This window comes from Actinocrinis sp. (genome assembly GCF_035653575.1).
GTDB lineage: Bacteria > Actinomycetota > Actinomycetes > Streptomycetales > Catenulisporaceae > Actinocrinis.
Genome location: NZ_DASRBQ010000079.1, coordinates 1 through 42,954, shown reverse-complemented (window position 1 = coordinate 42,954; position 42,954 = coordinate 1). Strand labels below are relative to the sequence as shown.

The window sequence follows — 42,954 nt, the reverse complement described above, 5'->3', positions numbered from 1 at the left end:
GCCGCCTTTCTGCGGCTGAACTGAGACAGATCTCGGCTGTTTACGGGGAGACAGTGCCGAACCTGGCGATCTGCTCGGTCTGAGCGGAAACGGCTCGAGCGGGCCGGAAGCAGAGGCCTGAGCCAGTCTCCTCAGGCCTCTGTTCCGCGCAGGATGAGGGGGAGCCGGTTCGGCGCGCCGGGTGCGAGCCGGACCGGGATCCCCCAGTCCTGCTGGTGGACGTGGCAGGCGGGGAAGAAGTCCGCATCGTCTTCGGCGCCCTCCAGCGGTTCGTCGCAGGAGGCTGCCTTGACGGAGACGTGCAAGACGCCTGATTCCAGCTTGTCGTTGAGGACGAGCGTGCGGCGCAGTGACGTGTCCCGGCCCGCTCCGGAGCGGAGGAATTCCGGTGGGGAGGCGGAGACGACGAGTTGGGTGGACGGGCCGTAGCGCTCGTCGAGCTTCTGGCCCGCCGGTGGTTCGAAGACCACGGACAGCTCCAGCTCTCCCGGCGCGAGGTCGGTGGCGGGACGCTGGGTGCGGTAGGCCGCGGACTCGACGCGCAGGGCCTCGTCGGGTACGCGTACGCGCGTGAGGCGGTGTGCGGCCGACTCGACCACGAGCAGGTCGCCGTCGGCCAGGACCGCGTCGGAGGGTTCGCGCAGTCCGGTGATCAAAGTGCTGACCTGGCTGGTGGCCGGGTCGTACCGGCGGATCGCGCCGTTGTACGTGTCGCTGATCGCGATGGAGCCGTCCGGGAGGGCGGTCACTCCCAGCGGGTGTTGCAGCAGAGCCTGGTCCGCGGCGCCGTCACGCAACCCGAAGTCGAAGAGGCCCTGGCCGACGAGCGTCGTGACCGTGCCGGCCGTCAGGTCGAGGCGGCGCAACGCGGAGGATTCGGAGTCGGCGATCCAGACGCGGCCGTCCGCGTCCACGGTCAAGCCGGAGGGCTGGGAGAACCAGGCCTCGCCGAGCGGGCCGTCCACGAGCCCTTCGTTCGTCGTGCCGGCGAGTACGGACACTGTCTCGTTCGCCGGATCGTAGACCCACACCTGGTGGATGCCCGCCATGGCGATGATGACGCGGCCGTCGACGACTGCCAGATCCCAGGGCGAGGAAAGGTCGACCTCGCGCGCCGGGCCGCTGGTCGCGGAACCCTGGGACCACTGGTGGCTCGTTCCGGCGAGCGTCCTGACCTCTCCCGTGCTCAGGTCGATCGTGCGCAAGGCGTGGTTTACCGTGTCCGCCACGAGTGCGGTGTGCTCGTCGAGCAGGCAGAGGCCCTGCGGCTCGCTGAACCGCGCCTCCTGCGCCTTTCCGTCCAGCAGACCGCGCTCACCCGATCCGAAGCGACGCAGCACGCTCTCGCCGTCAGCGTCGAGTTCGACCACTGAGTGGTGCGCCGTGTCAGACACCAGATACGTACCCCCAGGCAGCGCGATTACCTTGCCCGGAAAGCGCAGCGCGGTTGGTTCGGGCTGCGGCGGCACGTAAGGGCTGTCGCCGCGACGCAGCGTGCCCTTGGCTTCGTGCTCTGCGACAAGCTCGCGCAGCAGCGTACGCAGGCCGTGCGCGTGTCCCTCACCGGACATTTGCGCGACGACATAACCCTCCGGGTCGATGACACTGAGAGTCGGCCACGCGCGGACCGCGTATGCCTTCCAGGTGCTCAATTCCGGGTCGTCGAGCACCGGATGCCTGACGTCGTAACGCTCGCAGGCCGCGACCAGCGCGTCATGATCGGCCTCGTGCACGAATTTCGGCGAGTGCACCCCGACGACGACCAGCACGTCGGCGAACTCGGCCTCGATCTCGCGCAGCTCGTCCAGCACGTGCAGGCAGTTAGCGCAGCAGAAGGTCCAGAAGTCGAGCAGCACGATCCGGCCGGACAGATCCGGCTCGCCGGCCACGCCGTCGTGGCCGACCGCGGTGTTGATCCAGCTGCGGCCGGTCAGCTTCGGCGCGCGGACGCGGGGCTGCCTGAGGTTACGCATTGTTCGATTCTAGTCGGACTAGTACGAGTGACCGGTGCCGTAGTGATTGTTGCTCCAGCGATCGTTACTCCGGTGATCGTTACCGCAGTGATCGCTTAGAGTCGGCGGTCCTTGAGCACGGGGAAGCTTTCCCGAGTGCTGGCCACCAGAGCGGGATCGAACTCGGCGTAGACGATCTGCTCGCCCTCGCCGCCCTCGGCCAGGATGTCGCCCCACGGATCGATCACCATCGAGTGCCCGGCCATCTCCACCCCGGCTTGGGTGCCGACCGCGCTGCACGCCAGCACGAACACCTGGTCCTCGATCGCGCGGGCCCGCAGCAGCGTGCGCCAGTGCTGGACCCGGCGGGCCGGCCAGGCCGCGACTTGCAGCACGGTCTGCACGCCGGCGTCCAGCAGGCCGCGGTACAGCTCGGGGAAGCGCACGTCGTAGCAGGTGGCCAGGCCGACCTTGGTGATGACCGTGTCATCGAGGTCCAGCAGGTCGAAGCTGACCAGCTGTTCGCCCGGCGACATCACCGCCGCCTCGCCCTGGTCGAAGCCGAAGCGGTGGATCTTGCGGTAGCCGGCCAGCAGCTCCCCCTCGGCGTCGAAGACCAGGGAGGTGTTGTACAGCTTGCCGTCCGGCGTGCGCTCGACGATCGAGCCCGCGTGCAGCACGACGCCGCAGTCCATCGCCGCCTCGCGCATCACCTGCGCGGTCTCGCCGTGCAGCGGCTCCGCGCCCTTGTGCCATGGCTCGGGGTCGAACGCCCCATGCAGCCAGAGCTCGGGCAGGGCGACGAGGTCGGAGCCGTCCTCGGCGGCTTCGTGCACCTTGGCCACGGCCAGCTCGCGACTCTTCTCGGGCGCGCGGCCAAGGTCCACGTCGAACTGAATCAGGGCAGCCTTCACACCAGGGAAACTACCGGGTCCGCCAGCACGCGGCCAATGTCGCGCAGGAACTTGGAACCAAGCTCCCCGTCGATCAGGCGGTGGTCGAAGGACAGGCCGAGTGTGGTGACCCAGCGCGGCTTGATCTTCGCCTTGCCGTGCTTGTCGGTGACCACCCACGGCTGCTGCTTGATCGCGCCGAAGGCCAGGATCGCCGCCTCGCCGGGGTTGAGGATCGGCGTGCCGGTGTCCACGCCGAAGACGCCCACGTTGGTGATCGTGATCGTGCCGCCGGTGAGGTCTTCGAGCGCTGTCTTGCCCTCGCGCGCGGTCGCGGTCAGCTGCCCGAGCGCGACGGCGAGGTCACGCAACGGCAGCCGCTCGGCGCCCTTGATGTTGGGCACGATCAGCCCGCGCGGCGTGGCAGCGGCGATGCCGAGGTTCACCGACCCGTGGATCACGATCTCCTGCGCGGCCTCGTCCCAGGACGCGTTGACCTCCGGGTGCTTGGCCACCGCGAGCAGCAGTGCCTTGGCGACCAGGAGCAGCGGGGAGACCTTCACGTCCGCGAACTCGGGCAGCGCCTTGAGCCGCGCGACGAGCTTCATCGTGCGGGTCACGTCGAGGGTCAGGAACTCGGTCACGTGCGGAGCGGTGAACGCAGAGGAGACCATCGCAGCCGCAGTGGCCTTACGCACTCCCTTGATCGGTACGCGGCGAGTCTCGCCCACAGCCGGGATCATGGGGTGTGATCCGACGCGCGGCGCGGTTGCGCGGGCCGCTGCGCGTTCCACCTCTTCGCGAGTGATCACACCGTCTTCGCGCTCAGGCGCGATCGTCGTAAGGTCCACGCCGAGATCCTTGGCCAGTTTGCGCACCAAAGGCTTGGCCAGGACGTACGTCGGACGGGTCGTCACCGGCTCGGGCGCTGCAGGCCGCTCCACGCGGATCGGCGTCGGCGCGGGGGCCGGATTCGGAGGCGGCGTCGGCACGACGGGCGCCGGGGCCGCAGCGGACTCATGCCCGTGCGACGGGGCCGGCTTACGCGAACGGCGCTTGGTCGAGCCGTGCGCGACTCCGTAGCCGACGAGCACCGGCTCGCGCTTGGCCTCCGTGCCGCCGCCCGACGAGCCTTGCGACGGTCCACCGCTCGACGAGCCGTTGCTCGCCGCGGGCGCGGCGCCGGCCGGAGCCGATCCGCCCGGCTCCGCGTCGGCGGTCTCGATCGAGATGATCGGCGTGCCGACGTCCACCGTGCTGCCCTGCTCGACCAGCAGTTCGCGCACGACGCCGGCGAACGGCGAGGGCAGCTCAACGGCCGCCTTCGCGGTCTCGATCTCCACCAGCGTCTGGTTGACCTTCACCTCGTCCCCGACCGCGACGACCCATTGCAGGATCTCCGCCTCGGTCAGGCCTTCGCCCACGTCGGGCAGCCGGAATTGCTTGATCGCCATGCTTCGGCTCCCCTCTCGTCAGTGGTCGAAGGCGCGGTCGACGGCGTCGAGCACGCGGTCGAGGTCGGGCAGGTAGGTCTCCTCGATCCGGGATGGCGGATAGGGAGTGTGGAAGCCGCCGACCCGGCCGACCGGGGCCTCGAGCCGGTAGAAGCAGCGGTCGGTCACCTGAGCGGCCAGCTCCGCGCCGAGGCCGAAGAAGACCGGCGCCTCGTGCACGACCACGAGCCGGCCCGTGCGGTTGACCGATTCCGCGACAGTGTCCACGTCGAGCGGGGAGATGGTGCGCAGATCGATGACTTCGAGCGAGCGCCCCTCCTCCTCGGCGGCGCGGGCCGCGTCGAGGCAGGTACGCACCATCGGGCCGTGTGCGGCGAGAGTCAGGTCGGTACCCGGTCGCACGACGACGGCCTGGTCGAAGCCGTACGACGGGGCGGCCGTTTCGTCGAGCTGTGCCTTATCCCAGTACCGGCGCTTCGGTTCGAAGAAGATGACCGGATCGTCGGACTCGATGGCCTGCTGGATCATCCAGTAGCCGTCGACCGGGTTTGAGCAGGCCACGATGCGCAGCCCGGCGGTGTGCGCGAACAGCGCCTCTGGAGACTCGGAGTGATGCTCGACCGCGCCGATGCCGCCGCCGAACGGGATCCGGATGACGATCGGCACGCGCATCTTGCCGAGTGAACGCGCGTAGAGCTTGGCGACCTGCGTGGTGATCTGGTCGAAGGCCGGGAAGACGAAGCCGTCGAACTGGATCTCGCAGACCGGCCGGTAGCCACGCAGCGCCAGGCCGATGGCGGCGCCGATAATGCCGGACTCGGCCAGCGGGGTGTCGATGACGCGGGCGTCGCCGAAGTCCTTCTGCAGGCCGTCGGTGACCCGGAAGACGCCGCCGAGCTTTCCGATGTCCTCGCCCATGAGCACGACCTTCGGGTCCTGCTCCATGGCCCGGCGCAGGCCCTTGTTCAGCGCCTTGGCGAGGGTGACCGGTGCGGTCGAGGGGCTTTCGGAGATCGCGGTGGGGCTCATCGGGCGACCTCCTCGTCGTTGAAGCTCTCGAGGTACGCGGCAAGCTGCTTTCGCTCGGCCTCGACCTGCGCGTGCGGGCCGGTGTACGCGTAATCGAACATGCTCAGCGGGTGCGGATCCGGCAGCGCGAGGCAGCCGGCGCGGATCTCGGCGGCCAGTTCGTCCGCCTCGGCCTCGACCTCGGCGAAGAACGCGTCGTCGGCCTGGCCTTCCCGCACGAGGTAGGTGCGCAGCCGGGCGAGCGGGTCACGGGCACGCCAGAGTTCGACCTCGTCGTTACCGCGGTAGCGGGTCGGGTCGTCGGACGTGGTGTGCGCGCCCATGCGGTACGTGTATGCCTCGATCAGCGTCGGGCCGTTACCGGTGCGGGCACGGTCAAGGGCGGCGCGCGTTACGGCGAGGCAGGCGAACACGTCGTTGCCGTCTACGCGGATGCCGGGGAAACCGAACCCGGAGGCGCGGCGGAACAGCGGCACGCGGCTCTGCCGTTCGGTCGGCTCGGAGATCGCCCACTGGTTGTTCTGGCAGAAGAACACCACCGGGGCGTTGTAGGAGGCGGCGAACACGAACGCCTCGTTGACGTCGCCCTGCGAGGAGGCGCCGTCGCCGAAGTAGGCGATCACTGCGTCGTCGGAGCCGTCCCGCTGGATGCCCATCGCGTAACCCACGGCGTGCAGCGTCTGCGAGCCGATCACGATGGTGTACAGCATGAAGTTCTTCTCGTTCGGGTCCCAGCCGCCGTTGTTGACCCCGCGGAACATGCCCAGCAGGTTGATCGGCGGGACACCGCGGGTCCACGCGACGCCGTGCTCCCGGTAGGTGGGGAAGGCGAAGTCGCCCGGCCGCATCGCCCGGCCTGACCCGACCTGCGCCGCCTCCTGGCCCAGCAGCGAGGCCCACAGGCCTAGCTCGCCCTGGCGCTGGAGCGCGGTGCCCTCGGCGTCCACCCGGCGCACCAGGACCAGGTCCCGGTACAGCGCGCGGGCCTGCTCGGCGTCCACGTCGAGCGGATAGTCCGGATGGCTTCGGCGTTCACCCTCAGGGGTGAGCAACTGGATGAGCGGGAGCTCGTCTGCGGCTCCGTGCCCATCGGCCGCGGCCGGCTCCGGTACGGGTACCGGATCAGGCGCCGGGGCCTGCGCGGACCGGCGGGAGCGCGCCGGGGTCCGTGTCGTCACGTTCTTCACTCCTCATCGTCGGCGAGGACCACGGAGGTCTTCCGCGGTGGCGTCCTCAAGGCGGCCGGCACGGCGCCGTGCACCGCGCACTCGCCGTGCGCGGCCGATCGTCGCCGGTCGGTCGCTCCGTGTTCCCGGGGTCGCCGGGCGCGGTTGGATCGTTGCCGGGTCGCCGCGCCGCCGCCTTGGGTGTCGGCCGGCGAACGCGTTGACGAGGGTCACGTTACCGACCGGTTGCGTCCGTCGAACAGTGCCCACCGGACTAATCGGAAGCGCAACACTTGTCCGGTGGGGTTAAGAGCGAACTCTTAACACCTTCCCACCCGGAACTATGGTCAGACTTGGTGCTGCCTCAGGCGCGCACTCTCGGGCGTGCTCTGTCTGGCGGCGCTCTCTCAGGCAGCGCTCTCTCAGGCGAAGCGCGCGGCGACCGCGACGGCCAGGTCGTTGGCCTCCGGCTCGCCAATGGTGACGCGGACGCCCTCGCCGGCGAACGGGCGCACGGTCACGCCCGCCTCCTCGCAGGCCGCGGCGAACTTCTCGGTCGCGTCGCCGAGCCGCAGCCAGTAGAAGTTGGCCTCGGTGTGCGGGACCTCGACGCCGTGCGCGCGCAACGCGGCCAGCACCCGGGTGCGCTCGGCGACCAGCGCGTCGACCCGCTCGGCCAGTGCGTCGCGCGCGCGCAGCGAGGCGACCGCGGCAGCCTGCGCGACCAGGTTCACGCCGAAGGGCACCGCACAGGCACGCAGCGCGGCGGCCACCGGCGGCTGCGCGACCGCGAAGCCGATGCGCAGTCCGGCCAGGCCGTAGGCCTTGGAGAAGGTGCGAAGAACACAGACATTCGCCCGATCGCGGTATAGCTCCAGGCCGTCGACCACCTCGGGGTCGCGGTTGAACTCGCGGTAGGCCTCGTCGATCACGACGAGCACGTCCGAGGGCACCCGGTCCAGGAAGCGCTCCAGTTCGGCGCGGTGCACCACGGTGCCGGTCGGGTTGTTCGGGGTGCAGACGAAGATCAGGCGGGTGCGCTCGGTGATCGCGTCGGCCATCGCGTCGAGGTCGTGCTTCTCGTCGCGCAGGGGTACCTGGATCGAGGTCGCGCCGGCGATCTGGGTCAGGATCGGGTACGCCTCGAAGGACCGCCAGGCGTACACGACCTCGTCGCCCGGACCCGCGGTGACCTGGAGCAGTTGCTGCGCGACGCCGACCGAACCGGTGCCGACGGCCAGGTGCTCGACCGGCACGTCGTAGTAGCCGGACAGCTCGTTGAGCAGTGCGGACGAGGCGAAGTCGGGATAGCGGTTGATCGATCCGGCGGCCGCGGTCGCGGCTTCGAGCACCCCGGGCAGCGGCGGGTACGGGTTCTCGTTCGAGGCGAGCTTGTAGGACGGCCCCTGGCCGGGAGCGGGCGCCTTGCCCGCCTTGTAGGCCGGCAGCCCGGCCACCGCCGCGCGCAGCCTCGGCTCGGACGCAGCGCCGGTCGAGTTGGTACCGGTCGCGCCGGTATCGGTCGCGTTGGTGTCGGACACCCTCGAATCGCTCACCACAGCCCGCTTTCTCCGCGTTCAAGAACCGGCGGGATCCGCCGCCCGGCTCAGCGTACGACGCCGGCGGGTCTTGGTCATCCAGGAAGCTGCCTACTAGCCGCAGATGCGAATAGTTTGCAATAGTGGGCTCATGAGCCAATCCGTGACCGCGGTGGAAGCGGCCCCCTCCGGGCGCCGGACGAGCCTGATAGGCCGCGTACGCAGCGCCCTTACTCCCGCGGAGTGGTATCGCCTCTCCGGGATGGGCGGCTTCATCCTGCTGTTGCACGTGATCGGTTGGGGCATCATCGCGTCCGTCGCGTCCCGCCACTACTCGCTCGGCAATACGGCGTTCGGCGTGGGAACCGGTCTGACCGCATACACGCTCGGCATGCGTCACGCGTTCGATGCGGACCACATCGCCGCGATCGACAACACGACCCGCAAGCTGATGTCCGAAGGCAAGCGGCCGCTCTCCGTCGGCTTCTGGTTCTCCCTCGGGCACTCCTCGGTCGTCTTCGGCCTCGCGGTGCTGCTCGCATTCGGGGTCAAGGCCGTGGTCGGGCCGGTCAAGAACGACAACTCCCAGCTGCACCACTACACCGGCGTGATCGGCACCACGGTCTCCGGCGGCTTCCTCTATTTGATCGCGGCGGTCAACGTGGTGATCCTTTGGGGCATCCTCAAGGTGTTCCGCGCGATGCGCCGCGGCGAGTTCGACGAGGCCGCGCTGGAGGAGCATCTGGCCAACCGTGGTCTGATCAACCGGCTGCTCGGCCGGGTGATGCGGGCGATCCGCAAGCCGTGGCAGATGTACCCGGTCGGGCTGCTGTTCGGCCTCGGCTTCGACACCGCCACCGAGGTCGCCTTCCTGGTGCTGGCCTCGACCAGCGCACTGGCCGGGCTGCCCTGGTACGCGATCCTCTCGCTGCCGGTGCTGTTCGCGGCCGGGATGAGCCTGCTCGACACGATCGACGGCTCGTTCATGAACTTCGCCTACGGCTGGGCCTTCGCCAACCCGGTGCGCAAGGTGTACTACAACCTGACGATCACCGGGCTCTCGGTGGCCGTGGCGCTGATCGTCGGCACCGTGGAGCTGCTCGGCCTGCTCGCTCAGCAGCTCAACTACACCGGGGCGTTCTGGTCCTGGATCGCCGGGCTGAATCTGAACACCGTCGGCTTCGTCATCGTCGGCCTCTTCATCGCCACCTGGGTCATCGCGCTGGCGGTGTGGAAGTTCGGCCGGATCGAGGAGCGCTGGCGCACCGAGGGCTGAGCCGTCACACCGCCGCGTCAGGTCAGGCCGTCACCCCGCGCTCTCACACCGCGCCGGTCGACTGCTTGCTCACCAGCAGCCGGTTGGCCGCGAGGATCAGGCTGTCCACCGCCTTGGCGGACCAGCGCACGTCCGGACTGCGTAGCGTCGAGGCCAGTTGCTCCGGGGTGAGCACCGTGACGCCGAGCATGTTGCGCGGCGTGCCCGGCAGCTTGTCCATGTGCACGGCCAGCAGCGGCTGCACCGTGACAATGCCGACCTCCTCGTCGAGCGCGGCCGCCTCCGTCAACGCCTCGCCCAGCGCCCGTGCCTGCTCGACCAGCCGCTTGAACATCGGCGCCTGGTCGACGTGGTTCACGTACATCACCGCGCCGAACATCCGCACGTCGTGGTCGTGCCACTGCTTCGAGTCGATGAGGAAGGCGCCGCGCGGCGAGAGCACGAGGTGCTCGATCTCGAACGGTTCGCCGAAGCCGGTGAGCATCCGGTCGTGCAGCACCGTCGCGCGGCCCCGGATCTCCACGGCGCGCAGCACCTTGCCGGTCTCCGACTCGGCCGCGGCCCGCTCCCGTACGCGCACGAGCGCGTCCGGCTTGCGGAACAGCACGTCGAGCACCGCGGCGGTGCCCAGCACGAAGTAGAGCACGCCGAACAGCGGAAAATGCGTCGAGTAGCCGGCGATGATGGAGACGGCCACGATCAAGGGGCCCCACCACAGTGCCGACAGCGCCGCAGAGCGCCGGCGCGTCGCGATCCAGGCCCCATAGCGCTGCGTATAAGCGGCTTGCAAGCTCTGACCAGCGCGCGGTGGACCGTCCCGACGTGCCGCCCGGCCGATCGTGGCCATCGGCAACCTCCTAGAAACCACGGGTAGTCGACGCCGCCTCGCGTGTCCCCGCGGCGACCGTCGAAACCCTTCTCAGCACGTTAGCGGCATACAGACACACGCGGCAGGGATACCGGAAGACCGCTTTCTCCCACTACCCTCACATCTCATGGTTGACCTGTCCGATTCGGTGGCCGCAGTGGGCGACGTGCACGGCTGCGTGGCTCCGCTGCGTGAGGCGCTGTACCGCGCCGGATTCATCGACGAGCGGGAGCGCTGGATCGGTGAAGACGCCCGGCTTTGGTTCCTCGGCGACCTCACCGACCGCGGCCCGGACGGCATCGGCGTGCTCGATCTGGTCATGTCGTTGCAGGCGCAGGCGGCCGACCACGGCGGCGAGGTGGGCTGCCTGCTCGGCAACCACGAGCTCATGCTGCTCGCCGCGCATCTGCCCGAAGGCCGCAAGCTGCGGCTGATGCAGTCCGGCGACGACGACGTGCACGCGCTGTTCCGCGAGCGCTGGTTCGGCAACGGCGGCCAGGACGCCGACTCCAGCCGGCTGACCGACGCGCACCTGGAGTGGATCGCCAAGCTGCCGGCCATGGCGCTGATCAACGGACACCTGCTCGTGCACGCGGACACGGTCGGGTACCTCGAGTTCGGCGAATCCGTCGAGGCGGTGAACGAGAGCATCGCGGCCCTGCTCAGCGACCCGGTGGACGTCGAGGAGATCGACCGTCTCACGCACCTGATGACCAAGCGTTTCGCCTTCGCCTCCGACGACGGGATAGCTGCCCGCGAGTTCCTGCGCACCTTCGGCGGCAGGCAGCTCGTCCACGGCCATTCCCCGATCCCGCTGCTGCTCGGGATCGAGCCGCACGCGGTAACCGGACCCTTGGTGTACGCGGGGGGCTACGCGGTCAACCTCGACACCGGCCTCTTCCTCGGCGGCCCGTGCTTGGTGTGCGGCCTTCCCTCCGTACCCAAAGAGCTTCCCTGATATCGAAGCCAATCCTGATATCAGGAATCCGCTGATACCCCGTTCGTCACGGCTTCAAGCCAGTTGATTCAGGCGGGTTGCACCTCGACGGCGGAGGCGGTTGGGGCGGCCGGGGTCAGGCCGAGCCGCTCCGGGTCCCAGATCCGCTCGCACAGCGCGCGGTACAGCCGCTGGCGTTCAGTGATCGAGGTGATTCCGAAGGTGTGCGGGTACGCGCGGAAGTGGTCGGCCAGGCCGTTGCGCACCACGAACCTGCGGAATGACGGATTGCGTTCGTAGCACAGCGGATGCAGCGAGCGCGCTAGCAGATTCTGCGCACGGTAGTGCTCTGCTTTGAGCGAGTAAGGATCGTCCCGGAACGCCGCGTTGATCTCCTTGGGCAGCAACAACAGTGCCCCGAATCGGTTGCGCACGACGCGGAACCGCTCCGGCGTGCCGACCTCGTCGGCGTAAGGGCCGAAGTGGTCGGCCCAGATGTGTTCGATCTCGTACGGTCGGCCGGACGGCCCGAAGCCGAGGTAGTCCACGATCAGATCCGGCTGCCCGCACTGGGTTTCCACCCACTGCGTCATCCGCGCGAGCAGGTAGCGCACCTGCTTGCGGTTGTCCGAGCGCAGCCCAAAAGTCTCCAGGCCGGCGAAGTCGTGTTCGAGCCCGGACACCTCGGCGGCCAACAGCGCGCGCACCGACTCAAGGCTCTGCGCCGCGCGCAGCGGCTCCACCAACGCGCCGATCTGCCGGGCCAGGTCTCCGGATTGCAGCCCGGCGTAGTTGGCCATCCGGCGGGCCAGCAGCAGATCGCAGAACGCGGCGACGAGGCGGGCCTTCTCCCGGAACACGGTGTCCGAGTCGTTCGGCCCGATCGCCGCCATGATCAGCGTGAGCTGGTGGGTGAAGCCGTTGGCCGCGTTGTAGAAGACCGGCTCAAGGCCCTTGGCTGGCACGGCGCAGGCCTCGACCAGCGCCCGGTAGCGGTCCGCCAGAGGCCTGATGGTGTCCCGGATGAACACCCGGTAGTCGCGCGGACGCACCAGGCCGACCGCGTCGGTGTTCTGCCGCACCCACTCGTGGAACGCGGTGGAGATCCGCTCCGCGGTAGCCGGTTCCGCGGGCGCGTACCTGGCCAGCAGCACGGTCTTGACGAAGTCGCCGGGCGCCTGGTCGTCGGTGACCGCGAGCTGCGACATGGTGCGCCGCCAGATCGCGTTCAGCGCGCTGTGATCCTTGTCCGCGCGCGAGAGCAGGAAGGACTTGAGCAGGTCGAGCGGGGTCAGCCGGGCGCCCCGGTCGTTCATCGACTCGAAGATCTCCCAGCCGTGGTCCCGGTTGCGCGCGGTGATCTCGACCAGGAACACCCGCTCCAGGAGCCAGTCCACGAAGAAGGGCAGCGCCTCGCCGCGCAGCGCGGCCGGGAAGTCCTCGACCAGTTCCCGGTAGCGCTGGCACATGGTGCGCACCGCGAGCGGGGTCAGCTCGATGACCGGGAAGTCGCGTCCGGCACGCAGCGCGCGCAGCGCGGGCTCGCGTTCGTCTACGTGCACAGTGAACGTCGGCACGCCGTACTGCACGGTGCAGATCATGTTGTCCAGCACGGCCGCGCCGGCGTGGTCCTCGAAGTCGGTGAGCCGATGCCGCAGGTGGATCAGCAGCAGAAGCAGGGTCGTGAAACGCTGCTGGCCGTCGACGAGGTATGACACACCCGGGGCGGGATAGGTGACGAAGGGACCGAGGAAGTAGGGCCGGTACCCGGCGACGTCCTCCCGGTCGTGGTCCGGCCGCCACTGCTCAAGGAAGCGGCCGGACAGGTCCTGTAGGAGGTCGCCGACGTGCGTGCGGCTCCAGTCGTATTCACGCTGGTAGTGTTCGAGCCCGTACCTGCGTCCGGTGAACAGTTCCCTGACGGTGTGCCCCCGGCCGTCGATGCGGTCCTGCCTGTCGTTGCTCGAGAACGCGGCCTTGGTCGTCAAAATGCAGCCTTGAACATGATCCTGGCGTCCCCTTGTGCAAGACGCGGAACGCGGGCCACGGGAAAGCGCCTTCGAGCGCTGCTTTCACTCCAGTGCGCCTCTTGCCCACCCTGTCTTCGGGAACATGCCCAGGTCAGCGGGTAGGAAAACCAGACGGCGGGTTACGAATGAGTGAAGCGATCAAGGCGGTCCACCCCGTTTGATGCGAAGCGCCGAGGCCCTTGCCGGTGTCCCCGTGGAAATATTCGAAGAACCACGGGCGGTCCCGCCATCGCGGGTCTGACTGCAAGAGGGCTGATTCAGCCGACGCCGCGTCCGATTCCGGGGCGTCGGCGCCGACCGGTCCGAGTACCGGACGGGTGCCCTCGGGGCCGAGCCGGAAGATGCCGATCAGCCGCTGCCGCAACTCCTCCGCGAAGCCGGCCCGATCCACGTTCGGCACGCCAGGCACCGGGTGCCGGGTCACCGCGAGGGCCGGGCCGACTCGGCAGATCGCCTCGTACACCAGGTAGTTGAGCGGCAGCCAGACCGGGCCGCGCCAGTTGGAGTTGCCGCCGAACATGCCGGAGCGGGATTCGCCGGGTTCGTAGTCGACGCTCGCGGTGTAGCCGTCGAGGTCGACAGAGAACGGATGCTCCAGGTGGTAGCGCGAAAGCGAGCGCAGGCCGTGCGGGGAGAAGAACTCCGCCGGGTCGCTGAGCCGCTGCAGCATCCGGGCCGCCTGCACGTCGTCGGCGAGTGAGAAGACGATGCCGCCGGCGGCATGCGGCCGCGTGACGGCGCGGGCGTACTCGGGGCGGCGGGTGGTGAACTCCTCCAGGTGCGCGGTGAAGCGGGGCAGCCGCTTGAGGGTGTCGGCGTCCACGGCGATCGCGGCGAGCAGCGGCACCGCGCCGACCATCGAGCGCACCCGCATGACCACCGGTTCGTCGCCGTCGCGGCGCAGCCGGTCGTAGTAGTAGCCGTCCTGCTCGTCCCAGAGCCCGCAGTCGTTGATCGCCTTGGCGATGTAGGCGTAGTGCTCGGCGAACTTGCAGGCCATCTCCTCGTAGATGGGCTCCTGGGCGGCCAGTTCGATGGAGATCGCGAGCATGTAGAGGCAGTAGGAGGCCATCCAGCCGGTGCCGTCGGACTGTTCGAGCACGCCGGCCACCGGCAGCTTGGAGCGGTCGAAGACCCCGATGTTGTCGAGGCCGAGGAATCCGCCCTCGAAGATGTTGTCCTCGCCCTCGTCCTTGCGGTTGACCCAGAAGGTGAAGTTCAGCAGCAGCTTGTGGAAGCAGGCCTTGAGGAACTCGCGGTCGCCGCCGACGGCCCGGTGCACTCGCATCGCGGCCCAGGCGAAGACCGGTGGGTTCATGTCGTCGAAGTCCCACTCGTAGGCCGGGAACAGGCCGTTCGGGTGCTGATAGCGCTGCGAGAGGTAGGTGTAGAGCTGCTCCTTCGCGCAGCCGGGATCCACCTCGGCCATCACGGCGCAGTGGAAGGCCAGGTCCCAGGAGGCGAACCAGGGGTACTCCCAGGGATCGGGCATCAGCAGCACGTCGCGGGCCCAGAAGTGGTCCCAGCCGGCGTTGCGGTCGTGAGCGCGGTGGTCGGGAGGGAGCGGTTGCGCCGGATCGCCGCGCAGCCAGCGGTGCACGTCGTAGTGGTAGAACTGTTTGGACCAGATCAGACCGCTGAAGGCCTGGCGCATGATCCGGGCGTCGTCCGGGGTGGCGTCGTCCGGCGTGAGGCCCGCGTAGAACTCGTCGGCCTCGCGCTCGCGATCGGCCAGCGTCGAGCCGTGGTCGGACAGAGTGGCGCCCTCGGCGGCCAGCCAGAGGTTGATCTCGCGCCGTTCACCGGGCGCGAGATCCAGCACATAGTGCAACGCGCCCTTGGTGCCGGTGCGCTCCGGATTGACGGTGTCGGCACCGCCGACGATGTGGTCGCCGATGCCGTCCTTCGGGTACGGAGTCCGGTTCTCAGCGCCGAACAGCAGAGCCGCGTTCGTTTCGTTGTCGCAGAGCAGCGCCGGGGGTGTCTGACCGGAAGCGTCGGACAGCGCGAGGGCGCCGTCGAGGTGCGGGTGTTTCGCGGTCAGCCTGCCGGACTCGCCGACGATCATCAGCCCTGATGTGTCAACGGCGTCCTCGATGTCGGGCGCGCGCCCCCAGGACCACATGTCCCGGAACCACAGGTGCGGTAGCACGTGCAGCGTCGCGGCGTCGGGCCCGGCGTTCTCCACAGTGACGCGGATGGCATACGCGTCCGGCGCCGCCTTCGCGTAGTCGGCGGTGATGACGAAGTAGCGGTCGTCGGCGAAGATCCCGGTGTCGACGAGCTCGTACTCCGGGTCGTCCTTACCGCGCGCCGCGTTCTGCTCACGCAGCTGTTGATACGGGAACTCGGCCTGCGGGTAGTGGTAGCGCCAGCGCAGCCACGACCCGGTCGGCGTCGCGTCCTCGTACCACCAGTAGTCCTTGGCGTCCTCGCCGTGGTTGCCCTCGGCGTTGCCCAGGCCGAAGGCCCGTTCCTTGAGGATCGGGTCGCGCCCGTTCCAGAAGGCCAGCGCGAAGCACCAGTCCTGGTTGAGGTTGCACAGCCCGGCCAGGCCGTCCTCGCTCCACCGGTAGGCGCGGGAGCGCGCGTGCTCGAACGGGAAGTAGCGCCAGGCGTCGCCGTCTGCGCTGTAGTCCTCCCGCACGGTGCCCCACGCGCGCTCCGACAGGTAGGGGCCCCATTCGCGCCAGGGCTCTGCTCCGTCGTCCGCCGCCTTCAGCCGCCGCTGCTCCGCATTCTGCTTCTTAACGGACCCAGGCTCATGCACCTGACCAGTCTTACCCGACCGGGGCTGCGGCCGCGCTCCGAATCTGGTGGGTGATGCGCATCGAGCAGAAGTGCGGGCCGCACATCGAGCAGAAGTGCGCCTGCTTGGCGGGCTCGGCCGGCAGCGTCTCGTCGTGGAAGGACCGGGCCGTGGTCGGGTCGAGGGCCAGGTTGAACTGGTCCTCCCAGCGGAACTCGAAGCGGGCGTCGGACAGCGCGTCGTCCCAGGCCTGGGCGCCCGGGTGGCCCTTGGCCAGGTCGGCGGCGTGTGCGGCGATCTTGTAGGCGATCATGCCCTGCTTGACGTCCTCGAGGTCCGGCAGGCCGAGGTGCTCCTTCGGGGTGACGTAGCAGAGCATCGCGGTGCCGTACCAGCCGATCATCGCCGCGCCGATCGCGGAGGTGATGTGGTCGTATCCGGGAGCGATGTCGGTGGTCAGCGGGCCCAGAGTGTAGAAGGGCGCGTCATCGCACAGCTCCTTCTGCAGCTCCACGTTCTCCCGGATCTTGTGCATCGGCACGTGTCCGGGTCCTTCGATCATCACCTGCACGTCGAGCTCGCGGGCGATCCGGCCCAGCTCGCCGAGGGTCCTCAGCTCAGCCAGCTGCGCCTCGTCATTGGCGTCGTAGATGGAGCCGGGGCGCAGGCCGTCGCCGAGGGAGTAGGTGACGTCGTACTCGCGCAGGATCTCGGACAGCTCGGCGAAGTGGTCGTAGAGGAAGTTCTCCCGGCCGTGCGCGATCATCCAGGCGGCGAGGATCGAGCCGCCGCGCGAGACGATGCCGGTCTTGCGGCGCGCGGTCAGCGGCACGTAGTCGCGGCGGACGCCGGCGTGCACGGTCATGTAGTCGACGCCTTGCTCGCACTGCTCGATGACCGTGTCCCGGTAGACCTCCCAGGACAGCTCCTCGGCCTTGCCGCCGACCTTCTCCAGTGCCTGATAGATCGGCACGGTGCCGACCGGGACCGGCGAGTTGCGCAGGATCCACTCGCGGGTCTGGTGGATGTCGCGCCCGGTGGACAGGTCCATGATGGTGTCCGCGCCCCAGCGGGTCGCCCACACCATCTTCTCCACCTCCTGCTCGATCGAGGAGGTCACGGCGGAGTTGCCGATGTTGGCGTTGACCTTCACCAGGAACGCCTCGCCGATCACCATCGGTTCGATCTCGGGGTGGCGGAGGTTGGCCGGGATGACGGCGCGGCCGGCGGCCACCTCGTCACGCACCTTCTCGACCGGGACGCCCTCGCGCAGCGCGATGAACTCCATCTCGGCGGTCACCTCGCCGCGACGCGCGTAAGACAGCTGCGTTCCGCTCGGCCGCGTCCCGTTCTGGCGCGCGGTGATCCACGGCTCGCGGAGCTTGGGCAGCCCCGCGCGTACGTCGGTCTTCAGGGAAGGGTCGGTGTAAGGGCCCGACGTGTCGTACAGCACGACGCTGTCACCAGTCGACAGGACGACCTCACGCATCGGGACGCGGATGTCACCAAAGGAGTTTGTGCTGCTCAGATAGGTCTTGCGAATCTCGGACACAGTCGCCCACGCTCCCTACGCCGGCATTACCCGGACAGGTTCATGCGGTCGGCGACAACGGCTTGTGCAGGCCTGAAGCCTGGCCAGTCGCCCTCTCAGCCCGGTCGGTTCCGAGCTCCCGCGGTCTTTAGTTGTCCCGGTCACCCTAGCGCGGGCAGCGCGCAGCGCAAGGAGAGGGCGGAGCGATTGCTTCCTAAGTCCGACCGGCCGTCCGGCGGCGAAAGCGTCGCCGGACGAGCCGGGTGCGGATCAGTAGTCGCGGCGGTTGCGGATCTGCCGACGCCGGTAGGCGGGCAGCGAGTTCATGAACCGCCGGTACCCGTACCAGAGCACGCCTACCGCCCCGACGGCGAGCGCGACGAAGAACAGCGAGCTGAACACCGCGGTGACCAGCGCGATGACGATCTTGGCGGCGATCACCACACCGGCGACCGCGAGCACAGCCTTCAGCCAGGTTGGCATCTGCCTTCCCCAACCCCTTCAAGAGCCTCAGGACGCCGCGCGTCACGGCGTCTACCGGAAGAACGTTCGGGCTCTCGCCCCCGTTCCCGATCCACGATATATCGCGTTAGGCGGCTACGCCAGTGTCCGTTGGACCCTCGTTGCGGCCGTTCGCGCGGGCCGTTCGCAGGCAAGCGCCGCCTCGAAGCAGAAGCCGCCGCCTCGAAGTAGAAGCCGCGTCGACGTAGAAGACCGGCCGGACTGCGGCCGCGGAGCGTGTGGGAATATGCCCGGCGCCAGACGCGCCTAAGCCCGCCGGGACCTAGCGCACCCCGGCGGGCTGTCAAGCGCCTCGCCGCACAGCCCTTGCGTGCTGCGGCGTGGCTGGTGTTTCTGAGCGCTTGCGCGCGTTACTCGTGTTGCTATTGCTACCTGCTGATACCAGAGTGTCGCACTGAAACCTCTGATACGGCAGAGCATTGACTGCTGCCGCACTATCGCAGCGGTCGGTTGTGACGGCCGTGATGTACACCGGCTGTCGGGATCGCGGATCAGGCCTTCTTGGCGCGCGTCGAAGCGCGCTTCGCGGGGGCCTTCTTGGCGGGCCTCTTGGCGGCGGCCGGTGCCTTCTTCGCGGTCGCCTTGCGAGCCGGACGCGCAGCCGGGGCGGGGGTCTCCTCCGCCTCGACCTGAGCGGTCACGGTAGCGAACGCGCTGCGGCACTTCTCCAGCAGCTTGCGCAGCGACTGCTGGTCCGCCTTGCTGAGCTGCCCGTTGAGCAGCTCCTCGACCTCGAGGATCTTCTTGTCGGCGCGGCCGAGCAATCTCTTGCCCGCCGCGGTGATGTTGGTCTCCATCGCGCGGCCCTGACCCGGTACGGTGCGCCGCTCGATGAGGCCCTTGACGGTCAGGTTGCCCAGAACCGTCGTCATCGTCTGCGGAGTCACCAGGCACCGGCGGGCGAGTTCGGCCCCGCTGATACCCGGCGTGTCAGCGATCACCAACAGCGCCGAGTACTGCGGGACGGTCAGGCCCATCGGGCGCAGTGCCGCGTCCTTCGCTCCGGAGAGCTCTTGCTCAAGGCTCTTGACCATGTGGCCGAGCCGGTCATCCACTGCTGTCATGGCGTCGATCATATCCTGTGTCGCACAAAATGCCCGTTTTTGCGGCGGGCTCTGACGCGGATGGGTGATACACAACGCTCTGCGAGCGCCACCCGTACCCTTCTACAACAGCTTGCCACACCTTCTTGGCCGAAGCGCGCCACTTGCGGGAACATGCGGCCATGAAGAAATTCGTGATCAAGATCCTGGTGAACGCGGTGGGCCTGTACGTGGCCTCAATCGTGGTCAAGTCAGGCATCGCGTTCCAGGGCACGGGCTTCCAACTAGTGTGGACCGTTCTGCTGGTCGCGCTCATCTTCGGCCTGGTGAATACGTTCATCAGGCCCATCGTCAAGCTGTTCAGCTTCGGGATCCTGCTGCTCACCCTGGGGCTTTTCACCTTCGTCATCAACGCTCTCATGCTGTTGCTGACCTCGAAGATCTCCGACCACTTCGCGGTGCGCTTCCACGTTCAGAACTTCGGCTACGCGCTGCTCGGCTCGCTGATCATCACCGCCGTGTCACTGATCTTGCACGCAGTGCTGCCCGACGAGAAGCGCAAGTAGGAGTGGAAACAGCGGTCGAAGCTCAACCTCCGGGTACACGATCATGACCGAAGAACAAGGCCAGTGAACAACGAGGCGGACATCCGTACCGGTGCGGACCACCAGGGCGGCGAGCGCAGTGCCCTGCAACACTCGTCCGGCGGCAGGCAGGCCCGGGAACCGTACCGGGTCTGCTTTGTCTGCACGGGCAACATTTGCCGCTCGCCGATGGCCGAGTGGGTGCTGCGCGCGCGTATCGCCGAGGCCGGGTTGTCGGACGTGGTCGAGGTCGACAGCGCGGGCACGGGTGACTGGCACGTCGGGGACGGCGCGGATCCGCGCACGGTGCGGGTGCTCGCGCGCCACGGCTATCCGTCGCGGCACGTGGCGCGGCAGTTCGAACAGGCCGACTTGCTGCACAGAGACCTGGTGATCGCCTTGGACCACGGGCATCTGCGGACCCTGCGGCGCTGGGCTTCGGCGCTTTCCGGCGGCCGGGGGCGGGCGGCTGCCCCGTCAGTCCGCGCTCCATCGGTTAGCGCTCCATCGGTCGCCGCCTCTTCCTCCGATCCGGTGAAAAACGCCGCCGGCGCGGACGCTCCGCGGCTGGCGGAGTTGCGGCTGCTGCGCGAGTTCGATCCGGCCGCGGGGCCCGACCGGCTGGACGTACCGGATCCGTACTACGGTTCTCTGGCAGGCTTCGAAGAATGCCTGGCGATGGTGCAGGACGCGATGCCGGGCCTGCTGTCGCACATCGGGTTGGCTTTGGAGACGAGGGCAGGGTGATCGGCGACCAGGTGGCCGCGGTGCTCGGGGGCGCCGTAGCCGGGGTGACCGCGCTCGGCACCGGCGCGGGGGGCGCCGGGACCTATCGGGTCTCGCTGCTCGACGGCGGCAACGTCTTCGTCAAGGCCACCGGAGGGCAGGACCCGGAGTTCCTCGCCTCTGAGGCCGCCGGGCTGCGCTGGCTGCGCGAGGCGGAGGGCGTGCTCGTGCCCGAGGTGCTCGGGATCAGCGACTCGCTGCTGGTGACCACCTGGGTCACGCCGGGGCGGGCGACCCAGGAGGGCGCGGAGGAGTTCGGCCGGCAGCTGGCCACGCTGCACGCGCGCGGCGCACAGTCATACGGCGCCTCGTGGCCCGGTTTCATCGGCGCGCTGCCGATGGACAACACGGAAGAAGAGGAGTGGCCGGGCTTCTACGCCCGGCGCAGGGTGCTGCCTTATCTGCGCGCGGCGGTCGACCGGGGTTCGATCGACGCGGAGGGCGCGGCCGTGATCGAGCGGGTCTGCGACCGGATCGAGGACCTGGCCGGGCCGCCCGAGCTGCCGGCCCGGATCCACGGGGACCTGTGGGCCGGCAATATCCACTGGGACACCCGCGGCCGCGCCTGGCTGATCGACCCGGCGGCGCACGGCGGCCACCGGGAGACCGACCTGGCGATGATGGCGCTGTTCGAGCCGCCGCACCTGGACACGATCATCGCGGCCTACGACGAAGTGCATCCGCTCGACGAGGAGTGGCGCGAGCGCGTGGGCCTGCACCAGCTGCATCCACTTCTCGTTCACGCGGTGTTGTTCGGTTCTTCGTACGGGGCGCAGGCCGTCGCCACTGCGCGCCAGTATCTGTAAGCGTGCGCCGTGCAGCAGAGGTGGACGCCTCTATAACGCACCGTCTGAGTCGCTTCCAGGAACTTGCGATGAACCGCCTCCGCGGCGCCGCACGTGTGACACATTCGAAGGACCACACCGACGCACCACTGAATTCGGACTATCCGTACTTATCAGGCAGATAACATCCCGGACGCACAATGTGACAGTCCTGTCGCAGGAGAGCAAAGGGTCGGTAGGAGATGTACCGGACACGCGTACAGGCGTACTACAGTTGCCGACCGTCAGTCGGGACGGCGGGATAGGGCATTGAATTCACGGGCTACCTATGGAGCGTGACGAGCGGTGAGCTACTGCAGCTCCTGCGGCGAGCCGGTGGAAGGCCGGTTCTGCCGGATGTGCGGGACCCCCTTCGAGGCGGTCCCCGCCGAAGCGGTCGCGGCGACCAGCATGCAGCAGGGTCTCTTTCCGACCGCGCCGCCACACCGCCCCACCCACGCGCAGCCGCCGGAATCCGCGTTCGAATCGCTGTTCCGGCAGCCGGACGGGCAGATCAACCCGCACAGCCTGACCCAGATGATCCCGCCGGTCGAGGCCGACTACCGGATGCCGCCGCCGGGATCACCGCAGTTCGACGCGTTCGGCGCGGCGCCGGAGAAGACGACCGTGCTCCCCTCGCATCCCGGCGGAGGCGTCTACCCACCGGGACCGGGTACCGAAGCGCCCGAGAACTGGGACGACGACGAGTCGGGCATGCGCAAGCCGGTGCTGTGGGGCACCATCGGCGCAGTTGTCGCCGCCTCCGCGGTGATCCTCGGCCTGCTCTACATCGGCAGCCACAACAACGGAACCGCGGCGGGGGCGGGCAGCACCGCGTCGAGCACACCGTCCGCCGTGGTCTCGACCCAGTCGTCCGTGGGCAGCGTCCCGCTCGCCGTCGGATCGGCTAACCCGTCGCCGTCCGCGAGCCCTTCAGCCTCACCGTCGATGCAGGCGACCGGCAGCACGACGCTGCCGCTGTCGATCGGCTCGACCGGCACATACGTTCACTACGTGCAGACCCGGCTGCGGCAGCTCGGCTACTACCACGGCGACATCACCGGCCAGTACGACCAGGCGACCGCACAGGCGGTGATCTCGTTCCAGGGCAAGGCCCAGGTCACCGGTGACCCGGCCGGCACGGTAGGGCGGTCGACGCTCACCGCGCTGATCGCGGCGGGCTCGCAGCCGAACCTGCACCTCGGGCAGCGGTCCGCCGACGTCAAGCGCCTCCAGGAGGCGCTCAACAGCGCCGAAGACGCCGGACTCAACGTCAGCGGACGCTACGACCAGGCGACGTTCTTGGCGGTCGCGCGCTATCAGGCCCAGGTCGGCGCCGCGCCCACCGGGGCGATGAACGGGCAGACCTGGGGCGCGCTGCAGTCCGGCACGATCGTCGGCTGATCACCCGCCGTGTCCGATCAACGCAAGCCGGCCGCGGAGAGCAACCGGTCGCGTTCCGGCCTGCTGATGGCGGTCCACCGCACCGCGCGGATCGCCCCCTCCAGGGCGAGCAGGGTGTGCACGCACTCCTCGCCGGGGGTCTTGTCCGCGATCAGCTCCCAAGCCTGCAGCGCGCCGAGCTGTTTGAGCTGCTCAAGGGTATCGACGCCGACGGAACTCAGCCGTTCCGAGAGCACCGGGCCGATGTTCACCGCCCGCTCCATCGGCGTGCCCCGGGTCGATCCGCCAACCGACATCGCCATCGCCACCACCCTTCGTCCGGCCGCTCCACCTGGCGCCCACGCAACGAGCGTGACCCAACTGCCCCCGCTCGGCCACCCCACGCGCCCTTATGACTGATGCATCATGTGATCTGCCGCTTTCTCCCGGACACGCCGCCGATCCGACCGAACGAAGGAGTTCGTCTGGTTTGAGTATTTGTGTAGCACCGTGCGCCCCCGGAGACTGGGAGCATGGCCTGGCTTCTCGTCATCCTCGCCGGTCTCCTGGAGACCGGGTTCGCGGTCTGCCTCAAGCTGAGCGACGGCTTCAGCCGGATCGTACCGACCATCGGTTTCGCGGTGTTCGCGCTCGGCTCCTTCGGCCTGCTCACCCAGGCGCTGCGCCGGCTCGAGGTCGGCCCGGCGTACGCGGTGTGGACCGGGATCGGGGCGGCCGGAACAGTGCTGTTCGGAATGTTGTTCCTCGACGAGAGCAGTTCCCCGGTGAAGATCCTGTCCGTCTCGCTGATCGTGGCGGGGGTGGTCGGGCTCAACCTTTCCGGGGCCACGCATTGAATCGACCCGCCGGTCGATTGAACCGACAGCGCCGCCGAGCCGTGACCGTGACCAGGTGGTTACCGCCCGGAGCATCGCGCCGCTTAGATATCGATCCTGTGTCAGACGCCGCTCGCCCCATGGCGCCTGCGCCGGCCGCCGATATCTTTACCGCGTAAGGACGCAGCAAGGAGGGGCCATGGACGTCTCCGCGACGTCTGCCACGGCAGTCAACCCCTTCGGCACGGCACCACCGCCCACGGGGGGTCAGGCGGCGCCGTCGCTGGAGGAAACCGTAGCCTCCGCCGAAACGGCGCTCGCCGAGGCGCAGATCGCATTGGAGACCAGCAGGTTCGACCTCGACCGGCTGACCCGGCTGCACCACCACCACCTCGGACCGCTCTACGACCGGCTCGACCAGCTCGACCTGATGATCGCCGAGGCGCGGGCCGCGATGACCGGCGATCCGGAACAGGCCCGACGCGCCTACGAACTGAGGTACGGATCTTCCGGGCAACCTACGTTCGATCCGTTGACCGACCCGCTGCCGACCGAGCCCGAGCCCGCCGGCCCGGTCATCGATCCGGAGTACGCGAGCACGCTGCGGTTCACCGAACCCGTCGAGGAGCAGGCGCAGAGTAACGACCCAGCCAAGACCCTCCAGCGGCTCTACCGCGACCTGGCCCGGCGCGCCCACCCCGACTTCACGCAAGACCCGCGGGAAAAGGAGCGGCGTAACGCGTTCATAACGCGGGTGAACGACGCCTACCGCCGCACTGACCTTTACGAGCTGCAGCGCCTAGCCGAGGAATGGGCGGTCATCAGCGCCGAGGGTCCGGAGATGGGCACCGAGGAGCGGCAGCTGTGGCTGCGTCAGCGCCTGATATGGCTGCGCGCCCGCACCGCCGAGGCGCGAGTCGAGCGGGAGACGCTGCTTTCCAGCCCGCTGGGTCAGGTGCTCGCCGAGTTCGGTGCTGAGCGGGCGCTTGACGCCCTGTACGCGCGGCTCTACCAGCAGATCCAGTACAAGGAACGGGAGCTGCACGGCATATACACGGCAGATGCCGCATATGCGACGAACGGCACCTATGCGGCGGCTGAGCCGGGTTACACCGCGCAACACGCCTACACGGCTGACCCCGCGTTTGCCTCCGAGTCTGCGTATGCGGCAGGCGGCGTGCACAACGGCCAAACCATGTACACGACGGAGTCGCCGGCTTCGATGCAGTACGCGACGCCTTATCCGGCCCAACCGCAGCAGGAGAAGCCAGGCCTGGGCTTCTTCGGATAAGGCACTATCCGACCAGTCCGGTGGCCAGCGCCCGGCCGGTGGCCCGGTCGAGCAGGTACGGCTGTAGGTCGCCGCAGCTGGTCTTGATCTCGATGACCTCGTCCTCGATCCCCGGGCCGAAGCGCTCGGTCAGCTGCGGGGCGATCATCGCGGTCGGGTCGGAGTGCGCCACGACGTTGAACCAGCGGCGTATCGCGGCCGGCCAGTGCCCTTGTTCGTTGCGTGGTGCGGGCTCCAGCCGGGTGAAGACCTGCTGCGGCCCGCACATCGCGGCGCCCAGCGAGACGAAGGTGACCGAGACCGCGTCGCTCAGCGCGCACAGCGCCTCGTAGGCGATCAGCGCGCCGATGCCGTGGCCGACCACGACCTTGGTGTCCGGCAGGATCGCCGCCTGAGTCCGGTCGCGCACCTCGTGCCGCAGCTTCAGGTCGGTCAGGTAGCGGCTCAGCGCGCGGGCCTCCGCCGCGGCCAGCTCCGGGGAGCCGCGAAAGTACGGGCTCGCGCTCAGGGCGGCGGACAGGGCCGAGGTCCGGGCCCGGACGTCGGAACCGTCGATCGCCTCCGCTCCGGGTTCCGTCGCGCCGTGCGGCCGAGTCTCGCCCGGTGACACTGAATTCCGGGACAGCGCGTTCTGGGACGCTGTGTTCTGGGACGCCGGGTTGTTCGGGGATCCCGAGCTGTGGGACGACAAGCCTGGTCCTGGCCGGCGCCGCCGATCCGGGTGCCCCTCGAACTTGCCGATCCGGGTCGCCGAGGTCCACCAGCCGCTCAGCAGCGCCTCAGTCAGCTCCTCGGTCTCATCATGCGTCGCGACGCCGTTCGCTTCGCCCGACGCCTTTCCGGCGCCCTGATACGCCTTCTTGTCGTGCTCGGTGCGGCCGGCGAACAGGTCTGCGACATCGAGTACGACGACGTCCCCTGAGCGCGGGACCGGTCCCCGTACCGCACGCACCGAGGACGAGAGGGCGGTGACGACGCGCTGTACCGAGTCAGTGCGGCGTACTCCGGAGCCGACAGACAGCGGTCCGACAGAGACGGGACCTACCGACAGCGGGCCGACTGAGAGTGGTCCGAGCGACCGCGTGCCGGGCGACCGGGAGCCGCCTGGTCCACTCGGTCCCGGAACCACGACTACGAGCGCCAACGTCAACCCCCTCGTGCGTCGATCCGTGCTCGCTGGACTACCCGCTGATCCCGCGCCGACGCGGCCTCCGGACATCCCGCCCCGGTACGCCCTCTCGCGCCGCCCTTCGCCGTTCTTTCGGCGCCGCCGTTCGGCAAATACGTGCGAACGGCTGGGAATCAGTCTTGTGGCCTAGCGTAACCGACTCAAGACGCCAGGTGAGACCTGTGGCGGGAACTTGCCGTCGTCACGTGCGGATGCATACGGCGCAACGTCCGACGCAACGTCAGCAGCGGCGCCCCGGTCACACTCGGCGCAACCTGCACCTGCGTCACGCCGAGCCGCCGCCGCGAGCCTCGTCGAGCCAGGCGTGCGCCGCCGCGAATTCCTCGTCGCTGGTGCCGAACCGCATCGCCGGCGGCTGGCCGTCCGCACGCGGATACGAACCGAGGAAGCGCATGTTCGCGCTCGATCTGCGCAGTCCCATGAGCGCCTCGCCGACCCGCGCGTCCGCGATGTGCCCTTCGCAGTCGATGAAGAAGAAGTAGCGGCCCATGCCCTCGCCGGTGGGCCGCGACTCGATCCGGCACAGGTTCACGCCGCGGGTCGCGAACTGCTCCAGGATCTCCATCAGCTCACCGGGGTGGTTGTCGCGCAGGCCGACCGTGATCGAGGTCTTGTCCACCCCGGTCGGCGGCGGAACCGAGCCCGGCCTGGTCACCAACACGAACCGGGTCTGCGCGCCGGCGAAGTCGTGCACCGGCTCGGCCAGCACCGTCAGGCCGTAGCGCGCAGCCGCGAACGAGCCGGCCAGCGCCGCGTCGTAGACCCCGTCCTGCACCTGGCGGGCCGCGTGCGCGTTCGAGGTAGCCGCCTCCCAGCGCGCGTCGGGAAGGTTCTCGCCCAGCCAGCGCCGGCACTGCGGCTCGGCGACCGGGTGGCTGGCGACGGTCTTGATGTCCTCGAGCGCCGTACCTGGCCGCACAAGCAGCGCGAAGCTGACAGATAGCAGCAGTTCGCGCACGATGATCAGTGGTTCTCCGGAGGCCAATTCGTCGATGGTCGCAGTTACCGCACCCTCGACCGAGCTCTCCATGGCCACGACGGCGGCCGCACACTCGCCGCGACGTACCGCATCGAGCGCTGACGGAACAGTCGGGCACGGCACCGCCTCGACCGACCCTGCTTCCGGCAGCGCGAGTAGCGCCGCTTCGGTGAACGTGCCCTCCGGCCCGAGGTAGGCGTAGCGCAATGGTTGCTCAACGGACATGGTCACCACCGTATCCCTCCCTCGCACCACGGTGTGTAGCCATCTCGCGAGTGCCTCGGTGCCCGCCATACATCCGTATGAGTGATCTCATTGCGACATCGTGTCGCGTTTCACGGCCTTTGAGCGCGTATTGATCCGCGCGAGCGGTAATACGTAACTGCGTGCCCCTCGACCGTGGGAGGTTGTGGCTCGTGGACGTCAACTGGACCCTGCTACTGCCCCGAGAGGCGGAGAGCGTGGGGAAGGCCCGGCGGATGCTGCGGGACACCGCGACGCTCGCCGGGATGGATCCCGACGTCTCCTTCGACCTGGGGGTGGCACTCACCGAGGCGTGCGCGAACGTGATCGAGCACGCCGGGCAGGCGGAGGGCTACTGGGTCGCGGCCGGGATCAGCGACGAGCGCTGCTGGATCGACGTGATCGACAACGGGGTCGGATTCGCTCCGCGCCGGCTCACCGAGCACTCGGCGGCGACGAAGAGCGGCCGGCAGCCGCGGCTCGCGGCGGTGAGCATCGCGGACACCCCTGAGGGCGGCCGGGGCCTGATGCTGATCGAGGCGCTGTGCGATCGGGTGGACATCCGCAATCACCCGGCCCGTGGCGCGATGATCCACTTCGAGCGGGACCTGAAGCCGCCGGAGCGCGTCGCCGCGTAGCGAAGTGCCCGGTCATGTGCGTTTACTGAGCGCGTGGACGTTCTGATACTCGCGGGCGGGGAAGCGCGTCGGCTGCGCGGGGCGGACAAGCCGATGGTCGAGGTGGGCGGAAGAACTCTTCTCGACCGGGTCATTGCGGCCTGCGCCACGCTCACCGACGCGGGCGTGGGTGGTTCGGGGGAACTTGTCGTCGTGGGGCCCTCTAGGGCGACGGAACGTGAAGTGCGTTGGATCCGCGAGCAGCCGCCCGGGGGCGGTCCGGTTGCGGCCATCGCCGCAGGTCTCGCCGCACTCGCAGAGGTCACCGAAGACCCGCATGACTGGATCGGCGTTTTCGCCGCCGACCTTCCCTTTCTGACGGCGACCGCTGTCCACAGGCTGTGGACGGCAGTCGCCGCATCGGAGCCCGGCTACGACGGCGCCGTAGCGGTCGACGCGGAGGGCCGCGAACAGTGGTTGAACGCCGTGTACCGACGCGAGGCGCTCGAATCGAAGCTCGCTGAATACGGTTCGGGCGGGGTGCACGGCCTTCCGCTGCGCCGACTGGTTCGTGATCTGCGCCTGCTTCGGATCAGCCAGCCGGGGAATGCCGTGCTGGACTGCGACACCTGGGAGGATGTGGACGCGGCGCGGCGGATCGCCGATTCCGCGACGCGACCTGATCGACGGTCCGGTGCGGCCGAGGAAGGGAACTGACAGCGGATGTTCGACTCCTGGCTCAGCGAGGCGGCAGCGGAACTCGGCCGCCCCGAGCTCGCGCTGACCGCCGAGCAGCAGACGGCCCTGCTTGAGCTCGCCCGGGCGGCCGCGCACTCGGTAGCCCGTCCCGCCGCGCCGCTGACCACGTTCCTGGCCGGTTACGCACTCGGAATCGGCGGAAGCCTGGACGGACTCGACAGCGTCGTGGCCACGCTCACCGCCGCGGCCGAGGCGCACCAGCAGGCTCAGGAGGAGGCGCACGACGCCTGACCGCGTTCCCGGCTCACTTCCAGAAGCCTGAGCCGGGTTGCCGCGCCGCCCGCAGGCCGCGCCGCGCGAGGTTTTAGGGTGGGGGCATGAAGGCGATCCAGATCACGGAACCCGGCGGCCCCGAGGTACTCGCGTGGACGGACGCACCCGATCCGGCGCCCGGTGTCGGCGAGGTGCTGATCGAGGTGGCCGCCAGCGCGGTGAACCGCGCGGACCTGCTGCAGCGGGCGGGCTTCTATCCGCCGCCGGCCGGCGCGAGCGAGATCCCCGGGCTGGAGTGCTCCGGCCGCATCGCCGCTCTCGGCGACGGCGTCAGCGATTGGAACGTCGGCGACGAGGTCTGCGCGTTGCTCGCCGGCGGCGGCTACGCCGAGCGGGTCGCGGTTCCGGCCGGTCAGGTGCTGCCGGTACCGAAGGGCGTCGACCTGGTTACCGCCGCCGGGCTGCCTGAGGCCGTATGCACCGTCTGGTCGAACGTGTTCATGGGCGCCGCGCTCCAGCCGCGCGAGACGTTGCTTGTACACGGCGGCACCGGTGGCATCGGCACGGTCGCGATCCAGCTTGGCAAGGCACTCGGCGCACGCGTCGTGGCGACTGCCGGCTCCCCGGAAAAGGTCGCCCGCTGCCGCGATCTCGGCGCAGACGCGGCGATCAACTACCGCACCGAGGACTTCGTAGACCGGCTGAGCGAGATCACGGCCGGGCACGGCGCGGACGTGATCCTGGACAACATGGGCGCCTCGTACCTGGGCCGCAATGTGGAGGCGCTGGCGGTCAACGGGCGCCTGGTCATCATCGGCTTTCAAGGCGGCGTACGCGGCGAGCTGGACCTCGGCCGACTGATGGCCAAGCGCGCCGCGATCCTGTCCACCGGCCTGCGCGCCCGGCCGATCGCCGAGAAGTCCGCCATCGTGGCCTCGGTACGCGAGCACGTCTGGCCGCTTACCGAATCCGGCACCCTGACCGTGGTCGCTGACCAGCGCTTCCCGATGTCCGAGGCGGCCGCCGCGCACCGGCTCGTCGAATCGTCGGGGCACGTCGGTAAAGTGCTGCTCGTTGTATAAATCACACCTGTCACCCCGCCGACCGTCGTCCCGCCGGAGCAGCCGATGAACCTGCAGAACTCGGAATACCAGGACCAGACCGAATTGCGGGCTGGCCGCTACGTCGTGGTCGGCCCCGACGGGCGCCCCGTGGTCGAGACCGGCGCGGAGCCCGAGGAGCCGGCCGACGAGCGCAACGGCGAGGACCCGACCAGCGTCGCCGAGATGGTCGAGCAGCCCGCGAAGGTCATGCGGATCGGCTCGATGATCAAGCAGCTGCTCGAGGAGGTGCGGGCCGCGCCGCTCGACGAGGCCAGCCGCGCGCGGCTCAAGGAGATCCACAAGTCCTCGATCGCGGAGCTTGAGAAGGGCCTGGCGCCCGAGCTGATCAGCGAGCTCGAGCGGCTCTCGCTGCCGTTCGCCGAGGAGGGCGTGCCCAGCGAGGCGGAGCTGCGGATCGCCCAGGCGCAGCTGGTCGGCTGGCTGGAAGGGCTCTTCCACGGCATCCAGACAGCCCTGTTCGCCCAGCAGATGGCGGCGCGGGCGCAACTGGAGCAGATGCGCAGGGCGCTGCCGCCCGGCATGTCCGCGGAGCAGCCGCACGGCAACTCCGCCGCCTCGGGGCCGTACCTCTAAGCCGTCAGCGTGCTGACGCGTCATCAATAGTCTGTGAAGTAATCAGCCGGCTGACGAAGCGGCACGGGAGGCGTCAGGATGCGAAAGATCGTCGTGCAGATGTGTGTGTCCCTCGATGGATTCATCGAGGGACCGCAGGGCGAGCTGGACTGGCATCTGGTCGACGAGGAACTGCACTACCACTTCAACCACCAGCTGAGCGCGATGGGCGCGTTCCTCAACGGACGCGTGATGTACGAGTTGATGGCGCAGTATTGGCCGACCGCGGACCAGGACCCTGACGCTCCGGCTCCGGTGGCCGAGTTCGCCCGGATCTGGCGCGAGATGCCGAAGCTGGTCTATTCCAAGAGCCTGCAGAAGGCCGATTGGAATGCCGAGATCGTGCGCGAGGTCGTGCCGGAGGAGGTCCGGCGGCTGAAGGAGGAACCCGGCGGGGATCTGGCGCTCGGCGGCGTCGACCTGGCCGCGGAGTTCCTGCGGCACGGCCTGGTCGACGAGTACCGGCTTTACGTGCAGCCGATCGCGATCGGTGGTGGCAAGCCGCTGTTTCCGCCGGGAACCGCGAGAACTTCCTTCCGGCTCCTGGAGAGCCGCACCTTCGGTAACGGCGTCGAGCTGTTGCGGTATCAGTGCGCTCAGTAACCGCTACTAAGAATCCTGCGTCCGACTAAGTGCCCTGCGTGTCAAAGTACCCTGCGTGCTAAATAGGCTGCGTGACGCGGTCAGCCGCAGAACGCGTCGAGGACCTTCTCGTAGTGGTGCGTCCACCACACCACCAGTGCCGAAGCCGCCGGGAACTGTTCGTCGGTGCGGGCATCCTGGCGTTCATAGCGCCAGCTGAGCATCCAGAAGTCGGTCAGCCGCTCCCACCACAGCCGGTGCACCGCCACGGCCAGTTCTTCGGCCATCCACGGCCGCATGTCGACGTATCCGCGCACGTATTCGCGCACGCGGGCAAGGTCGAGCTGTCCGTCATGCGGATCGACGAACAGGATGAGCGCGGAACGCACCAACTCCTCGCCGTACGGCTGCACGCTGAGCCGGTCCCAGTCGACCACCGCGCAGATCTCGCCGTCCGCACGATGAAAGACGTTGAGGCCGTGGAAGTCCCCGTGCACGTGGCCGACGGTCAGGAGCGCCCGGTCGGTCGGCCGCCGGTGCGCGAGCTTGCCGAGCAGGCCCAGCCGTTCCACCAGCCGGAACTCGGCCAGGTCGTCAATGCCCTCACGCACCGGGCGGTTGCGCAGCAGTTCCAGCAATCGCAGCGCTTTGGCGCGTGCCTCGTCCACCTGCGTCGTGGGCTGCGTCAGGGGTTGGGCGACCGGGCCGAGGATGTCGTCCAGCGCGTCGTGCAGCCGGCCGAGTAGCGCGCCGAGCGCCCTGCATTGTTCGAGTTCGAGCACCAGCCCCGACCGATGCTCGCCGTCGACCCACGGATAGAGCGCGAACAGCCGCGAGCCTGCTCGATTCAGGGTTCTGCCGGACAAGTCGGCGAGCGGGGCCACGACCGGCAGTCCCCGCGCGGCGAGGGCGGTCGTCGCGGCGTGCTGCGCCCGGATCGTATGCGGCTCCTGATCCAGGTAGTGCTTCAGGAACAGCCGGCCGGAGCCGGTGCACACCGCGAAGGAGCGGTTGAGCAGGCCCTCGTCGAGCGGTCTGAACCCGAGCACCTCGGCGATCCCATAGCGCCGAAGCAGTGCCGCCAGCGGAGAGTGGCGTGGCATGGCGGTACTTTACGCCCGCGCGCACTCCGGGGGAGCGCGTTTCCGGGAACGCGCCCCCTCCCGCCACGGCGTCTCAACCGTCGGACGGTTCAGTCTCGCCGCGGCGGCACGGACCGGGACGCCGAGGGCCGGCGCCCGATCCGTCAGCCGGCGGTTCGCCTACTACTTGGCCAGGGGGCTGAGAACCTCGCGGCCGCCGAGATGCGGCCGCAGCGCCTCGGGCAGCCGGACCGACCCGTCAGCCTGCTGATGGTTCTCCAGGATGGCCACGATCATCCGGGTCATCGCGCACAGCGTGCCGTTGAGGGTGGCCACCGGGCGCACCCCGTCGGCGTCGCGCATCCGCACGGACAGCCGGCGGGCCTGGAACCCGGTGCAGTTCGAGGTGGAAGTCACCTCGCGGTAGCGGCCCTGGGTCGGGATCCACGCCTCGCAGTCGAACTTGCGCGCGGCCGAGGAGCCGAGGTCTCCGGCCGCCACGTCGATCACCCGGAACGGCAGCTCGAGCCGGCTGAGGAACTCCTTCTCCCAGCCGAGCAGCCGCCGATGCTCCTCCTGCGCCTCCTCGGGGGCGCAGAACGAGAACATCTCGACCTTCTCGAACTGGTGCACCCGGATGATTCCGCGGGTGTCCTTACCGTACGAGCCGGCCTCGCGCCGGTAGCAGGACGAGTAGCCGGCGTACCGCAGCGGCAGCGCGGAGGCGTCCAGGATCTCGTCCATGTGGTAGGCGGCCAGCGGCACTTCCGAGGTCCCGACCAGGTACAGGTCGTCCTCCGCGAGGTGGTAGACGTTCTCGGCCGCCTGGCCGAGGAATCCGGTGCCCTGCATCGCCCCGGGCTTGACCAGCGAGGGGGTCACCACGGGAGTGAAGCCGTAGCTGAGCGCCTGTTGGATCGCCAGGTTCAGCAGGGCGAACTCCAGCAGCGCGCCGACCCCGGTCAGGTAGTACTGCCGGGCGCCGCTGACCTTGGCCCCGCGCTCCAGGTCGATCGCGCCGAGGATCCGGCCGAGCTCGACGTGGTCACGCGGCTCGAAGCCCTCGGCCGTGAAGTCGCGCGGTGTGCCGACGTGCTCGAGGACCTTGTAGTCGTCCTCGCCGCCCTCAGGCACGCCCTCCTCGACCAGGTTGGAGAGCGCGAGGGCGAGCCGGCGCGCCTCCTCGGCGGCCTCGCTCTGCTCGGCGTCCGCGGCCTTGACCGCGCCGGCCAGCTCGTTGGCGCGCTCAAGCAGCGCGGCCTTCTCCTCGCCCGTCGCCTTGGGGATCTGCTTGCCGAGGCCGCGCTGCTCGGAGCGCAGCGTGTCGAACCTGAGCGAGGACGATCGGCGCCGTTCGTCGGCCGCCAGCACCTGGTCCACCAGGGCCGGATCTTCGCCGCGGGCGCGCTGGGACGCGCGGAAGCGGTCCGGGTCGTCACGTAGCTCTCGTAGGTCGATCACAGGGCAAAAGCTACCTTGAACGCGGCGCTGATCGGTAATGAGATCAGGCCCGTGTGGCGGTGCGGCTTTCCGCGCGCTAAGGCGCGGGGCGGTCGCAGTCACGAGCCGAACGAACTCTTAAGCGAGCCGAGGAATCCAGTTTCGGGAAAGGGACCGGGGAGGCAGCGGCGCCTGCCTCCCCGGCATTCTGGGGGACCGAAGTCCGCCCCCGTGTTCCGTCCCGCGTCGGGTTTCGGCCGTGACTGGGCAGCGTCGTTCGGTACACGGTCCCGTCGGAGGTTTCCCGACACCGCTTCCGACCGGCGCTTGCACAACCCGGCATGCCAAAAATGGACTAGACCAGATCGGGTGTCAAGAGCCAGTGGAACCCTCGGTGAACCAACCGGCGCTCCCTGTGCTTCGCTTAACCTTGCATTGACCCGATCTTCAGGGCGCACCCGCCACACCAGACTCAGCAGAGACGGAGCGAAGCCTCGATGATCTTCCAGTCCCCGACCCCCGCCGTAGACGTCGCCAGCCTGCCCGCCGGGGCATATCTGATCGACGTGCGTGAAAGTGACGAATGGCAGGCAGGCCACGCTCCGGAGGCGGTGCATCTGCCGCTGAGCGAATTGGTCGGTCGTGTGGAGGAGGTGCCGGCTGATCGTGACGTATACGTTATCTGCAAGGTCGGCGGCCGTTCCGAGCAGGCGGTGCGGTACTTGAACCAGTCCGGCCGCACGACGGTCAACGTTTCCGGCGGAATGCTGGCCTGGCACGCGGCCGGCAAGCCGATGGTGAGCGAGAGCGGCGGTCAGCCCTTCGTCGCCTGAGACAGGGCCACGGCGGCTGAGGCCCTCGGGGCGCGCCAGCGCCAGACGCCGATCGCCGCGCAGGCGAGCAGCGCGGCGATCGAGAACACAGGCGCGGCGTCGGCCCTGATCCACGATGCCCAACCCGCGACGCCTGACGGCAGCGGCACATCTAGGCCGGGCACGTAGGCGGCGGCGAGAACCGTGGTCCGCGCGATGAGCAGAAGGTCCAGCGGGCCGGCCGCGCACACAACGAGCGGCGCCCAGGCGACGATGTCGTACCACGGCAGCGTGTACGGCGCGGCCAAGACCCAGGCGACGCCAAGCAGCGCGAGCGCCTGGGCGGCCTGCACGCCCGGCGACTTTGTGGCCCGCATGCCGGGCGATTGCGTGGCCGGTGTCGCGGCCTTGGCGCTGTCGAGGTCTGCGCCGGCTTTGCGTGCGCGTGGCAGCGGGGCGAGCGATACGACGAGCAGGACGAGCGCGAGCCAGCCGAACGCGGAAATCAGGTCTCTGGCCGTGCCGTCACCCGCCGCGCGCTGAAGCGGTGCGAGCAGCGGCCGCCACGCCGACCCGAGCGACACCATGCGCGCCCCCTCGCGGGCCGGCTGCAGCGCGATGCGACCGTAGGGCAGGTATGTCAGGCTTCCGACGGCCGCGGCGCAGAGCACGAATACGCCCGCGCTGCGCCAACGCTGCCGCAGGCCCCAGATTCCAGCCAGGACGGCCAGACCCAGCGACAGCTTGGCCGCGCAACCGAGACCGATCAGCGCACCCGCAAGTGCCGCGCCGAACACGTCCGGACGCCGATGCAACGCGTACAGGCCGGCAACCGCGAAGAAGACCGCGAACGCGTCGAGGTGCGCCGCGTTCACCGTTTCCAGCAACAGCAGCGGGTTGAGGCCGAACAGCACGGTCACCCGGACCGGATCGCCGATCCGCCGCAGCATCGCGCCCATCGCCACGAACGCGGCCGCGCCGAGGAACGCGAGCACGAACACGGTGGTGTGCGCGGACGTGCCGCCGATCCACGAGGCCAGGGCCTGCTCGGCGGTGGCGAGCGGTCCGTACACGGAGGAGGTGTTGGTCCACGGCGGCTGGACCGCCAGGCCGATCGGGTCGCCGTGTGCCGCGAGCGTGGCGGCGGTCTCGGTGTAAGGATTGCCGCCGGTGGTCGCCAGCCGGCCGTAGGCGGCGTAGACCAGGTGGTCGGCGGAAAGCATCGGCGGCACGAACACCATCGCGCCCGCGGCTCCCCAAGAGCCTGCGATCAAGCCGCTCAGGCGCGGAGCCCAGCCCTGGCGCAGCGCCGACCAGGCGAGCGCCATCGCGGCCGCGCCGAGGACGAGGGCGAGATCCGGCAGCACGGTCACCAGCCACGCCGGCGGGTTGGCGCCGAACCAGAACGGCGGACTGACCACGCGGCCCGGCAGCGCGGCCTCGGCCGCGGAGGGCCCGAGCAGACCCGTGAGCACGATCAATGCTATGGAAGCCGCGATCAGGACGAGCCCGAGCCGACCGCGGGCGTTCGCCGCGGAGGCAACAGCCGGGCTCATCCGGGCCGGATCCGGCGCCGAGACGGGATCCGTCACCAAGCCACCGGCCCGACCGCGCTCGCCGGTCTCCCGGCAGTCAGCAGCCGACGACGCATTCGAGCGGACAGAGGCGGCCGGGAAGAGACGGCCATGCGCCCTCATCCCGAACGGCGGCCGCGCCAGGTCGCCGGGCGCAGCTCGGCCGGGAGCCGCCGGACCGCGAGGGCCAGCGCGACATCGCGATACTGCCGGGCCCGGTGCAGTTGCGCGGCGAGATCGGTTCCGGTGACCCGGTGCCGGAAGTCCACCTCGACCTCGGCGATCCGGAAGCCGGCCCGCAGCACGTCGATGGTCAGCCCGGTCTCCACGCCGAAGCCGCGGGCCAGCGGCAGCGCCGCCTCGAAGGCCGCGCGGCTCAGACAGCGCTGCCCGGACAGCGGCTGGCGTGCCTCGAAGCCCACCGCGGCGCGGATGCCGTCGCGGGCCAGCCGCACCACGAAGCCGTGGCCGCCGCCCGGCTGCGGCGGCAGTGTCGCGATGGTCATGCCGGCCTCGCCCGAGCGCACCGGCTCGGCCAGCGGCGCGGCGTTGCCCGCGGTGGACTCGAGGTCGCCGTCGAGGAACAGCAGCAGCCGAGGCTCGCCGCGGCCCTCGCGCGCCTCGATCGCGGCCACCGCGGCCGCTCCGCTCTCCATCGCCGCCGCCTTGCCGCGGTTGCGCGCGTGCCGGACCACGACGGCGCCGCACTCGCGTGCGATGCGCGAGGTCGCGTCCGCCGAGCCGTCATCCACGACCACGACCAGATCGACGCCGGGCACCTTGGCCGCGGCCTCGACCGTGGCGGCGATCCTGGCCTCCTCGTCGAATGCCGGGATGATCACGGCGAGGTCACTGATTTCCACGCCCCGATCCTATGCCGTCACGCGGTCGTCACGATCCGGCAAAACTGCAGCCCGGAAGAGTGAATCCACTACCGGACGGATAGATCGCGGGACTAACATTCGGTCCGGCACTGATCCGGTGTTCATCCGATCAGACCATTGATCCTTCTCACTTACTCCCCGCTCGAAGGGGGCCGCGCTTCATGCCGCAGACCGCCGGACCCGCCCGCCGCACCGACGCCAAGCCGCTGCGGCCGCATCATGTGCGCTCGATCGCACTGGCCGGGGCGGTAGTCGGCGTCGTGGTGCTGCCCATCGCCGCCGCCCAGGCGAGCCCCCCGGCGAAGAATCACGACATTCTGTCCGCCTCCGGAGATCAGGGTGCGAACGGCGGTCAGCCGGGAGCGGATCAGACCTCGGCGACGCCCTCGCCGTCGGCGGGATCCGGAGTGCAGGCCCTCACGCCGGAGTTCTGCGGAGCGCCGCTGACCGCGAACGTGTCCGGGGGTGTGGTGCGCGTCCAGGCGTGCGTCGACCAGTCCGCCGGTTCGGCGTCGGCGCGGGTGTACGTGGCGAACGGCACCAGCACGCAGCAGACCGTCGCGCTCAACCTGACCCGAGCCGACGGCACCGTGGTGCAGGTGCAGTGCACGATCGCCGCCGCGGACGCCGCCGGGCTGTGCGCGACGAGCCCGACCGCGATCAGCGGTGGCAGCGGCGCGTACAACGCGATCGCGGAGATCGCCGCGCAGGGCGCCCCGCTCTCGGCCGGGGTCGTGCACGTGGAGTCGGGGCTGGTCGCCGCAGCGGCGCAGACCGCCGCGCAGTGAGCCGGCCGGCGCGGCACTCGGCGGCTCGGACCGCGCTCAGTCAGGCACTAAGGCTCAGTCAGGCACTGAGTCAGTACCGTGTTCGACCGATCCTGTCATTTCCGTCAACCGGTGAACGCGTGTGGCGTTCCGATCGTGCTTCAGCATGACTGAGGTCGTTGCTCTAGCGTCGCGGCTGACAATGGCGTCAGCCCGGCTCGCGTCCTCGTTCCGGCAGCGGAGCGGCGGTTGCGGGCGAGGTGGTTACTGTCCGGTAGCTTTTTGCGTACGCTGGCGGTGATGAGTACTACCCCCTCGGTGCCCACGGCCAACGGCGGCCGTCCCCGCCCCCTGCGTCTGAGCGAGCGGCAAATCCTCGACGCGGCGCGGGCCTGCATCCTTGCCGCCGGGGTCCATGACACCACACTCAACGACGTCGCCCGACGAGCCGGCGTGAGCCGGATGACGCTTTACCGGCGCTACTCCGACATCGGCTCGCTGATCAGCGAGGTGCTGGGGCACGAGTTCGCCCGCATCCTGCGCGAGCACACCACGGAACCGCCGAACGCGCCACCGGATCCGCGCCCGGCCCGCCGCAAGCTGGTGGACACGGTGCTCAACGTGGTGCGCGCCTTCCACGCCGATCCGCTCATGCATCAGGTGCTCCAGGCCGAGCCCGAGATTCTGATGCCTTATCTGGTGAGCCGATTCGGCAGTACGCAGCAGATCGCGATCACTCTGTTGGCGCACCGGCTGGACGCGGGATACCGGGACGGCTCGGTGCGACGCGGCTCGATCGCGGTACAGGCCCACGCGATCGTGCTGACCGCACAGGCCTTCATCGTCTCGGCCGCGGCCAGCGGTCCGGTGCCGGTGTCCAGGCTGCTGGCGGAACTCGGCGAGATGCTGGACGCCTATCTGGCTCCCGGCCGCGACGACGGGCCGGACGCCGGCCGCGCGGAGGGGGAGGAACGGCCGGTCGACGAGCCCGCCGACGAGGGCGGCCCGACCGCCGGCGACGGGGGATGCACCGGCGGCCGAACCGGTTCCGACCTTACCCCGGATGCGTAGCGCGTTCGCAAGACCACCGAGCGGATTGAGGGTACTGTTTTGCCCGGTCTTGACCGGTGGATGAGCGCTGTATTACAGGGTTCTTCAATACCCGCTCCCCAGCCGTCACGCGAGCGGGCGGAACAGGACAACGGTCAGCAGGGTCACTGTGGTTGACGGGCGCGCTGTAGTCGACGGTAAGACTGGGGTTGACGATCACACCGCGGTCGACGGCCGGATCGTCCCGGCCCGAAGGAGATCCGCTCAGCTCTGCGGATAGGTCGGCAGCAGGTGGATCACCGCGGCGGCGGGCTGCTCGGCCGGCGAAGGGCGCTTGCGGGCGCTCGCCTTCGGCTGCTTGACGGGTTCGGCCGGCGCGCCGTCGTTCGGGGGGTTGGCTGGTGCGGACGGCAGGGCGGTCACGGTCGCGGTGGCCGAGCCCGCGCGGTCCGCGCGCAGCCTGCGCCCCGCGTGCCGGGCGCGCACGGCCAACTCGGCCCACACCGTGTACTCGTCGCCGCCTTCCTCGCGCTGAGAGCCCCAGCGGTCGGCCAGCCGGTCCACGATCTCCAGGCCGCGGCCAGCCTGCGCGGAGACGGACATCGAGTACGGTTTCGTGGACGGCCGGGTGGTTCCGCCGCCGTCGGTCACCTCGATGCGCAGCAGACCCTCGCCGCTCAGCTCCCAGGAGACGCGGATCGTACCCGAGTTCAACGCGCGGGCATGGCGCAGCGCGTTCGTCACGAACTCGGAGAGTATGAGCACCGCGTCGTCCACGAGGGATCCGAGCACGTCCCGTTCATAGAGGGCCGAGGCCAGCTGAGCCCGGGCCTGCCGGACGCTCACCGAGGAGTGCGGCAGATAGCCGGTGTACGAGGCAGGTGACACCCGCGCCACAGGCATGATCACCCCCACCGACCCCTCTCGCAGCTCCCGGGTGCTCCGGTGGAATTTCCGGACGGCACCATGGGATCGATGCCCATGGCCGCTGCGGGGGAAACGACCCGTTTCGGTTTGCAACGGCGGTTTCACGCCGGGCCCGCGCCCAGTGCGCCCCATCGGGCTCCAGGTCACGACCCGTTACCTCGAAACCGCCCAGGCCATCGCCGGACAGGCGCTTTAGGCGCGCAACGCTCCCGATGCCCCGGCTTTACCGAGATTTGAGGCAGGACGTAGTGCAACCGGTGAAAGACTGTCGACACGGCATCTCAGAGCGTGTTCATACGGATACGCGACGCATACGATATGACATGCCTGTTCGAACGTGAACCGTGGTTCAAAAACGGTTCCGGCTCAACCTGAGCTCGGGCCCCGTTCGCTTCGGCCTCATCCTGTTCAGGCATCGACAAGGGCGCGGACCTCGCGCGGCCGGTTGGTGATGATCGCGTCGACGCCGAGCTTGAGGCACAGCTTCACATCGTCCGGATCGTCCACGGTCCACACGTGCACCCGCCGCCCGGCCCGGTGCAAACGCTCCACGTACTCCGGGCGCGAGCGCAGGATCTCTATCGCCGGCCCGCCGATCGGTACGCCGCGCGGCAGTATCCCGTCACGTAACAGATATGAGAACGGCTCCATAAGGAACACGGTCTCGAGCCGCGGCGCGAGCCGGTGAATCCGGCGCACCGCGAGCCGCGAGAAGCTCATCACCCGCACCGGTGAAGTCTCCCCGCCGCGCGGGTGAGCCCAGCCGAACTCGTCCAGCAGTTCGACCAGCCGCCGCTCCACCAACCCGGCGTACCGGGTCGGGTGCTTCACCTCGATGGCGAGCTGGACCGGCTTCGGATGCTCGGCGACCAACTGGAGCAGCCGGTGCAGCGTCAGCACCCGATTGCGGTCGAGGTCCGGAGCCTCGAGGTCGTGCGAGCCGTGCCAGGAGCCGAAGTCGAGTTCCTCGAGCCGCGCCAGCTCCAGCGTGGAGACCAGCCCGCGGCCGTCCGAGGTGCGGTTCACGCGCCTGTCATGGACGCACACCAGGTGCCCGTCGAGCGTCAGCCTGACGTCACACTCCAATGCATCCGCGCCTACGGAGAGCGCGGTGCGGTATGCCGCCAAGGTGTGCTCAGGTGCTTCAGCTGAGGCACCGCGGTGCGCGACCACTTGGGGGCGCTGGTACTCGGACTTCACGACCCCATGGTGTCAGGCCGCGTGGCGTGTCTGGTGGTACACACCGGACGGCGATAGGAAGTACCGGTGAACACCCTGTCACTCAATCAGTTTGGAGCGCACCGATGAGCGATGCCTCAGGATGGACCGGTCCGCAGTTCCTCGTCGTCACTTCGAATGACGTGCCGGGCTACCGGATCGACCAGGTCCTCGGCGAAGTGTTCGGCCTGACCGTCCGCTCCCGCAACGCCTTCAGCCAGATGGGCGCCGGCTTCAAGTCGATGTTCGGCGGCGAGCTGAAGGGCATGACCAAGAACCTGGTGGAGAGCCGCAACGAGGTGATGGGCCGGATGATCGCCGAAGCGCAGGCGCGCGGCGCAAATGCGATCATCGCGATGCGCTTCGACACCTCGGAGATGGGCGACGTGTGGACCGAGATCTGCGCCTACGGGACCGCGGTGCGCATCTCCCCGCTCGGCTGAGCGAACGGATGCGGCCCGGGACCGCTGACCTGATGGTCTGAGTCCCGCGGCCGACCGGCTTGAGGACCGGAGTGACCTCCACCGCGGTGGCTTTCAGGCGGAGGGCGTGGGATTCGAACCCACGGTGACTTGCGTCACTCCGGTTTTCAAGACCGGTGCGCCAGCGAGCCGCGCAAGCCGCTGACCAGCGAACGGGCCGTATCGAGGCCGTGTTCTGATTCCGTCGGCCCACGTCTGGCCCAGAGGCGCCACGATCATGGTTCCGGCGCGGTAACGCTTCTCCGCCGACCTGAGCACTTGTGAGACACTGGCGCCGGTTCGCGAGCGTGCTCGCGGCCGGGAGGGCTCGCCTAGTGGCCTAGGGCACCGCTCTTGAAAAGCGGCATGACGAGAGTCATCGTGGGTTCGAATCCCACGCCCTCCGCATCGCATCGCCGCAGATGTGGCCTTGTTCGAGGCCGCTCCGCGTAGTCTGGGTGTAGGTGCATTTGGCAGCAAAGGAGGCGCGATGACTGCCGAGACGACGCATGCTGAGCCGTTCCCGCGCTACCAGCGCCGTTCGATCGATGAGCTTTTGCGTGAGAAGCGTTCTAAGCCGATAGCGGACGTGCGCGAGCTGGCGGTAGATGGCGTATTCGAGTCTGACGACGAGGTGGAGGAGTTCATCTCGTTCTACCGTACCCAGCGTCAACTGGGCATTGAGGAGTAGCCCGAACCGTGCCGGCCGTTGTGCTCGACTCCGACGTGTCCTCGCTCATCGTTAAGGGCAAGCTTCCGCCGCCGATGGCGGCGCGGCTGGTCGGCTGGGAACCATGCATCACGTTCGTGACCTACGGCGAGCTGACCCAGTGGGTTCGCCTGCGGCTCTGGGGTACGCGGCGGCAAGCCACGCTCGCCGCGTGGCTGTCGGCCCAACCAGTCATCAACGGTGACGCGGATGTGGCGACCGTGTGGGGTCAACTGTCGGCGCGCGCAGTGCAGGACGGCCGCCCCCGTCCGACCAATGACAGTTGGATCGCCGCTTGCTGCCTGACCTACGGCTTGCCGCTCGCCACCTTCAACGTCAAGGACTTCGCCTACTACGTCGACCATCACGGCCTGCGTGTGCTCTCAGCATGAGCGCAGCACATGCCTAAGAGGCCCTGTCTTCGGACAGAGCCTTTTCTGTTTCAGGGCTGAATCTCTCGCTCAATTTCGCCAGCAGACCATTCCCCCGCTGCTCCGGGACACTCCGCCAGGTACTCGGCGATCTGGCGTAGACTCCAGCCGTGCGATTCGAGTAAGCCAGACGCGAGATATTTGAGATATCGACTCGCAGGTTTGGTTAGCTCTACGTCGTGAATAGTCCATGGCGCCGTGAACGTCATAACGGGATGACCGTCGAGTTCTCCGACATAAATGAGCGTTTCATAACGACCCGGCCCTAGTTCCATGCGACCTTTAGCCAAAACAGGTTGGAGGTCCAAGTCCCCTGCCGGTTCTTCGTACATCTCTTGCGCTGCAATATCAGAGAACTGGCCCAGTGTGACCAGATACGCCCGCGCAGCAGTAGAGCCTGATGCGATTGGGTCAAAGAAGGCCATCCCACCCGTCCACGCTTGCGACTCTAGGGCGAAATACATCGCTCCCGGCAAGACGACCGGACTCGACCGGATAGGCATCCTTCGATCCCTACAACCCGGATACGTGCGGGCGCCTCCCGGAGGCTGCCCACCTTGGATGTAGTAGCGCAATCGCTCCTGATGCA

Annotated in this window: 42 protein-coding genes and 1 tRNA gene; 21 read left to right on the top strand and 22 right to left on the bottom strand. The window is 68.9% G+C overall.

Going from position 1 to position 42,954, the window contains the following annotated elements:
• Positions 1-131: 131 nt before the first annotated feature.
• The 6 genes from VFA06_RS11775 to hisC form a co-directional block, all read right to left on the bottom strand.
• Entirely contained in the window at positions 132-1,973 is a 1,842-nt protein-coding gene (locus VFA06_RS11775; RefSeq protein WP_324840535.1) for an NHL domain-containing thioredoxin family protein, read from the bottom strand.
• Between the two features lie 95 nt (positions 1,974-2,068).
• Complete coding sequence (locus VFA06_RS11770) at positions 2,069-2,866, bottom strand: carbon-nitrogen family hydrolase (protein ID WP_324840534.1); 798 nt, start codon at positions 2,864-2,866, stop codon at positions 2,069-2,071.
• A complete protein-coding gene (locus VFA06_RS11765; RefSeq protein ID WP_324840533.1) occupies positions 2,863-4,299 on the bottom strand; it encodes a dihydrolipoamide acetyltransferase family protein in 1,437 nt (478 codons plus the stop codon). The genes VFA06_RS11770 and VFA06_RS11765 overlap by 4 nt, the downstream gene beginning before the upstream one ends.
• Before the next feature lie 18 nt (positions 4,300-4,317).
• Positions 4,318-5,328 (bottom strand): alpha-ketoacid dehydrogenase subunit beta, encoded by a 1,011-nt coding sequence (locus tag VFA06_RS11760; RefSeq protein WP_324840532.1) that lies wholly within the window; start codon positions 5,326-5,328, stop codon positions 4,318-4,320.
• The gene (gene pdhA, locus VFA06_RS11755) at positions 5,325-6,515 is read right to left on the bottom strand and encodes a pyruvate dehydrogenase (acetyl-transferring) E1 component subunit alpha (protein WP_414639874.1); all 1,191 of its coding nucleotides are present in this window, start codon (positions 6,513-6,515) and stop codon (positions 5,325-5,327) included. Before pdhA ends, VFA06_RS11760 begins: the two co-directional genes overlap by 4 nt.
• 401 nt (positions 6,516-6,916) lie before the next feature.
• Positions 6,917-8,035, bottom strand: coding sequence for a histidinol-phosphate transaminase (gene hisC / locus VFA06_RS11750; protein WP_349260154.1), 1,119 nt, complete (start codon positions 8,033-8,035; stop codon positions 6,917-6,919).
• 148 nt (positions 8,036-8,183) lie between these two features.
• On the opposite strand from hisC, the gene VFA06_RS11745 reads away from it, so the two are divergent.
• The gene (locus VFA06_RS11745; protein WP_324840529.1) at positions 8,184-9,308 is read left to right on the top strand and encodes a HoxN/HupN/NixA family nickel/cobalt transporter; all 1,125 of its coding nucleotides are present in this window, start codon (positions 8,184-8,186) and stop codon (positions 9,306-9,308) included.
• Positions 9,309-9,351: 43 nt separating this feature from the next.
• Here VFA06_RS11745 and VFA06_RS11740 read toward each other — a convergent pair whose 3' ends face one another.
• The gene (locus VFA06_RS11740) at positions 9,352-10,155 is read right to left on the bottom strand and encodes a nuclease-related domain-containing protein (protein ID WP_324840528.1); all 804 of its coding nucleotides are present in this window, start codon (positions 10,153-10,155) and stop codon (positions 9,352-9,354) included.
• A gap of 148 nt (positions 10,156-10,303) precedes the next feature.
• Between VFA06_RS11740 and VFA06_RS11735 the strand changes: the two genes are divergently transcribed.
• Positions 10,304-11,134 carry a metallophosphoesterase family protein gene (locus VFA06_RS11735; protein WP_324840527.1) on the top strand — a complete coding sequence of 277 codons (831 nt, stop codon included), beginning with the start codon at positions 10,304-10,306 and terminating at the stop codon, positions 11,132-11,134.
• Between the two features lie 68 nt (positions 11,135-11,202).
• Here the strand turns inward: VFA06_RS11735 and VFA06_RS11730 are convergent, their stop codons facing one another.
• From VFA06_RS11730 to VFA06_RS11710, 5 genes are all read right to left on the bottom strand, one after another.
• Entirely contained in the window at positions 11,203-13,101 is a 1,899-nt protein-coding gene (locus tag VFA06_RS11730) for a DUF262 domain-containing protein (protein ID WP_324840526.1), read from the bottom strand.
• A gap of 133 nt (positions 13,102-13,234) precedes the next feature.
• A complete protein-coding gene (locus VFA06_RS11725) occupies positions 13,235-15,913 on the bottom strand; it encodes an MGH1-like glycoside hydrolase domain-containing protein (protein WP_324840525.1) in 2,679 nt (892 codons plus the stop codon).
• A gap of 10 nt (positions 15,914-15,923) precedes the next feature.
• Positions 15,924-17,444, bottom strand: a complete 1,521-nt coding sequence (gene thiC, locus VFA06_RS11720; protein WP_324840524.1) for a phosphomethylpyrimidine synthase ThiC — start codon at positions 17,442-17,444, stop codon at positions 15,924-15,926.
• A gap of 249 nt (positions 17,445-17,693) precedes the next feature.
• Positions 17,694-17,906, bottom strand: a complete 213-nt coding sequence (locus VFA06_RS11715; RefSeq protein WP_324840523.1) for a hypothetical protein — start codon at positions 17,904-17,906, stop codon at positions 17,694-17,696.
• A gap of 530 nt (positions 17,907-18,436) precedes the next feature.
• Entirely contained in the window at positions 18,437-19,009 is a 573-nt protein-coding gene (locus VFA06_RS11710) for a MarR family winged helix-turn-helix transcriptional regulator (RefSeq protein ID WP_324840522.1), read from the bottom strand.
• Positions 19,010-19,170: 161 nt separating this feature from the next.
• On the opposite strand from VFA06_RS11710, the gene VFA06_RS11705 reads away from it, so the two are divergent.
• From VFA06_RS11705 to VFA06_RS11690, 4 genes are all read left to right on the top strand, one after another.
• Positions 19,171-19,554 carry a phage holin family protein gene (locus tag VFA06_RS11705; RefSeq protein WP_324840521.1) on the top strand — a complete coding sequence of 128 codons (384 nt, stop codon included), beginning with the start codon at positions 19,171-19,173 and terminating at the stop codon, positions 19,552-19,554.
• Between the two features lie 123 nt (positions 19,555-19,677).
• Positions 19,678-20,319 (top strand): low molecular weight protein-tyrosine-phosphatase, encoded by a 642-nt coding sequence (locus tag VFA06_RS26080; RefSeq protein ID WP_414639876.1) that lies wholly within the window; start codon positions 19,678-19,680, stop codon positions 20,317-20,319.
• Positions 20,316-21,164 (top strand): fructosamine kinase family protein, encoded by an 849-nt coding sequence (locus tag VFA06_RS11695; protein WP_324840519.1) that lies wholly within the window; start codon positions 20,316-20,318, stop codon positions 21,162-21,164. Before VFA06_RS26080 ends, VFA06_RS11695 begins: the two co-directional genes overlap by 4 nt.
• Positions 21,165-21,488: 324 nt before the next feature.
• A complete protein-coding gene (locus VFA06_RS11690; RefSeq protein WP_324840518.1) occupies positions 21,489-22,586 on the top strand; it encodes a peptidoglycan-binding protein in 1,098 nt (365 codons plus the stop codon).
• Between the two features lie 17 nt (positions 22,587-22,603).
• On the opposite strand, the gene VFA06_RS11685 is transcribed toward VFA06_RS11690, so the two are convergent.
• Positions 22,604-22,888 carry a TfoX/Sxy family DNA transformation protein gene (locus VFA06_RS11685; protein WP_324840517.1) on the bottom strand — a complete coding sequence of 95 codons (285 nt, stop codon included), beginning with the start codon at positions 22,886-22,888 and terminating at the stop codon, positions 22,604-22,606.
• Positions 22,889-23,098: 210 nt separating this feature from the next.
• On the opposite strand from VFA06_RS11685, the gene VFA06_RS11680 reads away from it, so the two are divergent.
• A complete protein-coding gene (locus tag VFA06_RS11680; RefSeq protein WP_324840516.1) occupies positions 23,099-23,422 on the top strand; it encodes a multidrug efflux SMR transporter in 324 nt (107 codons plus the stop codon).
• A gap of 178 nt (positions 23,423-23,600) precedes the next feature.
• The gene (locus VFA06_RS11675) at positions 23,601-24,692 is read left to right on the top strand and encodes a hypothetical protein (protein WP_324840515.1); all 1,092 of its coding nucleotides are present in this window, start codon (positions 23,601-23,603) and stop codon (positions 24,690-24,692) included.
• A 4-nt stretch (positions 24,693-24,696) separates the two neighbouring features.
• On the opposite strand, the gene VFA06_RS11670 is transcribed toward VFA06_RS11675, so the two are convergent.
• Positions 24,697-25,644, bottom strand: a complete 948-nt coding sequence (locus VFA06_RS11670; RefSeq protein WP_324840514.1) for a hypothetical protein — start codon at positions 25,642-25,644, stop codon at positions 24,697-24,699.
• Between the two features lie 502 nt (positions 25,645-26,146).
• Positions 26,147-27,085: a prephenate dehydratase gene (gene pheA, locus VFA06_RS11665; RefSeq protein ID WP_324840513.1), complete on the bottom strand. Its 939-nt coding sequence runs from the start codon at positions 27,083-27,085 to the stop codon at positions 26,147-26,149.
• A 191-nt stretch (positions 27,086-27,276) separates the two neighbouring features.
• On the opposite strand from pheA, the gene VFA06_RS11660 reads away from it, so the two are divergent.
• The 6 genes from VFA06_RS11660 to VFA06_RS11635 all read left to right on the top strand — a co-directional run bounded on the left by VFA06_RS11660 (position 27,277) and on the right by VFA06_RS11635 (position 31,031).
• Positions 27,277-27,741: an ATP-binding protein gene (locus VFA06_RS11660; protein WP_324840512.1), complete on the top strand. Its 465-nt coding sequence runs from the start codon at positions 27,277-27,279 to the stop codon at positions 27,739-27,741.
• Between the two features lie 33 nt (positions 27,742-27,774).
• On the top strand, positions 27,775-28,437 hold the full coding sequence (mobA, locus tag VFA06_RS11655) for a molybdenum cofactor guanylyltransferase (protein ID WP_324840511.1): 663 nt from the start codon (positions 27,775-27,777) through the stop codon (positions 28,435-28,437).
• A gap of 6 nt (positions 28,438-28,443) precedes the next feature.
• Positions 28,444-28,710, top strand: coding sequence for a DUF6457 domain-containing protein (locus VFA06_RS11650; RefSeq protein WP_324840510.1), 267 nt, complete (start codon positions 28,444-28,446; stop codon positions 28,708-28,710).
• Between the two features lie 86 nt (positions 28,711-28,796).
• Positions 28,797-29,774 (top strand): NAD(P)H-quinone oxidoreductase, encoded by a 978-nt coding sequence (locus VFA06_RS11645; protein ID WP_324840509.1) that lies wholly within the window; start codon positions 28,797-28,799, stop codon positions 29,772-29,774.
• Positions 29,775-29,819: 45 nt separating this feature from the next.
• Entirely contained in the window at positions 29,820-30,389 is a 570-nt protein-coding gene (locus VFA06_RS11640) for a bacterial proteasome activator family protein (protein ID WP_324840508.1), read from the top strand.
• A 78-nt stretch (positions 30,390-30,467) separates the two neighbouring features.
• On the top strand, positions 30,468-31,031 hold the full coding sequence (locus VFA06_RS11635; protein ID WP_324840507.1) for a dihydrofolate reductase family protein: 564 nt from the start codon (positions 30,468-30,470) through the stop codon (positions 31,029-31,031).
• Between the two features lie 80 nt (positions 31,032-31,111).
• Here the strand turns inward: VFA06_RS11635 and VFA06_RS11630 are convergent, their stop codons facing one another.
• Both VFA06_RS11630 and serS read right to left on the bottom strand, forming a co-directional pair.
• The gene (locus tag VFA06_RS11630) at positions 31,112-32,113 is read right to left on the bottom strand and encodes a phosphotransferase enzyme family protein (RefSeq protein WP_324840506.1); all 1,002 of its coding nucleotides are present in this window, start codon (positions 32,111-32,113) and stop codon (positions 31,112-31,114) included.
• 162 nt (positions 32,114-32,275) lie between these two features.
• The gene (gene serS, locus VFA06_RS11625) at positions 32,276-33,553 is read right to left on the bottom strand and encodes a serine--tRNA ligase (RefSeq protein ID WP_324840505.1); all 1,278 of its coding nucleotides are present in this window, start codon (positions 33,551-33,553) and stop codon (positions 32,276-32,278) included.
• Between the two features lie 479 nt (positions 33,554-34,032).
• Here serS and VFA06_RS11620 point away from each other — a divergent pair, with 479 nt between their 5' ends.
• Positions 34,033-34,365: a rhodanese-like domain-containing protein gene (locus VFA06_RS11620; RefSeq protein ID WP_414639875.1), complete on the top strand. Its 333-nt coding sequence runs from the start codon at positions 34,033-34,035 to the stop codon at positions 34,363-34,365.
• Here the strand turns inward: VFA06_RS11620 and VFA06_RS11615 are convergent.
• Both VFA06_RS11615 and VFA06_RS11610 read right to left on the bottom strand, forming a co-directional pair.
• Entirely contained in the window at positions 34,347-35,900 is a 1,554-nt protein-coding gene (locus tag VFA06_RS11615; protein WP_324840503.1) for a hypothetical protein, read from the bottom strand. The two genes, VFA06_RS11620 and VFA06_RS11615, sit on opposite strands and share 19 nt — an antisense overlap.
• A 137-nt stretch (positions 35,901-36,037) precedes the next feature.
• On the bottom strand, positions 36,038-36,781 hold the full coding sequence (locus tag VFA06_RS11610; RefSeq protein ID WP_324840502.1) for a glycosyltransferase family 2 protein: 744 nt from the start codon (positions 36,779-36,781) through the stop codon (positions 36,038-36,040).
• Positions 36,782-36,963: 182 nt separating this feature from the next.
• On the opposite strand from VFA06_RS11610, the gene VFA06_RS11605 reads away from it, so the two are divergent.
• Positions 36,964-37,590 (top strand): hypothetical protein, encoded by a 627-nt coding sequence (locus VFA06_RS11605; RefSeq protein WP_324840501.1) that lies wholly within the window; start codon positions 36,964-36,966, stop codon positions 37,588-37,590.
• 279 nt (positions 37,591-37,869) lie between these two features.
• Positions 37,870-38,640 (top strand): TetR/AcrR family transcriptional regulator, encoded by a 771-nt coding sequence (locus tag VFA06_RS11600; RefSeq protein WP_324840500.1) that lies wholly within the window; start codon positions 37,870-37,872, stop codon positions 38,638-38,640.
• Positions 38,641-38,883: 243 nt separating this feature from the next.
• On the opposite strand, the gene VFA06_RS11595 is transcribed toward VFA06_RS11600, so the two are convergent.
• Positions 38,884-39,522 carry an ATP-binding protein gene (locus tag VFA06_RS11595; protein ID WP_324840499.1) on the bottom strand — a complete coding sequence of 213 codons (639 nt, stop codon included), beginning with the start codon at positions 39,520-39,522 and terminating at the stop codon, positions 38,884-38,886.
• 432 nt (positions 39,523-39,954) lie between these two features.
• Entirely contained in the window at positions 39,955-40,746 is a 792-nt protein-coding gene (locus VFA06_RS11590) for a glycerophosphodiester phosphodiesterase (protein ID WP_324840498.1), read from the bottom strand.
• Between the two features lie 104 nt (positions 40,747-40,850).
• Here VFA06_RS11590 and VFA06_RS11585 point away from each other — a divergent pair, with 104 nt between their 5' ends.
• The 4 genes from VFA06_RS11585 to VFA06_RS11570 all read left to right on the top strand — a co-directional run bounded on the left by VFA06_RS11585 (position 40,851) and on the right by VFA06_RS11570 (position 42,326).
• The gene (locus tag VFA06_RS11585) at positions 40,851-41,207 is read left to right on the top strand and encodes a YbjQ family protein (protein ID WP_324840497.1); all 357 of its coding nucleotides are present in this window, start codon (positions 40,851-40,853) and stop codon (positions 41,205-41,207) included.
• 339 nt (positions 41,208-41,546) lie between these two features.
• Positions 41,547-41,631 (top strand) — tRNA-Ser (locus VFA06_RS11580).
• 84 nt (positions 41,632-41,715) lie between these two features.
• Positions 41,716-41,916: a hypothetical protein gene (locus tag VFA06_RS11575; RefSeq protein ID WP_324840496.1), complete on the top strand. Its 201-nt coding sequence runs from the start codon at positions 41,716-41,718 to the stop codon at positions 41,914-41,916.
• Between the two features lie 8 nt (positions 41,917-41,924).
• A complete protein-coding gene (locus VFA06_RS11570; RefSeq protein WP_324840495.1) occupies positions 41,925-42,326 on the top strand; it encodes a type II toxin-antitoxin system VapC family toxin in 402 nt (133 codons plus the stop codon).
• A gap of 50 nt (positions 42,327-42,376) precedes the next feature.
• On the opposite strand, the gene VFA06_RS11565 is transcribed toward VFA06_RS11570, so the two are convergent.
• Entirely contained in the window at positions 42,377-42,790 is a 414-nt protein-coding gene (locus VFA06_RS11565) for a hypothetical protein (RefSeq protein WP_324840494.1), read from the bottom strand.
• Between the last annotated feature and the right edge of the window lie 164 nt (positions 42,791-42,954).

Coding starts and splice junctions, on each gene's coding strand:
- VFA06_RS11775 (WP_324840535.1), bottom strand. CDS start 1,973: ATGCGTAACCTCAGGCAGCCCCGCGTCCGCGCGCCGAAGCTGACCGGC.
- VFA06_RS11765 (WP_324840533.1), bottom strand. CDS start 4,299: ATGGCGATCAAGCAATTCCGGCTGCCCGACGTGGGCGAAGGCCTGACC.
- VFA06_RS11760 (WP_324840532.1), bottom strand. CDS start 5,328: ATGAGCCCCACCGCGATCTCCGAAAGCCCCTCGACCGCACCGGTCACC.
- VFA06_RS11745 (WP_324840529.1), top strand. CDS start 8,184: ATGAGCCAATCCGTGACCGCGGTGGAAGCGGCCCCCTCCGGGCGCCGG.
- VFA06_RS11740 (WP_324840528.1), bottom strand. CDS start 10,155: ATGGCCACGATCGGCCGGGCGGCACGTCGGGACGGTCCACCGCGCGCT.
- VFA06_RS11735 (WP_324840527.1), top strand. CDS start 10,304: ATGGTTGACCTGTCCGATTCGGTGGCCGCAGTGGGCGACGTGCACGGC.
- VFA06_RS11715 (WP_324840523.1), bottom strand. CDS start 17,906: ATGCCAACCTGGCTGAAGGCTGTGCTCGCGGTCGCCGGTGTGGTGATC.
- VFA06_RS11710 (WP_324840522.1), bottom strand. CDS start 19,009: ATGACAGCAGTGGATGACCGGCTCGGCCACATGGTCAAGAGCCTTGAG.
- VFA06_RS11705 (WP_324840521.1), top strand. CDS start 19,171: ATGAAGAAATTCGTGATCAAGATCCTGGTGAACGCGGTGGGCCTGTAC.
- VFA06_RS11685 (WP_324840517.1), bottom strand. CDS start 22,888: ATGGCGATGTCGGTTGGCGGATCGACCCGGGGCACGCCGATGGAGCGG.
- VFA06_RS11680 (WP_324840516.1), top strand. CDS start 23,099: ATGGCCTGGCTTCTCGTCATCCTCGCCGGTCTCCTGGAGACCGGGTTC.
- VFA06_RS11675 (WP_324840515.1), top strand. CDS start 23,601: ATGGACGTCTCCGCGACGTCTGCCACGGCAGTCAACCCCTTCGGCACG.
- pheA (WP_324840513.1), bottom strand. CDS start 27,085: ATGTCCGTTGAGCAACCATTGCGCTACGCCTACCTCGGGCCGGAGGGC.
- VFA06_RS11650 (WP_324840510.1), top strand. CDS start 28,444: ATGTTCGACTCCTGGCTCAGCGAGGCGGCAGCGGAACTCGGCCGCCCC.
- VFA06_RS11645 (WP_324840509.1), top strand. CDS start 28,797: ATGAAGGCGATCCAGATCACGGAACCCGGCGGCCCCGAGGTACTCGCG.
- VFA06_RS11640 (WP_324840508.1), top strand. CDS start 29,820: ATGAACCTGCAGAACTCGGAATACCAGGACCAGACCGAATTGCGGGCT.
- VFA06_RS11635 (WP_324840507.1), top strand. CDS start 30,468: ATGCGAAAGATCGTCGTGCAGATGTGTGTGTCCCTCGATGGATTCATC.
- VFA06_RS11630 (WP_324840506.1), bottom strand. CDS start 32,113: ATGCCACGCCACTCTCCGCTGGCGGCACTGCTTCGGCGCTATGGGATC.
- VFA06_RS11615 (WP_324840503.1), bottom strand. CDS start 35,900: ATGAGCCCGGCTGTTGCCTCCGCGGCGAACGCCCGCGGTCGGCTCGGG.
- VFA06_RS11605 (WP_324840501.1), top strand. CDS start 36,964: ATGCCGCAGACCGCCGGACCCGCCCGCCGCACCGACGCCAAGCCGCTG.
- VFA06_RS11600 (WP_324840500.1), top strand. CDS start 37,870: ATGAGTACTACCCCCTCGGTGCCCACGGCCAACGGCGGCCGTCCCCGC.
- VFA06_RS11595 (WP_324840499.1), bottom strand. CDS start 39,522: ATGCCTGTGGCGCGGGTGTCACCTGCCTCGTACACCGGCTATCTGCCG.
- VFA06_RS11585 (WP_324840497.1), top strand. CDS start 40,851: ATGAGCGATGCCTCAGGATGGACCGGTCCGCAGTTCCTCGTCGTCACT.
- VFA06_RS11575 (WP_324840496.1), top strand. CDS start 41,716: ATGACTGCCGAGACGACGCATGCTGAGCCGTTCCCGCGCTACCAGCGC.
- VFA06_RS11565 (WP_324840494.1), bottom strand. CDS start 42,790: ATGGCCTTCTTTGACCCAATCGCATCAGGCTCTACTGCTGCGCGGGCG.